The organism is Pseudomonas sp. SBB6, assembly GCF_024213215.1.
Classification (GTDB): domain Bacteria; phylum Pseudomonadota; class Gammaproteobacteria; order Pseudomonadales; family Pseudomonadaceae; genus Aquipseudomonas; species Aquipseudomonas donghuensis.
In genome coordinates, this window is sequence record NZ_JANAVH010000006.1 from 1 (window position 1) to 56138 (window position 56138).

At 62.6% G+C, this 56138-nt stretch carries 52 protein-coding genes and 1 pseudogene (1 of these 53 running past the window's edge); 25 read left to right on the forward strand and 28 right to left on the reverse strand.

Annotation, left to right across the window (positions count from 1 at the left end; translation table 11 throughout):
- The first annotated feature begins 202 nt into the window (after positions 1–202).
- Both rhtA and NLX68_RS13510 read left to right on the forward strand, forming a co-directional pair.
- Positions 203–1090, forward strand: a complete 888-nt coding sequence (gene rhtA / locus NLX68_RS13505) for a threonine/homoserine exporter RhtA (protein ID WP_010224281.1) — start codon at positions 203–205, stop codon at positions 1088–1090.
- Positions 1091–1275: 185 nt separating this feature from the next.
- Positions 1276–1557 (forward strand): hypothetical protein, encoded by a 282-nt coding sequence (locus tag NLX68_RS13510; protein WP_254284416.1) that lies wholly within the window; start codon positions 1276–1278, stop codon positions 1555–1557.
- 61 nt (positions 1558–1618) lie between these two features.
- Here NLX68_RS13510 and NLX68_RS13515 read toward each other — a convergent pair whose 3' ends face one another.
- Positions 1619–3430 carry an aminopeptidase P family protein gene (locus tag NLX68_RS13515; protein WP_254284417.1) on the reverse strand — a complete coding sequence of 604 codons (1812 nt, stop codon included), beginning with the start codon at positions 3428–3430 and terminating at the stop codon, positions 1619–1621.
- Between the two features lie 56 nt (positions 3431–3486).
- Positions 3487–4647: an aminotransferase class V-fold PLP-dependent enzyme gene (locus tag NLX68_RS13520; protein ID WP_254284418.1), complete on the reverse strand. Its 1161-nt coding sequence runs from the start codon at positions 4645–4647 to the stop codon at positions 3487–3489.
- 346 nt (positions 4648–4993) lie between these two features.
- On the opposite strand from NLX68_RS13520, the gene NLX68_RS13525 reads away from it, so the two are divergent.
- Entirely contained in the window at positions 4994–6103 is a 1110-nt protein-coding gene (locus NLX68_RS13525) for a DUF3182 family protein (protein ID WP_254284419.1), read from the forward strand.
- Positions 6090–6860 carry a S9 family peptidase gene (locus NLX68_RS13530; protein ID WP_010224286.1) on the forward strand — a complete coding sequence of 257 codons (771 nt, stop codon included), beginning with the start codon at positions 6090–6092 and terminating at the stop codon, positions 6858–6860. Before NLX68_RS13525 ends, NLX68_RS13530 begins: the two co-directional genes overlap by 14 nt.
- Here NLX68_RS13530 and NLX68_RS13535 read toward each other — a convergent pair.
- Positions 6843–7220, reverse strand: coding sequence for an antibiotic biosynthesis monooxygenase (locus NLX68_RS13535; protein WP_254284420.1), 378 nt, complete (start codon positions 7218–7220; stop codon positions 6843–6845). The genes NLX68_RS13530 and NLX68_RS13535 overlap by 18 nt on opposite strands.
- A gap of 88 nt (positions 7221–7308) precedes the next feature.
- Here NLX68_RS13535 and soxR point away from each other — a divergent pair, with 88 nt between their 5' ends.
- Complete coding sequence (gene soxR / locus NLX68_RS13540) at positions 7309–7773, forward strand: redox-sensitive transcriptional activator SoxR (RefSeq protein WP_254284421.1); 465 nt, start codon at positions 7309–7311, stop codon at positions 7771–7773.
- On the opposite strand, the gene NLX68_RS13545 is transcribed toward soxR, so the two are convergent.
- Both NLX68_RS13545 and NLX68_RS13550 read right to left on the reverse strand, forming a co-directional pair.
- On the reverse strand, positions 7770–9188 hold the full coding sequence (locus NLX68_RS13545) for an FAD/NAD(P)-binding protein (RefSeq protein WP_254284422.1): 1419 nt from the start codon (positions 9186–9188) through the stop codon (positions 7770–7772). The two genes, soxR and NLX68_RS13545, sit on opposite strands and share 4 nt — an antisense overlap.
- 78 nt (positions 9189–9266) lie before the next feature.
- Positions 9267–10247, reverse strand: coding sequence for a GlxA family transcriptional regulator (locus tag NLX68_RS13550; protein WP_254284423.1), 981 nt, complete (start codon positions 10245–10247; stop codon positions 9267–9269).
- A 106-nt stretch (positions 10248–10353) separates the two neighbouring features.
- On the opposite strand from NLX68_RS13550, the gene NLX68_RS13555 reads away from it, so the two are divergent.
- Complete coding sequence (locus NLX68_RS13555) at positions 10354–10911, forward strand: cysteine hydrolase family protein (RefSeq protein WP_254284424.1); 558 nt, start codon at positions 10354–10356, stop codon at positions 10909–10911.
- A 21-nt stretch (positions 10912–10932) separates the two neighbouring features.
- On the opposite strand, the gene NLX68_RS13560 is transcribed toward NLX68_RS13555, so the two are convergent.
- Complete coding sequence (locus tag NLX68_RS13560) at positions 10933–11496, reverse strand: helix-turn-helix domain-containing protein (RefSeq protein WP_010224293.1); 564 nt, start codon at positions 11494–11496, stop codon at positions 10933–10935.
- 84 nt (positions 11497–11580) lie between these two features.
- Here NLX68_RS13560 and NLX68_RS13565 point away from each other — a divergent pair, with 84 nt between their 5' ends.
- The 7 genes from NLX68_RS13565 to NLX68_RS13595 all read left to right on the forward strand — a co-directional run bounded on the left by NLX68_RS13565 (position 11581) and on the right by NLX68_RS13595 (position 18738).
- The gene (locus NLX68_RS13565; RefSeq protein WP_036994452.1) at positions 11581–12525 is read left to right on the forward strand and encodes a DMT family transporter; all 945 of its coding nucleotides are present in this window, start codon (positions 11581–11583) and stop codon (positions 12523–12525) included.
- A gap of 149 nt (positions 12526–12674) precedes the next feature.
- Complete coding sequence (locus NLX68_RS13570; protein WP_254284425.1) at positions 12675–15590, forward strand: monovalent cation/H+ antiporter subunit A; 2916 nt, start codon at positions 12675–12677, stop codon at positions 15588–15590.
- Positions 15590–15934, forward strand: coding sequence for a Na+/H+ antiporter subunit C (locus NLX68_RS13575; protein WP_010224297.1), 345 nt, complete (start codon positions 15590–15592; stop codon positions 15932–15934). The genes NLX68_RS13570 and NLX68_RS13575 overlap by 1 nt, the downstream gene beginning before the upstream one ends.
- Complete coding sequence (locus NLX68_RS13580) at positions 15931–17616, forward strand: monovalent cation/H+ antiporter subunit D (RefSeq protein ID WP_254284426.1); 1686 nt, start codon at positions 15931–15933, stop codon at positions 17614–17616. The genes NLX68_RS13575 and NLX68_RS13580 overlap by 4 nt, the downstream gene beginning before the upstream one ends.
- Positions 17613–18101 (forward strand): Na+/H+ antiporter subunit E, encoded by a 489-nt coding sequence (locus tag NLX68_RS13585; RefSeq protein ID WP_254284427.1) that lies wholly within the window; start codon positions 17613–17615, stop codon positions 18099–18101. Before NLX68_RS13580 ends, NLX68_RS13585 begins: the two co-directional genes overlap by 4 nt.
- Positions 18098–18376: a K+/H+ antiporter subunit F gene (locus NLX68_RS13590; protein ID WP_065759920.1), complete on the forward strand. Its 279-nt coding sequence runs from the start codon at positions 18098–18100 to the stop codon at positions 18374–18376. Before NLX68_RS13585 ends, NLX68_RS13590 begins: the two co-directional genes overlap by 4 nt.
- A complete protein-coding gene (locus NLX68_RS13595; protein WP_254284428.1) occupies positions 18373–18738 on the forward strand; it encodes a Na+/H+ antiporter subunit G in 366 nt (121 codons plus the stop codon). The genes NLX68_RS13590 and NLX68_RS13595 overlap by 4 nt, the downstream gene beginning before the upstream one ends.
- Before the next feature lie 14 nt (positions 18739–18752).
- Here the strand turns inward: NLX68_RS13595 and NLX68_RS13600 are convergent, their stop codons facing one another.
- Positions 18753–18959, reverse strand: a complete 207-nt coding sequence (locus tag NLX68_RS13600; RefSeq protein WP_254284429.1) for a hypothetical protein — start codon at positions 18957–18959, stop codon at positions 18753–18755.
- Positions 18956–19426, reverse strand: coding sequence for a hypothetical protein (locus NLX68_RS13605; RefSeq protein WP_254284430.1), 471 nt, complete (start codon positions 19424–19426; stop codon positions 18956–18958). Before NLX68_RS13605 ends, NLX68_RS13600 begins: the two co-directional genes overlap by 4 nt.
- Positions 19427–19744: 318 nt before the next feature.
- Between NLX68_RS13605 and NLX68_RS13610 the strand changes: the two genes are divergently transcribed.
- On the forward strand, positions 19745–19957 hold the full coding sequence (locus NLX68_RS13610; RefSeq protein WP_036994446.1) for a hypothetical protein: 213 nt from the start codon (positions 19745–19747) through the stop codon (positions 19955–19957).
- 12 nt (positions 19958–19969) lie between these two features.
- Here the strand turns inward: NLX68_RS13610 and NLX68_RS13615 are convergent, their stop codons facing one another.
- The 7 genes from NLX68_RS13615 to NLX68_RS13645 all read right to left on the reverse strand — a co-directional run bounded on the left by NLX68_RS13615 (position 19970) and on the right by NLX68_RS13645 (position 27396).
- Positions 19970–20185, reverse strand: coding sequence for a hypothetical protein (locus NLX68_RS13615; protein WP_254284431.1), 216 nt, complete (start codon positions 20183–20185; stop codon positions 19970–19972).
- Between the two features lie 115 nt (positions 20186–20300).
- A complete protein-coding gene (locus NLX68_RS13620) occupies positions 20301–21899 on the reverse strand; it encodes a methyl-accepting chemotaxis protein (RefSeq protein ID WP_254284432.1) in 1599 nt (532 codons plus the stop codon).
- 166 nt (positions 21900–22065) lie between these two features.
- Complete coding sequence (locus NLX68_RS13625) at positions 22066–22470, reverse strand: TraR/DksA C4-type zinc finger protein (protein ID WP_254284433.1); 405 nt, start codon at positions 22468–22470, stop codon at positions 22066–22068.
- Positions 22471–22754: 284 nt separating this feature from the next.
- Complete coding sequence (locus NLX68_RS13630; protein WP_254284434.1) at positions 22755–24422, reverse strand: NahK/ErcS family hybrid sensor histidine kinase/response regulator; 1668 nt, start codon at positions 24420–24422, stop codon at positions 22755–22757.
- Positions 24406–25569, reverse strand: coding sequence for an alcohol dehydrogenase-like regulatory protein ErcA (ercA, locus tag NLX68_RS13635; protein WP_254284435.1), 1164 nt, complete (start codon positions 25567–25569; stop codon positions 24406–24408). Before ercA ends, NLX68_RS13630 begins: the two co-directional genes overlap by 17 nt.
- Positions 25570–25693: 124 nt before the next feature.
- Positions 25694–25765 carry a pyrroloquinoline quinone precursor peptide PqqA gene (gene pqqA / locus NLX68_RS13640; protein ID WP_009394664.1) on the reverse strand — a complete coding sequence of 24 codons (72 nt, stop codon included), beginning with the start codon at positions 25763–25765 and terminating at the stop codon, positions 25694–25696.
- Positions 25766–25875: 110 nt separating this feature from the next.
- A complete protein-coding gene (locus NLX68_RS13645; protein WP_254284436.1) occupies positions 25876–27396 on the reverse strand; it encodes an aldehyde dehydrogenase family protein in 1521 nt (506 codons plus the stop codon).
- Between the two features lie 205 nt (positions 27397–27601).
- Here NLX68_RS13645 and NLX68_RS13650 point away from each other — a divergent pair, with 205 nt between their 5' ends.
- Positions 27602–32113, forward strand: a complete 4512-nt coding sequence (locus NLX68_RS13650) for a hypothetical protein (protein WP_254284437.1) — start codon at positions 27602–27604, stop codon at positions 32111–32113.
- A gap of 40 nt (positions 32114–32153) precedes the next feature.
- On the opposite strand, the gene NLX68_RS13655 is transcribed toward NLX68_RS13650, so the two are convergent.
- The 7 genes and pseudogenes from NLX68_RS13655 to NLX68_RS13685 form a co-directional block, all read right to left on the reverse strand.
- Complete coding sequence (locus tag NLX68_RS13655; RefSeq protein ID WP_010224326.1) at positions 32154–32927, reverse strand: enoyl-CoA hydratase; 774 nt, start codon at positions 32925–32927, stop codon at positions 32154–32156.
- A gap of 14 nt (positions 32928–32941) precedes the next feature.
- On the reverse strand, positions 32942–34069 hold the full coding sequence (locus NLX68_RS13660) for an acyl-CoA dehydrogenase (RefSeq protein ID WP_254284438.1): 1128 nt from the start codon (positions 34067–34069) through the stop codon (positions 32942–32944).
- An 8-nt stretch (positions 34070–34077) separates the two neighbouring features.
- Positions 34078–35271, reverse strand: coding sequence for an acetyl-CoA C-acyltransferase (locus tag NLX68_RS13665; protein WP_254284439.1), 1194 nt, complete (start codon positions 35269–35271; stop codon positions 34078–34080).
- 18 nt (positions 35272–35289) lie between these two features.
- Positions 35290–36057: an SDR family NAD(P)-dependent oxidoreductase gene (locus tag NLX68_RS13670; RefSeq protein ID WP_254284440.1), complete on the reverse strand. Its 768-nt coding sequence runs from the start codon at positions 36055–36057 to the stop codon at positions 35290–35292.
- Between the two features lie 12 nt (positions 36058–36069).
- Positions 36070–36294, reverse strand: a pseudogene (locus tag NLX68_RS13675) (AMP-binding protein); the annotation flags it as partial.
- A 245-nt stretch (positions 36295–36539) separates the two neighbouring features.
- A complete protein-coding gene (locus NLX68_RS13680) occupies positions 36540–37571 on the reverse strand; it encodes an AraC family transcriptional regulator (protein WP_254284441.1) in 1032 nt (343 codons plus the stop codon).
- A gap of 73 nt (positions 37572–37644) precedes the next feature.
- Entirely contained in the window at positions 37645–38508 is an 864-nt protein-coding gene (locus tag NLX68_RS13685) for a LysR substrate-binding domain-containing protein (RefSeq protein WP_254284442.1), read from the reverse strand.
- A gap of 112 nt (positions 38509–38620) precedes the next feature.
- On the opposite strand from NLX68_RS13685, the gene NLX68_RS13690 reads away from it, so the two are divergent.
- Together NLX68_RS13690 and phnX are read left to right on the forward strand one after the other, a co-directional pair.
- On the forward strand, positions 38621–39727 hold the full coding sequence (locus tag NLX68_RS13690; RefSeq protein ID WP_254284443.1) for a 2-aminoethylphosphonate--pyruvate transaminase: 1107 nt from the start codon (positions 38621–38623) through the stop codon (positions 39725–39727).
- 56 nt (positions 39728–39783) lie between these two features.
- Positions 39784–40611 carry a phosphonoacetaldehyde hydrolase gene (phnX, locus tag NLX68_RS13695; RefSeq protein WP_254284444.1) on the forward strand — a complete coding sequence of 276 codons (828 nt, stop codon included), beginning with the start codon at positions 39784–39786 and terminating at the stop codon, positions 40609–40611.
- 65 nt (positions 40612–40676) lie between these two features.
- On the opposite strand, the gene NLX68_RS13700 is transcribed toward phnX, so the two are convergent.
- Positions 40677–41231, reverse strand: a complete 555-nt coding sequence (locus NLX68_RS13700) for an NADPH-dependent FMN reductase (protein WP_010224342.1) — start codon at positions 41229–41231, stop codon at positions 40677–40679.
- 150 nt (positions 41232–41381) lie between these two features.
- Between NLX68_RS13700 and NLX68_RS13705 the strand changes: the two genes are divergently transcribed.
- A complete protein-coding gene (locus NLX68_RS13705; protein WP_254284445.1) occupies positions 41382–41600 on the forward strand; it encodes a hypothetical protein in 219 nt (72 codons plus the stop codon).
- Positions 41601–41606: 6 nt separating this feature from the next.
- Here the strand turns inward: NLX68_RS13705 and NLX68_RS13710 are convergent, their stop codons facing one another.
- From NLX68_RS13710 to NLX68_RS13725, 4 genes are all read right to left on the reverse strand, one after another.
- Positions 41607–43862 (reverse strand): Orn/Lys/Arg decarboxylase N-terminal domain-containing protein, encoded by a 2256-nt coding sequence (locus NLX68_RS13710; RefSeq protein WP_010224344.1) that lies wholly within the window; start codon positions 43860–43862, stop codon positions 41607–41609.
- A 78-nt stretch (positions 43863–43940) separates the two neighbouring features.
- Positions 43941–44687, reverse strand: a complete 747-nt coding sequence (gene dnaQ, locus NLX68_RS13715) for a DNA polymerase III subunit epsilon (RefSeq protein ID WP_367949536.1) — start codon at positions 44685–44687, stop codon at positions 43941–43943.
- 88 nt (positions 44688–44775) lie between these two features.
- Complete coding sequence (gene rnhA / locus NLX68_RS13720) at positions 44776–45222, reverse strand: ribonuclease HI (RefSeq protein ID WP_254284446.1); 447 nt, start codon at positions 45220–45222, stop codon at positions 44776–44778.
- A gap of 50 nt (positions 45223–45272) precedes the next feature.
- The gene (locus tag NLX68_RS13725) at positions 45273–46031 is read right to left on the reverse strand and encodes a class I SAM-dependent methyltransferase (protein ID WP_254284447.1); all 759 of its coding nucleotides are present in this window, start codon (positions 46029–46031) and stop codon (positions 45273–45275) included.
- A gap of 79 nt (positions 46032–46110) precedes the next feature.
- Between NLX68_RS13725 and gloB the strand changes: the two genes are divergently transcribed.
- From gloB to NLX68_RS13760, 7 genes are all read left to right on the forward strand, one after another.
- Positions 46111–46890 (forward strand): hydroxyacylglutathione hydrolase, encoded by a 780-nt coding sequence (gene gloB / locus NLX68_RS13730; protein ID WP_254284448.1) that lies wholly within the window; start codon positions 46111–46113, stop codon positions 46888–46890.
- 99 nt (positions 46891–46989) lie between these two features.
- Entirely contained in the window at positions 46990–48411 is a 1422-nt protein-coding gene (locus NLX68_RS13735) for a transglycosylase SLT domain-containing protein (RefSeq protein ID WP_254284449.1), read from the forward strand.
- A gap of 123 nt (positions 48412–48534) precedes the next feature.
- A complete protein-coding gene (locus NLX68_RS13740; protein WP_254284450.1) occupies positions 48535–50367 on the forward strand; it encodes an extracellular solute-binding protein in 1833 nt (610 codons plus the stop codon).
- Entirely contained in the window at positions 50364–52217 is a 1854-nt protein-coding gene (locus NLX68_RS13745) for an extracellular solute-binding protein (RefSeq protein WP_254284451.1), read from the forward strand. The genes NLX68_RS13740 and NLX68_RS13745 overlap by 4 nt, the downstream gene beginning before the upstream one ends.
- Before the next feature lies 1 nt (position 52218).
- Positions 52219–53292 (forward strand): microcin C ABC transporter permease YejB, encoded by a 1074-nt coding sequence (locus tag NLX68_RS13750; RefSeq protein ID WP_254284452.1) that lies wholly within the window; start codon positions 52219–52221, stop codon positions 53290–53292.
- Between the two features lies 1 nt (position 53293).
- Entirely contained in the window at positions 53294–54313 is a 1020-nt protein-coding gene (locus NLX68_RS13755; protein ID WP_254284453.1) for an ABC transporter permease, read from the forward strand.
- Position 54314: 1 nt separating this feature from the next.
- On the forward strand, positions 54315–55925 hold the full coding sequence (locus tag NLX68_RS13760; RefSeq protein ID WP_254284454.1) for an ABC transporter ATP-binding protein: 1611 nt from the start codon (positions 54315–54317) through the stop codon (positions 55923–55925).
- A gap of 110 nt (positions 55926–56035) precedes the next feature.
- On the opposite strand, the gene NLX68_RS13765 is transcribed toward NLX68_RS13760, so the two are convergent.
- A protein-coding gene (locus NLX68_RS13765) for a SurA N-terminal domain-containing protein (protein WP_254284455.1) crosses the window boundary here: on the reverse strand, positions 56036–56138 show its final stretch. The gene runs 1769 nt beyond the window's last position; the window shows 103 of its 1872 coding nt (coding positions 1770–1872); its start codon lies off the right edge, out of view; it ends in the stop codon at positions 56036–56038.

Here is a 56138-nt window from a genome sequence, read left to right on the forward strand (position 1 = left end):
CTAACTCTTTGAAACTCAAGAAGTTTTCAGTTCCGACTGCGCCGGAAGTGGGGCGAATTATAGAGAGATTAAATCGGCCGTCAAGGCTTAATTCAGGAAACCCCGAATAAAAGAATAATGCGCAGTATATTGCTCATCTTTTAGCCTTTGCGCATCATAGGCCGCCCGTGCTTCTTCTTACTATAAGGAACGCCCTCCCGCGATGAACAGCCAACCCCGCAGCCTGGCCGCCACTCTCTTCCCTATTGGCTTGCTGCTGATTGCCATGGCCTCGATCCAGTCCGGCGCCTCGCTGGCCAAGAGCATGTTCCCAATCGTGGGCGCGCAAGGCACCACCACCCTGCGACTGATCTTCGCCAGCATCATCATGTTGCTACTGTTGCGCCCATGGCGCGCCAAGCTCAGCACCCGCACCCTGCGCACCGTGATCATCTATGGCATGGCCCTGGGCGGCATGAACTTCCTCTTCTATATGTCACTGCGCACCGTGCCACTGGGTATCGCCGTTGCCCTGGAGTTCACCGGGCCACTGGCCGTTGCTCTGTACGCCTCACGACGGGCCGTGGATTTTCTCTGGATCGGCCTGGCGGTCATTGGTTTGCTGTTGTTGATTCCGATTGGCCAGACCAGCGCTGGCATTGACCTGGTTGGCGCCAGCTATGCCCTGGGCGCCGGCGTGTGCTGGGCGCTGTACATTCTGTATGGGCAAAAGGCCGGGGCCGAGAACGGCATCCAGACCGCCGCCCTGGGAGTGATGATTGCCGCGCTGTTCGTCGCCCCCATCGGCATCGCTCACGCCGGTAGCGCGTTGCTTACCCCGGCGTTGCTGCCTATCGCGTTGGGCGTGGCGATACTTTCCACAGCCCTGCCCTACAGCCTGGAGATGGTTGCTCTCACGCGCATGCCTGCCCGCACCTTCGGTACCTTGATGAGTATCGAGCCTGCATTCGGTGCACTTTCAGGCCTGCTGTTCCTGGGTGAGGTACTGACCGTAGCGCAATGGCTGGCGATCGCTGCAATCATCACGGCCTCTGTCGGTGCCACCCTGTCGCTGCGCAAGGAAAGCCCGGCCCTGGTTGCCGCTGACTGATTTGAGAAATATTTGCATTTAAATAGACACTGGTCATTGTGCCGGACATCCACCATCTTTAAGCTGTAACGTAACGTCAACCTTAAAGATATCTAATTGACAAGACAGGGACGCGAAGAGGCATCAGGGACGAAGCACGGGAAATTAGACACGGGCGATAGACCCGGTACGCATTAAGGACAGGAATGAAACGAATTTTGCTCATCCTAGCCATTTTGACCATCGCGGGGTGTGCGGCGACAGCGAACACCGAAGTCAAACGAGGCAAGAAAGGCCTGCATATCAATTGCTCCGGCCTGTCTTCATCCTGGGATAAATGCTACGCCAAGGCCGACGCCTCTTGCGGCAGCAAAGGCTACAAGGTGATTGCCCGTTCAGGTGACGGCGACGCCGAACCTGGTGACTACCCGTTTGGCCTCAACCCGGCCGGCTACACCAGTCGCAGCATGATCGTCATCTGCAAGTAACCTGATCCAATAACAAGGGCAGCCCGCAGGCTGCCCTTTTTGTTGGTGCGTGACCCTGGACTCAGATCGCCCCGGTTCGAGCCTGCAGCCACTGCAAGGCCGCACCATCCAGCAAGGGTTCGAGGCGCTCACGAACCTGTGCGTGGTAATGATTGAGCCAGGCACGCTCCTCGGCGCTCAGCCGATCCGGCAGCAGACAGCGGGTATCAATGGGGCACAGGGTCAGGGTTTCAAACTCCAGAAAATCGCCGAACGCGCTTTTACCCACCTCACGGTTGAACACCAGGTTCTCGATACGTACGCCCCACTCGCCCGGGCGATAGGTACCCGGTTCGATCGAGGTGATCATCCCTGCTTGCATCGCCGTCTGTGGCGCCGCGGCCGCCTGATAGGCGATGACCTGCGGCCCTTCATGCACATTCATGAAATAGCCGACGCCATGCCCCGTGCCATGACCGTAATCGACCTGGTCAGCCCAGATCGGCGCCCGGGCAATGGCATCGAGCAGCGGCGACGGGATGCCCCGCGGAAAACGCGCCCGCGACAATGCAATGACGCCCTTGAGCACTCGGGTGCAATCCTGCTTCTGTTCAGTACTGGGCTCACCGATGGGGACCATGCGGGTAATGTCAGTAGTGCCACCAAGATACTGCCCGCCGGAATCGATCAGTAGCAGGCCATTGCCTTCGATACGCGCATGAGACGCTTCGGTTGCCCGGTAATGCGGCATGGCACCATTGGCATTGAAGGCGGCAATGGTCGAGAAGCTCAGCGAGACGAACCCGGGACGGCGCGCGCGCGCGGCGCTGAGCTGTTCATCCACCGTCAATTCGGTGAGCGGCTCTGCACGCGCTTGGGCCGCTTCAAACCAGGCGAAGAATTCGCACAGCGCCGCGCCGTCCTGCGCCATGACCTGGCGAATGTGCTCAAGGTCGACCTCGCTTTTCTGCGACTTCGACAACGTGGTCGGATTCAACCCTTCGATCAGGCGAACCCCAGAGGGGGTATTGGCCAACAAACCACTGGTAACCCGGGCCGGGTCGACCAACAAGCTTTCACCGGCAGGAATCGCGGCCAGCGCCTGAGTCACCTGCGCATAGTCGCGCAAGGTAATGCCATCGGCTTCCAGCACATGGCGCAAGTGCTCGTCGACCTTACTCAAGGCAACGAACAGGGTTGCCTGGTTCTGGCTGATCAAGGCGAAGGAGACGAACACTGGGTTATAGGAAACGTCACTGCCGCGCAGGTTGAACAACCAGGCAATGTCGTCCAGGGTGGCGATGAAGTGCCAATCGGCAGCGCGTTCGCGCAAGGTCAGGCGCAGGTTGGCCAACTTCTCGGCACGGCTGATGCTGGCCTCGGGCGGCAAATGCTGATACACCGGGTTGCCGGGCAATGCCGGCCGGTCATCCCAGACCTGTGCCAGCAGATCCTTCTCGGTCAGCAAGCGCACATTGCGAGCCTTGAGCCGCTCACCCAGCTGGCGCGCCGATGCCAGCGCCATCACTGCGCCATCCACCGCTACCGCACCACCTTCCGGAGCCTGATCGGCCAACCATTCCAGTGGACCAGGTTTACCCGGCTGCAGCTTCACCAGCTCGATAGTACTGCCCGCCAGCTCCTTCTCGGCCTGCTCCCAGTAACGGCTATCCGCCCACACACCGGCGAAATCAGCGGTAACGATCAGGGTACCGACCGAACCGTGGAAACCGGACAACCATTGCCTGGCCTGCCAGTACCCGGGCAGGTACTCGGAAAGATGCGGGTCAGCCGACGGCACCAGCAAGGCATCGACACCCTCGCGCTGCATCACTTCACGAATACGTGCCAGACGCGTATTCACCGCTCCCTGCGTTGAAGACTGTGTGTTCATGCTGACTCCTGCTACCACGATATCCATTGTTGTTGGCGCAGATAATGGATCAGCCTTCAGCCATGGGCAACCGCCCAGAAGGGTTGCGAGTGTAACGAGGCCTTTATTGCCCGAACCGCCTCATCAATATCCTGCGCCTGGGTATAGCGCCCCAGGCTCAAGCGAATGGTCTGACGCGCCGCTTGCGGGGCAAGCCCCAGCGCGAGAAGCACATGGGAAGCAGCATTGGCCGCCGAGTTGCAGGCGGAAGTCGAGGAGAATGCCAGGGTTCGGGCCAATTGCGCGAAGTCGGGACACTCAGCGCTGAAGGTCAGGCTCAGGGTGTGGGCGATTCGCTGCCTGACACTGCCATTGAGCTGAACCCCCGGCACCGTCAATAGCTGTTCCAGCAAGCGTTGCTGCAGTTGGCGGATGCGTGCGGTTTCCTCAACCAAAAGCGCCCCGGCCACGGCAAAGGCCTCGCCCATGCCAACGATCTGATGGGTTGCCAGGGTGCCGGAGCGCAAGCCGCCCTCATGCCCGCCGCCATGGATCTGCGCCTGTAACAAGGGCCTGGCACGCTCACCGACGTACAGGGCGCCAATGCCTTTGGGGCCATAGACCTTGTGTGCAGAAAAAGACATCAGGTCCACCTGCCAGCACGCCAGGTCGATCGGTAACTTGCCCGCCCCCTGGGCAGCATCAACATGCAGCAGCGCACCATGCTGGCGAACCACCTCAGCTAACGCGGGGATATCGTTGACGGTCCCCAGTTCGTTGTTCACCAACATCAACGACACCAGGAAGGTGTCTTCGCGCAACGCGTTGCGCAGTGCTTGCGGGCTGATCAGGCCCTGGTCATCGGGCGTCAGCAAGGTCAGGGCGAACCCGTCCTGTTCCAGCTGACGCACGGTGTCGAGCACCGCCTTGTGTTCGATCTGACTGGTAATGATATGGCCACCCCGGCGCCCCTGGGCAAGGCCCTTGAGCGCCAGGTTGTTCGATTCGGTGGCTCCCGACGTCCAGATGATCTGCTCGGCTTGCGCGCCGACAAGCCCGGCAACCTGTGCCCGGGCACGCTCCACGGCCGCACGGGCGCTCTGCCCATAGCAGTGAGAGCTGGACGCCGGGTTGCCGAAAGTGCCGGAAACGCCCAGGCACTCGACCATTGCCTGGATGACTCGCTCGTCGACCGGTGTCGTGGCGGCGTAGTCGAAATACAGCGGAAGATTATTCATGACGGCAGGCTCTCGGGTTGTTGTCGCCGTGCAAAGCAGGCGCTTCCTAAATCCGTGTAGGTAAAGTGCGATCCCATACTGCACCAGCCTTGATTAGAACAATAAATTATTAATATTTATATTTATATAACCGATATCGGATCCACTAATCACCGCTGCTGAACTTCTGCCGCTAAAGGACTTCACAATCAGTAGAGCCCCGCACAGGAGAAATCGCCATGCCACTGGGAAGCAAAGCCAACTACACCGACAAACAGTCTGGCGGCGGTGAGCGCGCCGGTGGCTCGCGCGCCAAAACCAGCGATGCCCTGCAGCACGCCTCCTGAATACCGCAGAGGACCTGCCCATGCTCCGCTCGACCGACCGCAAGCAAGGCGTAGTGCTGCTGGATACGCGTCAAACCACACCCGCGCACGAGCACAGCGTGCACCTGAAGCTCGCCGAACGGCTCGCGCAGCTATTCCACACCGAGGTGGTAACACCCGCACAGCCGCCCACGGCCAAGGAGAACTTCTACTACCTGCCCACCGAAACCTTGATTGGCCTCGCGCGCTATCGGGCGATGGGCATCAGTGCACCTACGGATCTGTATGGAGGCCTGGTCAGCCAGCCCTACATGGCCACCAAGGCGATCTCCCATCCGCTGCCCGCCGATGCACGCTTTCCGCTGGGCTGGACCGATGATTTTGCACGTCTTGCCAGCGACGCGCTGTTGCGGGGCTATAGCGTATTCAGCCTGGACGATGCGATTCGGGCCGCCGAGCTGCTCTTGCGTGAAGGGCCCCTGCGCCTGAAACCGGTGCGCGCGACCGCGGGGCGCGGGCAAACGGTAGTCAACAATATGAAAGAGCTGGAGCGAGCGCTGGCCAGCATGGATGCGCAAGAGATCGCCCTTTGGGGGCTGACCCTGGAAGAAAACCTGAGCGAGGTGCAAACCTTCAGTGTCGGTCAGGCGCTGGTCGCCGGCATCCTTTGCAGTTACTACGGTACCCAGCAGTTGACCCGCGACCACCAGGGTGCAGACATCTACGGTGGTTCCGATCTGGTACTGGTGCGCGGAGACTACGACGCCCTGCTGCAACTGGCGCTGGAGGATCACCTGCGCCTGGCCATCACCCAGGCCAGGACCTATGAACAAGCGGCACTGCAGGCCTTCCCCGGTTTTATCGCTTCACGGCGCAACTATGACGTCGCGCGCGGCCTGAACAGCCAGGGCAAGCTGCGTAGCGGCGTACTCGAACAATCCTGGCGCATCGGCGGTGCCAGCAGTGCCGAGGTTCTGGCGCTACAGGCCTTTGCCGCCGACCCGGCATTGACACGGGTACGCGCCTCTACCCACGAAGCCTTTGACGCGCCTGAACTGCCCGCCGATGCCACCGTTTTTTATCAGGGGGACGACAGTGAAATCGGAAGCGTCTGCAAATACACCCGGATCCGCGACTATGACCATCCATAGCGAACCGATCGAAATCCCGGTTGATGGTGAAAGTATTGCCGGGACCATCGTCAGCCCCGGCGCCAAGGTTCCCGGGATCCTTTTTGTGCACGGCTGGGGCGGCAGTCAGCAACGCGACCTGGCCAGGGCCAAGCAGATCACCGGGCTGGGCTGCGTGTGCATGACCTTTGACTTGCGTGGCCACGAGAAAACCGAAAGCCAGCGCCTGAGCGTTACCCGCGAGCAGAACCTGGCCGACCTGGTCGCCGCCTATGATCGGCTCGTTAGTCACCCGGCGGTCGATACCAGCGCCATCGCCCTGATCGGCAGCAGCTACGGGGGTTACCTGGCGACCCTGCTGACGGCATTGCGGCCGGTCAAATGGCTGGCGTTAAGGGTACCGGCGCTGTACTGGGACACTGAGTGGGACGTGCCCAAGCAAGCGCTCAACCGTCAACGCCTTAGCGACTACCGTCAACGTGCCCTGGGCCCGGCTGACAACCGTGCACTGGGAGTCTGCGCCGAATTTGCCGGTGACGTGCTGCTGGTAGAATCGGAACAAGACGACTTTGTGCCACACAGCACCCTGATGAGCTACCGCTCAGCGTTCGTCAGTGCCCATTCGCTGACCCACAGGATTGTCGACGGCGCCGATCACGCGCTCTCCAGCGACCGCAGCCAAAAGGCCTACAGCTCGATACTCAGCGCCTGGATCAGTGAGATGGTCATTGGCGCCCGCCTCGATCGCTACCCACACCATTCACCCTGGTATTCCTGACGCCATCGGCAGTTGGCAGTGCAGCCCGTGTTCGGGGCCGCGGGCCAGGCTGCTGAGGGTATGGAAGGTATTGAAGTTGACACTCCTGGCCTGGTGCTGACGTATCAACTGCAAAAAAGGCTCCTGTTCGAAACTGCTGACGGCGGCTTCCCAAGCGGTTCGCGACTGCCATTGCAAGTATTGCAAGACCCTGCTGCCATCATCGCTGGCCTGGATGCTGGCCGTTATCAGGCCGCTGTGTTGCTCGGCCAGGCGCTCGCTGCGCACCACCAGCGCCTGAGCCAGGGCGCCTTGGCGAGACGGCGCGACTTCGAACTCGATCATCTGGGTAAAACACAGGCTGTTGTCTGAAACCAGCATGGACATGCTCCCTCTGCCGTTGCACTTGCGGTGTGATGGCAGGCAGGGTAAAACCTCCAGTTAACTAGAGGTCAAGAGAAATTCCGCGATGCCCGATTCAGCCCCGAGCGCCCTCAGTGTCGGCCAATTGTCCGCGCGCAGTGGCGTTGCCGTGACGGCCCTGCACTTCTATGAAAGCAAGGGCTTGATTCACAGCACCCGTAGCGCCGGCAACCAACGGCGCTATCCACGCGAGACCCTACGCCGCGTAGCGGTCATCAAGATGGCCCAGCGCCTGGGCATTCCCCTGGCAACCATTCATACGGCACTACAAACGTTACCGGTGGGACGCGCACCCAGCGTGAAGGATTGGCAGCGGCTGTCGGAGCAATGGCGCCAGGACCTGACCCGGCGCATCGACACGCTGCTGGTACTGCGGGACCAGCTCGACGGCTGTATTGGTTGCGGCTGCATGTCACTGCAAAGCTGCCCGTTGCGTAACTGTGACGATCAACTTGGCGAACAGGGCCCGGGCCCACAATTGCTCGAGCCTGGCCCCGAACGTAGCGACTAGTCGCCAGCCCCTGCCAAACGCAGCGCCAGCGCCTTGGCTTGCAAGGCGACATCGGTGACCGCCGTGCTCTCCCACCATAGGCCGCGCAAGGGCGGCCCCATGGCAAACAGGCGACGGCTCACCTGCCCTTCGGCATCGAGCACCGCCCCTCCCTCGTCGGCGGCGATCCCAAGGGCCAGAGGCCCTGGCTGGACCAGGCGGCGCTGCAGCAGGTTCTGCGGCAACGAGCGGGCAACCCGGCGCCAGTCGTATTCGATACCGGTGGAGTTGATCAACGCGGCAGCCGTTAGCCGTTCGACCTGCGCTTGCCCGCGAAAGCGCAGCGTTACCACGGGCTGCCCGTCGACGCCGGTTTCGACCCCCTGCAGTGATGCCGCATGGATACGCAACCGCCCTTCTTCGACCAGGCGCGCCAGCAATGCCGCGCCCTGAGGCGGCGAACGATGATGATGGCTTTCCCACCAGGGTCGGACGTGGCGTACGAACTGGCGCTTGTGACGCTCGCTGGCCTGGCTCCAGAGCCTGGCGATATGCACACGCACGGTATCGAGCGGTGCCTGCCAGTCGATCCCCTGTTGTTGGGCAGTTCGGCATTGCCCGCGCAAGGCTCGTAACAATTGCAAGGGACTGCGCAGCGTCGGGTCAGTTGCCAGAAAATCTTCCCAGGCCGGCGGTTGCCGGCGTTCATGGGGCAAAAGGCCGTGGCGGGAGAACACCTCGATCAGCCCGCGATGCCCGGCCGCCTGCAGCGACACTACGGCATCGACCATGGTCAAACCGGAACCGATGATGATCACCCGGCCATCGGCGTCAATCGACTGCATGGCCTGTATGTCCCAGGGATCGACCGCTGCGGTGTTCAATGCATTGTCGCTGAGCCGCGTGGTACGCGCCGCCGCAAACATGCCGGTGGCCAGCACAGCCCTGGTTGCGCGCAAGATGCGCCCGTCGGCCAGACTGACGCTGACGCCCTGCTCGTCCGCTGTCAGGTCAAGCGCTTCGGCCTGCACATGCTCAAGTTTCGAGCCCTGTTGTGAACCGATTGCCTCGGCTTCGGCCAGGCGCTGGCGCGCATAGACGCCAAACAGCCCGCGCGGCGGAAATAGCTCAGCCACGGGTACCTGCTGCTCGGCTGACTCTGGCCAACCGCCCGCGGCAACAAAGTGGCCTAGCCACGCGGTCAGGTCATCGGCGTTGTCCGGATCGACACTCATGCGCGCGGCATTGCCATTGAGCGTGTGGCCCAGGTGTGTGGCGCTGTAGGCTTCACCACGGCCCAACTCGCGGCGCGGCTCGACGATCAATACGCGGCGTCGCCCCGGTTGACGCAACAACTGGGCAGCCAGCATGGCGCCACTCAAGCCACCGCCGATGATCAGGACATCGCTTGCCAGGTTTTCTCGTTGCGCGCTCATCGGCTTCTCCGTCTTGTTTGCGCGCAATAATAAGCAGCAAAACACCCATAGCGCAGCCGGCCCCGTACCAAAGTAGGATCAGCCTCCAGGCGCACAGAGGCGTCGCCGGTAATCACTGGGAGCACACCCGGTGACTTTGAAGAACACTTTGCGAAAGGCGCCCGGATCCTGATAACCGACGCCCCAGGCGATCTGGTCGATAGATCGGTTGGTGAACTCGAGCATTCGGCAAGCCCGCCCCACCCGCACCTGCTGGCAGTACTCGGTTGGCTTGAGGCCGGTAGCACTGCGAAAGCGACGCAGGAAGGTGCGTGGCTCAAGGCCGGCACAATCGGCCATGGTTGCCAGCGACACGTCGCGCGCGCCGCTGCCCTGCAACCAGTGCTGGACCTTGAGCACCGCCTCGTCGCCGTGATCCAGCCGTGGGCTGAAAACACTGCCGGGGCGCTGCTCGCCGCTGACCCGCTGCACCGCAAGAAAACGCGCGGTTTCCGCAGCCAGGGTCTCACCCAGGTAACGCTCGACCAGCTTGAGGCCCAGGTCGGTCCAGGCCATCAAGCCGGCCGAGGTAATAATGTCGCCGTCATCAAGCAGCGGCAGGTTGGCTTCTACCTGAACCCGGGGAAAACGCTCGGCCAGTGATTGGGCAAAATTCCAGTGAGTGGTCGCCGGGCGCCCATCGAGCAAGCCGCTGGCGGCGATGAAGAACACCCCGACGCAGACCGACACCAGCAACGCACCATCGCCATGCCATTGACGCAGGTTGCCACGATAGCGCGCGAGCAATTCCGGCGACGGGGCCTGGGTCAGGCTCGGTGGAATGACCATCGCGCGAAGTTGATGAGCAATGCCCGGATGGGTGTCGAATGAAACCTGCAACTGTTGATCAGCGCCCTCGCTCCAATGGCTTACGCGCAGCACCGGCCGGTCCAGCGCTCCCAGTTCATGGCACAGGCGATTGGCCACGGCAAACAGGTCGGTCAGGCCATGGACCGCAGCCAGCTGCGCACCGGGATACATCAGTACGCCAATTTCCAGAGTGTCCCGCGCTGTCGCCATTGTCAGTTTTTCCCGCCATTTTGTCGTTCGCGCCAATCCGCAAGCGCATCGCTCAAGCCTATAACTATCACCACACCACAACCACTCCCGACACGAGGCTTTTACAATGAGCAAACAGGCACTGATCGTCATCGACATCCAGAACGATTACTTCCCCGGCGGCAAATGGACCCTGGATGGCGCCGATGCTGCGGCCGACAATGCCGCCAGCATCCTTGAAGCCGCCCGTGCCCGCGGCGATCTGGTCGTGCACGTGCGCCACGAGTTCGAGTCCAGCGATGCACCGTTCTTCACCCCGGGCTCCGAAGGCGCGCAGATTCACCCCAAGGCGGCCAACCGCACCGGTGAGCCGGTGGTACTCAAGCACAAGGTCAATGCATTTTTGGGTACCGAACTCAAGCACCTGCTCGATGACGGGCAAATCAGCAACGTCGCGGTGATCGGCAGCATGAGCCACATGTGCATCGATGCCGTCAGCCGCGCGGCGGCCGATTACGGCTATGGCGTCACGGTGGTTCACGATGCCTGCGCTACCCGCGCCCTGGAGTTCAACGGTGTCACGGTTCCGGCGGCCCATGTACATGCCGCTTACATGGCATCGCTGGCCTTCGCTTACGCCCAGGTGATCTCCACCGAGGACTATCTGAGCGGCGCCAACCACTAACTGCGCCGACCCGCTGCGTGCTCAGATCACCACATTGCGCACAAAGCGGGTCGCCACTTCGCCGTCATTTCTATAGGCATAGCGGCGGTTGCTGGCAAAAGTGAAGAACTCGCCGGCATTGAGCAGGTGTTGTTGCCCCTCGACCTGCAGGGTCAGGCAACCTTCGAACACGAACAACTGCTCGCTCCAGCCATCGGCATCGGGCTCGCAGGGGTAGACCTCGCCAGGCTCCAGGCGCCACTCCCAGAGTTCAACTTCACGGCTGGCAGCGGAACTGGCCAGCAGCACGGCCTTGCTGCCCGGATGCACGCCGGTCCAGGCCAGTTCGTTGATCCGGCTCGGGTCGCGGTTGTCTGGCGCTTTGATCAAGTCGCTGAAGGCGACTTGCAGGGCTTGGGCGATCAGATCCAGCGTGGTCAGGCTGACATTTTTCTCGCCGGCTTCGATAGCCACCAGCATGCGGCGGCTGACGCCGGACTTTTGCGCCAGGGTGCTCTGGCTCATTTCGCCAGCATGACGCAGGCGACGAATGTTCTGGCTGACGTGCTGAAGCACCGAAGCGCGTTGACTGGAATCTTTGTGCACTATATTGCTCATCAATAGGGGTTGCGCAGTATACTGCCCACTTTCGCCGCAATTGTGCGTCGACCCTTTCCCGTGTGCAAGGCCATGACTCCAACGAACGCTGCTGAACGCCCTTCCGTTTCCTTCCGGCTGAGCAAGGCCGAACTGGTGCTGGTGTTTATCACCATGCTCTGGGGCGGCACCTTCTTGCTGGTACACAACGTGATGACGGTCAGCGGACCGATGTTTTTCGTCGGCCTGCGCTTTGCCGCCGCAGCCTTGTTCGTCGGCCTGGTCTCAGCCCGTACGTTGCCCGGCCTGACCGCCACCGAACTCAAGGCCGGGGTGTTGATCGGCGTGTCGATCATGCTCGGCTACGGCCTGCAGACCGTGGGCCTGCAAACCATCAGCAGCAGCCAGTCGGCGTTCATTACCGCCCTGTACGTGCCCTTCGTGCCCTTGCTGCAATGGCTGGTGCTGGGCCGCCGCCCCGGCCTGATGCCGAGCCTGGGCATTGGCCTGGCATTTGCCGGCCTGATGCTGCTGGCGGGCCCCGGCGGCGGTTCGCTGCAGTTCAGCCCCGGCGAAATCGCCACCCTGGTCAGTGCCGTGGCCATCGCCGCGGAAATCATCCTGATCAGCCGTTATGCCGGCCAGGTCGATGTCCGCCGGGTAACCGTGGTGCAGCTGGCCACCGCATCGGCGCTGTCGTTCATGCTGGTGGTACCGACCCAGGAACGCCTGCCGGACTTCTCCTGGCTGTTGCTGCTCAGCGCCGTGGGCCTGGGCGCGATGAGCGCGGTGATCCAAGTGGCGATGAACTGGGCACAGCAATCGGTTTCGCCGACCCGCGCCACCCTGATCTACGCCGGTGAGCCGGTATGGGCCGGCATCGTCGGGCGCATCGCCGGCGAACGCCTGCCGGGCGTGGCCTTGCTCGGTGGTTTGCTGATTGTCGTCGCCGTGGTGGTCAGCGAACTGAAGTTTCGTCGCCGTGGCGAAGAGCAGTCCCTGGCGGTTGACGCCGAAGAACCTGAAGCGGGTCTCTGATTGGCAAATGCAGGCTATCCTTTGAAAAAAACTGTTATAAAAAAAAGGATTGATACAGCGCTCTTGTAGGATTCTGCGACAGCTTGCGGGTTGGTGATCGACCGGTCGCCACGTATGATCCCTTACAAACTCCTGCAGATTAGAAATCTATGTCCTTGATAGTGCTACTGCTTCTGCCGTTTATCGGCAGCTGCCTGGCGGCTGTCTTGCCGCACAACGCACGCAACAGCGAATCGCTGCTGGCCGGACTGGTCGCCCTGGTGGGCACTGTCCAGGTCGCTTTGATGTACCCGCAGATCGCCCATGGCGGTGTGATCCGAGAAGAATTCCTGTGGCTGCCGAGCCTGGGCCTGAACCTGGTCCTGCGCATGGACGGCTTCGCCTGGCTGTTCTCTTTACTGGTGCTGGGCATCGGTACCCTGGTGTCGCTGTACGCACGCTACTACATGTCCCCGCAAGACCCGGTGCCACGCTTCTTTGCCTTCTTCCTGGCGTTCATGGGCGCCATGCTCGGCCTGGTGATCTCCGGCAACCTGATCCAGATCGTGTTCTTCTGGGAGCTGACCAGCCTGTTCTCGTTCCTGCTGATCGGCTACTGGCACCATCGCGCCGACGCCCGGCGCGGTGCCTACATGGCCCTGATGGTTACCGGTGCGGGCGGGCTATGCCTGCTGGCGGGGGTATTGCTGCTCGGCCATGTGGTCGGCAGCTACGACCTGGACAAGGTCCTCGCTGCCGGCGAGCAGATTCGCCACCATGCCCTGTATCCCGTCCTGTTACCCCTGATCCTGCTTGGCGCGTTGAGCAAGAGCGCGCAGTTTCCTTTCCACTTCTGGCTGCCCCATGCCATGGCGGCGCCCACGCCGGTCTCGGCCTACCTGCACTCGGCGACCATGGTCAAGGCCGGGGTATTTCTGCTGGCGCGGCTGTGGCCAGCGCTCTCCGGTACCGAAGAGTGGTTCTGGATCGTCAGCGGCGCCGGTGCCGCCACCCTGGTACTCGGCGCCTTCACGGCGATGTTCCAGAACGACCTCAAGGGCCTGCTGGCCTATTCAACCATCAGCCACCTGGGCCTGATCACCCTGCTGCTGGGCTTGAACAGCCCATTGGCGGCGGTTGCAGCGGTCTTTCATATCCTCAACCACGCCACCTTCAAGGCATCGCTGTTCATGGCCGCGGGGATCATCGACCACGAAAGCGGTACCCGTGACATTCGCCGCCTCAGCGGCCTGTTCCGGCTGATCCCCTTCACCGCGACCCTGGCCATGGTGGCCAGCGCCTCGATGGCCGGGGTGCCGCTGTTGAACGGCTTCCTGTCCAAGGAGATGTTCTTCGCCGAAACCGTGTTCATCAGCGCCACGGCCTGGGTCGAAGCGGCCCTGCCGGTAATCGCCACCCTCGCCGGCACCTTCAGCGTCGCCTATGCCTTGCGCTTTACCGTCGATGTCTTCTTCGGCCCGCCGGCCACGGACCTGCCGCACACGCCCCACGAGCCGCCGCGCTGGATGCGCGCGCCGGTCGAGTTGCTGGTGATGACCTGTTTGCTGGTGGGGATCTTCCCGGCCCAGTCGGTCGGCCCGCTGCTGGCCGCCGCAGCGCTGCCAGTGGTTGGCGGTACCCTGCCCGAATACAGCCTGGCCATCTGGCACGGCTGGAATGCCCCGCTGATCATGAGCCTGATCGCCATGAGCGGTGGCATCGTGCTCTACCTGCTGCTGCGCAATCAGCTCAAACTCGGGCGCTTCCCGTCACCACCGCTGATCGAGCGATTCAATGGCAAGCGCCTGTTCGAACACGGCCAGGTGCTGATCATGCGAGCCGCCCGCCGCTTCGAACGGGTGTTCACCACCCGGCGCCTGCAGAAGCAGCTGTTCATGCTGGTGCTGATCGCCCTGCTGGCCGGCCTGCTGCCGATGTTGCACAGCGGCCTGAGCTGGGGTGACCGGCCGAAGATTCCCGGCTCCGGGGTGTTCGTCATGCTCTGGCTGATCGCCATCGCCTGTGCCCTGGGCGCCGCCTGGCAGGCCAAGTATCATCGTCTGGCGGCCCTGACCATGGTCAGTGTCTGCGGTCTGATGACCTGCATTACCTTCGTCTGGTTCTCGGCACCGGACCTGGCCCTGACCCAACTGGTGGTCGAAGTGGTTACCACGGTGCTGATCTTGCTCGGCCTGCGCTGGCTGCCTCGGCGAATCGAAGGCGTCTCGCCGCTGCCGGGGACCCAGGAACGTGCACGGCTGCGCCGTCTGCGCGACCTGCTGCTGGCAATTGGCGTGGGAGGCGGCATGGCATTGCTGTCCTACGCCATGCTGACCCGCCCGACCCCCAACGACATCTCCTCGTTCTACCTGAGCCGGGCCATGCCCGAGGGCGGCGGCAGCAACGTGGTCAACGTCATGCTGGTGGACTTCCGCGGTTTCGATACCCTGGGCGAGATCACCGTGCTGGTGGCCGTGGCCCTGGCGGTGTTCGCCCTGCTGCGACGCTTCCGCCCGCCCAAGGAGAGCATGCAGTTGCCGGCCCAGCAGCGCCTGCTGGCACCGGACGTGGTCACCGACCTGGTCAACCCGCGCCACGCGGCCGACACCGCGCTGGGCTTCATGATGGTGCCGGCGGCGCTGGTGCGCCTGCTGCTGCCGATCGCCCTGGTGGTATCGATGTACCTGTTCATGCGCGGCCACAACCAGCCAGGTGGCGGCTTCGTTGCCGGCCTGGTGATGTCGGTGGCGTTCATTCTTCAGTACATGGTGGCCGGGACCCAGTGGGTCGAGGCGCAGATGAGTTTGCGGCCGCTGCGCTGGATGGGCACTGGCCTGCTGTGCGCCACCCTGACCGGCGTCGGGGCGATGTTGCTGGGCTACCCGTTCCTGACCACTCACACCGCGCACCTGCACTTGCCATTGCTGGGTGACACTCACCTGGCCAGTGCGCTGTTCTTCGATATCGGCGTGTTCACCGTGGTGGTCGGTTCGACCCTGCTGATCCTCACCGCGCTGGCTCACCAGTCGGTGCGCGGTCATCGCCCGGGCAGCCAACAGAAACCCACTCAAGCAGGAGCCGCCTGATGGAAGAAGTCATTGCAATCGCCATCGGTGTGCTCGCCGCTTCCGGGGTCTGGCTGATCCTGCGGCCACGGACCTTCCAGGTGGTGATGGGCCTGTGCCTGCTGTCGTACGGGGTCAACCTGTTCATCTTCAGCATGGGCAGCCTGTTCATCGGCAAGGAGCCGATCATCAAGGACGGCGTGCCCCAGGACCTGCTCAACTACACCGACCCGCTGCCCCAGGCCCTGGTGCTCACCGCGATCGTCATCAGCTTCGCCATGACCGCGCTGTTCCTGGTGGTGCTGCTGGCCTCCCGCGGCCTGACCGGGACCGACCACGTCGATGGCCGGGAGCCTAACGAATGAGTGCGATGAACCAACTGATCGTCGCGCCCATCCTGCTGCCGCTGCTGACCGCGGCGCTGATGTTGCTGCTCGGGGAAAAACGCCGGCCGCTCAAGGCGCGTATCAACCTGATCTCCAGCCTGCTCGGCTTAGGCATCGCCATCACCCTGCTGCTGTGGGTGCAGGGCCAGGGGCAAGCCAGCTCGATTGGCGTGTACCTGCCCGGCAACTGGCCGGCGCCATTCGGCATCGTGCTGGTGGTCGACCGCCTTTCGGCCCTGATGCTGGTGCTGACCGGCATCGTCGGGGTCAGCGCCCTGGTATTCGCCATGGCCCGCTGGGATCGCGCCGGCGCCAGCTTCCACGCCTTGTTCCAGATTCAACTGATGGGCCTGTACGGGGCTTTCCTCACTGCCGACCTGTTCAACCTGTTCGTGTTTTTCGAGGTCCTGCTGGCGGCGTCCTACGGTCTGATCCTGCACGGTTCGGGTCGTGCCCGGGTCAAGGCCGGGCTGCATTACATCGCCATCAACCTCCTGGCTTCATCGCTGTTCCTGATTGGCGCGGCGATGCTCTACGGTGTCACCGGTACCCTGAACATGGCCGACCTGGCACTGAAGATCCCGCTGGTGCCGGAGGCCGATCGCGGCCTGCTGCACGCCGGCGCGGCGATCCTGGCCACGGCGTTCCTGGCCAAGGCCGGGATCTGGCCGCTGAACTTCTGGCTGGTGCCGGCTTACTCGTCAGCCAGTGCGCCAGTGGCCGCGTTGTTCGCGATCATGACCAAGGTCGGCTTCTACACCGTACTGCGTCTATGGACGCTGCTGTTCTCCGGCCAGGCCGGTGCTTCGGCGTTCTTTGGCGGCGACTGGCTGATCTACGGCGGCCTGGCCACCCTGGGTTGCGCGGCGGTGTCGATACTCGCGGCACAGCGCCTGGAGCGCATGGCCAGCCTGAGCATCCTGGTTTCGGCCGGCACCCTGCTGGCGGCCATCGGCTTCGGCCAGGCAACCCTGACGGCAGCAGCGTTGTTCTACCTGGTCAGCTCGACCCTGGCACTGTGTGCGCTATTCCTGCTGGCCGAACTGATCGAGCGTTCGCGCTCGGCCAACGAAATCCCCCTGGACGATGAAGGTGACGGCCTGCCCTCCTGCGTAGAATCACTGCACCCGCCCAAAGGCATCAACCTCGATGACGAACAGAAGGCAGTGATCGGCCAGGTGATCCCCTGGACCATGGCGTTCCTGGGCCTGAGCTTCATTGCCTGCGCCCTGTTGATCATCGGCATGCCGCCGCTGTCGGGCTTTATCGGCAAACTCAGCCTGATCAGTGCGCTATTCAATCCCCAAGGCCTGGGTGTATCGCCAGAGCAACCACTGAGTGTCGCCGGCTGGATGCTGGTGGCGTTGCTGGTGCTCTCTGGCATGGCCTCGCTGATCGCCCTGACCCGCGTCGGCATCCAGCGCTTCTGGACCCCCCAGGAGCGCCCGTCGCCGCTGCTGCGCCGCTATGAGTGCATACCCATCGTGGTGCTCCTGGGCCTGTGCGTGCTGCTCAGCCTGCGCGCCGAACCATTGCTGCGCTACACCCAGGACACGGCGGCCGGCCTGCAGGACCCTGAGCAATACGTCAGCGCCGTACTCGGCACCCGACCAGTACCCGGGCCCACCACCCTGGCGGCCAGTAGCGAGGTGCAGCCATGAAGCGTGTGTTCCCTGCCCCGTTGCTGTCACTGTCGCTGTGGCTGCTGTGGCTGGTCCTGAACCTGTCGATCAGCCCCGGCAATCTGCTGCTGGGTGCCTTGCTGGGCGTCGTCGCGCCGCTGCTGATGGCGCCGCTGCGGCCACTGCCGGTACGCATACGTCATCCAGGCACCATCGTGCGCCTGATCCTGCGGGTTGGCGTCGATGTGCTGGTATCCAACCTGCAGGTCGCCCGCGGCGTCTGGTCAGCCAAGCGCCGGCCACCACGCTCGCGGTTCGTGCATATTCCCCTGGACCTGCGCGACGCCCACGGCCTGGCGGCGTTATCGATGATCACCACGGTGATCCCCGGGACCATCTGGTCGGAGCTGGCCCTGGACCGCAGCATCCTCTTGTTGCACGTGTTCGATCTGGACGACGAGACCCGCTTCATCGAGCACTTCAAACACACCTATGAACGCCCGCTGATGGAGATTTTCGAATGACTGGCCTGCTTGCCAATGCCATTCTCGCCAGCCTGTTCATCTTCGCCATGGCCATGGCCCTGACCCTGGTGCGGCTGTTTCGCGGTCCCTCGGCCCAGGACCGGGTACTGGCGCTGGATTACCTGTACATCCTGGCCATGCTGATGATGCTGGTGCTGGGCATCCGCTACGCCAGCGACACCTATTTCGAGGGCGCGCTGCTGATCGCGCTGTTCGGCTTTGTCGGCTCCTTCGCCCTGGCCAAGTTCCTCCTGCGTGGCGAGGTGATTGAATGATCAATGCCAATGAACTGCCGTTTTGGGTAGAGGTGCTGGTCGCCGTGTTGTTGTTGCTGAGCAGCCTGTTCGCCCTGAGCGGTGCCGTCGGCCTGATTCGCCTGAAAGACTTCTTTCAGCGCATGCACCCACCGGCGCTGGCATCGACCCTGGGCGCCTGGTGCGTGGCCCTGGCCTCGATCCTGTACTTCTCGATGCTCAAGGAGTCGCCGGTGCTGCATGCCTGGCTGATCCCGATCCTGCTGTCGATCACTGTACCGGTCACCACGCTGCTGCTGGCCCGCGCCGCATTGTTTCGCAAACGCATGTCCGGCGATGACGTACCTGAAGAAGTCAGCAGTGGCCGCGATCGTGGCAACTAGGGTCTACCCCAGGATCAACCGCTGAGTTGCTGCAGCTCGCGGCGGACCATAGCGGCATACTCGGGCGGGCTCAGTTTGTAGAGCTCAGTGGCCACCCAATCGAACCAGGCAGCCTGCATCTGTGGGCGCTGCGATAGCCATTGTTCGGCCAGGGCCCGTGCTTGCGCCTGGTGCCGGACATGGAAGTCGGCACGACTGGGGCGTTCGACAGGCTCGCTCACTCGCTGGCCTTGAAGGTGGTCAACTCACCTTTCTGCCATTTGGCAACCTTGCGGGTCACGGCTTTGAGGATCTTGCTCAGGCCCTCCTGCAACTGCTCATGGGCGGCGAATACCAAGACTACGCCCTGCCCTTCTTTGAAGACGATGCCTTCGCCTTCCGGTACCGAGACAAAGGCGTAATCACCCAGGCCGTACACCGTCAGCTTGATCTCGCGAAATCGAATTTCCAGCTTGCCACCTTCACGGCTGGGCAATACGGCGGCGCGAAAATGATCACCGACCTTGAGCTCCAAGCGCTGTTTGTCATCCACCACCAAGGCGGTTTCAGTATCGATCTCGGACATGTACAGGCCTTCCGCATTCTGTTCGGTGACATAAACAAAACGCGATTGAAACTGTTTGACCAGTTTCGCCCTGAGGTCGCCCAGAACAAACAGGGCATGTGTATCCAGATTGCTGACTGCCAAAGAAGAATTCCTCAAAACCGATTACACGCCACTCCCCCACCGGGCCACGAGGCGCCCGCAAGGCAGCGGTACTTCAATTCGAAGTCTGAAAGACTAGTAGATTAGTGCGTGAAAAGTCTGTGCAGAGAGGCAAAGCAAGGCGCAGGAATACTTACCCATTGCTGCAAGCCTTGGCCCGTTTGCAGATTTTCAGCGGATTTCCTTAATCGGAAACGCTTTTTCTGACAGCACTATCGCAACAAAAGTGCGATAGATGAGAGCAAGCCCTTCGACAGGGCAGACCCCAGGAAATCATCCATCGCACACAGGGAAGCGAATATGCACGAAAACACTGAATTCCGTCGAGAGGCTAGAGGTGTTTCCTACACGGAATATGCAGCTGGGTACAACCTGAACAGGCCGCCGCGCTTTGTCGTGGTCCCCGCCGGCATCGGCTTCTTTCATATCACCGAACAGGCAACCGGTCGGGTCAAAGGCTTTCGCCGTGAGCATACTGAAGCCTGCGCGCTGGCCCGCCACCTTGAAAATTGAACCCTGTCGGCCTCACCCGGCCTGACGCGCGACGTCAGGCCGGCCCGCAATGTTCATCTGTTCCAGCCAGGCAGCACGGCACTCCTGGGCCTCATTGCGACAGGCAAAGGCAGTGCCGCGCCGCTCACCGTTGACCAGCACGACCCAACACACGCGCTTGCCCTGCGCCTGTAGCGACGTTGGCACGCCGCTGCCAATCATCACCGCCACATCGACTTGGCTATTCATCAATCCCTCCGGAATTTATTAGCAACCTAACGATGTACGCATGATAAGACCTGCCCGTGCGCAGAAAAAGCCAGCCTGCGCACAGCTGTTTTACATCGCAGGTAACAAAGCCCTGTCAATTCTGCTGAGGCCGGTAGCCCAGGCGCAAACCACCCCAATGCCTGCCTTGTACCTGGATCGGTACCGACAGGTCGTGCATCAGCTCGCCCGTATCGCGGGTATAGGTTTGCAACAACACCGCCTGTTGATGACTACCGCAACGAATACCGGTTCGGTCGTCGAACTTGCGCTTGCTGCGGTTGTGCGCGGTGTCCAGGGCCTGATCTCCGGTCAACGGCTGATTGAAGGCGTTGTTATGAGTAGGCACATAGCCCTGCTGGGTGCAGGCTATGGCGAACACCAGGCCTTCATGCTGTTTGAGCAGCGGCTCCTGGATCGTCGGCAGGACCTGGTCGGTGTACTGATCGAAGCGGGTCCGGTAGCGTGCCGGTGAGGTGCCCGGCAGTTGCTGGTAATGACGATCAAACAGGTCTTCGAGGCTGATCCGGCCCTGAGCGATATCGTTTTCGAACTGTGCGCCAATCTGCTGTGCGCCTTGGCGGGCCAGGTCGTAAACGCGCTGGTGATAGTCATCCAGGCCGACCTCGGCCAGGCGCTCGCTGATACTTTCGGCCTGCCCTTCCAATTGCACGGCAGCCTGGGCCAGGCACTGGGTTTGCTGGTCGCTGACCTGCAGGTCGCTGCGCATCCGTGCGACCGCCTCGAACAGGCTGTCCAGTTGTAGCCGATTGGTCTCGGTGCCCTCGGCAATCTCGCCGATCTGCTGCTCGACCCCGGCGGCCAGCCCGGCGATGCTGTCCAGTTGCTCTCCGGTGTGCTCGACCTGGTCCACGCCACTGTGCAGGTCATCCGACAGCTCACGGATCTGCTCGACCACCTGAGCCGTACGTTGCTGAATGTCGGCAACCATCTGCCCGACTTCTTCGGTGGCGCTGGCAGTACGGCCAGCCAGCCCACGCACCTCGTCGGCGACCACGGCAAAGCCGCGCCCATGGTCACCGGCCCTGGCCGCTTCGATCGCAGCGTTCAAAGCCAGCAGGTTGGTCTGGCTGGCGATGGTCTGGATCACCAGGGTGACCCGGGCAATGTCCTCGCTGCGCTGGTGCAGGGCTTCGATCAACTCGCGACTGGCGGTGGCCCGTGAACTCAGGTGATGCATGCGCTGGATCGACTCGGCCAGCACCGTACGCCCGGCAGCGCTGCTTTCGTGGGCGCTGCGGGCAGCGACCAGGGCCTGCTGGCTCAACTGTGAAGTAGCCTTCTCGGTACCGATCATCACTTCGGCACTACTGACAATCTGCGCTGCCGCGTTCAGTTGCGATTGCAGCTTGTCCGCCAGCTGTTGCACCGAGAACGCCACGCCAGCTGCCGACAAAGCGTTGTGGCTGGTGGTGCGGGAAAGGTCGCGGGTCAGCTCGGCCAACGGCTCGTTGGTTATCTGCGGCGCGGCCGAGGCTTTGCGCAGGCGCGGCAACCACAGCGCCAGCAAGGCCAGGGGCAGGCAGATATAGAACGAAAGCTCGGCAAACGCCATGGCTGCCAGCAACCCTGCCAGCACCAGGCTCTGCAAAACCGAGTCTGACCACCGCACATCGTTGTCCGGGGCAGCTTGCCCTTCAACCACGGCGCCGGGCAGAGATCCTTCTCGCATCATGTTTTGGCTCCATCGCAACACATCTTGTTGTGCGGCCATTAAACGCCACTATTAGGCCATTAGCCATGCTTCCTTGGATGTAAGACTGCCGCTGTTGATACAGGGCAAGAAAAACAAAACCCCCGAAGATCGCTCTGCGGGGGTTTTGTCGGACACCTGCGCGGTGTCAGGCCTGACGCTGGTGCTTATCGATTTGCTCGTGCCGCTCTTGAGCTTCGATGCAGTACTTGGTGGTCGGGCTGATCAGCAGGCGTTTCAAGCCAATGGGCTCACCACTGTCGTCGCACCAGCCGAAACTTTCGTCGGCAATCCGGCCCAGGGCCATTTCCAGCTGTGGCAGCAGACGCTGATCGCGCTCGATCGCGTTGACCAGCCAATGGCGCTCTTCTTCGACCGAGGCGGCGTCGGCAGGATCGGCAGGCGTGTCCAGGCTTTCGATGGTTACACGGTTTTTCTCGATGCGCTCATGGGTCTCGACCTTCATCGACTGCAGCAGATCGGTGAAGAAAGCCAATTGCTCAGCGTTCATGTAGTCATCGGCCGGCATGGCCAGCAACTTTTCCTTTGTCATTGATTTCTCTATAAAAAATACGTGCATTAAGGCGAATCGGGTGCTCCTGGCGAACAGCTCGCCAGCAGCGGAATTCTTCAAGCACCATCCGGCACTCAATTTACAGGGGGCGGCAGTCTAAGGCCGAGATTCACACTGGGCAACAGAAATGACGGTGGATTTGACCGAAAAGGCGCTAATGGCCCTCCCCCGGCGCTGGTTTATAACAAAAAAACTGCGCCGTAGGCGCTTTCCCGGGGACAAACGGTAACTCTCCGACAAAAACCTTGTAACAAAGATCCCTTTCAACTCAGCAACTGGCTCAATACCGCACGCAACTTGCCCGGTTTCACCGGCTTGTTCAACAACGACGCACCCAGGCGTTGCATGGCACGACGGCTCTGGTCACTGCGATCGGCGGTGATCATCACGGCAAAGATACTCTGGGCGAAATGCCGGCGTAAATCTCGCACCACTTCGCAGCCGGTCACGCCGTGATCCAGATGAAAGTCAGCCAGGATCAGCTCCGGCGCCCGGCCTTCGAGCACCTCCAGGGCACCGGTAAAATCGCTGGCGGTGAGCACTTCACAGCCCCACTGGCGCAGCAGTGCGGCCATGCTGTGCTGAATAGTCAATTCATTGTCCACCACCAACAGGCGGCGCCCGGGCAACGGATCGCCCACGCTGGGCTGTGCCAGCGCCGACAGGGGCGCCTCGCTCGGCGCCTCGTTCGAGAGCGGCACATCGATACTGAACACCGAGCCGCGCCCCGGCCAGGAGCGGACCCTGACCGGGTAATCGAGTATCCGCGCGATCCGTTCGACAATTGCCAGGCCCAACCCCACCCCTTTGCGGTCGGCAGCGCGGCCGACGTCCAATTGGTTGAACTCAAGGAAGATCGATTCAAGACGGTCGGCGGCAATGCCCCGGCCAGTGTCCCAGACTTCCAGACGCAGGGATTCGCCGCGCCGCCGCGCACCGAGCAGGATGCGTCCATGCTCGGTATAGCGGCAGGCATTGCTGAGGAAGTTGCGCAGGATTCGCGTGAGCAGGCGCAGGTCGGTGCGTATTGCCAGGCGCGCGCTGCGCATGCGCAGGCTGAGCCCGGCGGCCTCGGCGACCGGCTGGAACTCCGAGGCCAATGGCGCCAGCACGTCATCCAGGCGGTACAGGTCCAGGTCCGGCTTGATCGTCGCCTGATCCAGACGGGAAATGTCCAGCAGGTCGGTCAGCAGATCTTCGGCGCCCTCCAAGGCCTGATGCGCTCGCTCCACCAGCTGCTGCTCGCTCGTGGGCAGAGGCCGTTCGCGCAAGGTCGAGATCAATAGCCGTGCAGCATTAAGGGGTTGCAACAGATCGTGGCTGGCCGCTGCCAGGTATTTGTCCTTGCTGCGGTTGGCCGCCTGGGCGGCGTCACGGGCTTCGATCAGCTCATTGGTGCGCTCGGCGACCCGTTGTTCAAGCTGGTCGTTGAGTTGCTGCAGGCGCTCCTGGGCCAGCTTGCGCTCGGTGATGTCGGCGACAAAGCCCTCGACCACCCCCTCTTCGTCCGGACGCAACAACAGGTTCATCAGTACATCGATGTGGCTGCCATCACGCCGGCGCAACTGGGTTTCATAGCCAATCAGCGCCTGCTCGCGCTGCAGCACCTGAGCGATGGCCAGTAGCTCATCCTGGCCGCCAGCGAACAGATGGCTGGCCAGATCGTTGCGCGACAACACCAGTGCCTGGGCGTCCGGGTAACCCAGCATGCGCGCCAACGCCGGATTGGCCGCACGCATGCCATCCTCGAGGCTGGCCTGAAAGATGCCATGTACCGCATGCTCGAACAGCCACTTGTAGCGATTGCGTTCGGCTTCCAGCTCTTCAAGGCGCACCGCCAGTTCCGGGTAGTGGCTCTTGCGTACGGTGTGGTTGCTCAGCCCCAGCAGCCCGGCCAGGGCGTCGCCCGCTGGCTCAGAGGGCCTCGCCATACACCACCTCGACATCACGCTGGCTGGAGCTGCGCGGATTGGTCAGGATGCACGGATCATCCATGGCATGCTGGGACAAAAAGGGAATGTCGGTCATGCCGACGCCATGCAGGCCAAGGGTTTCGTGAAAGCCCACGGCATGCTTGAGCGCAATCAGGTGCTCGACCAGGCGCTGGCTGACCTGCTTGTGACTCAGGCCTCGGCAATCGATACCGAGGGTTTGCGCGATGACCTTGAAGCGCTCCGGTGCGGCGCTGTAGTTGAACGCCACCACATGCTCGACCAGCACCGCATTACACAGCCCGTGAGGCAAATCGAGAAAGCCGCCCAGGCTATGGGACATGGCATGCACCGCACCAAGAATCGCGTTGGAGAACGCCAGCCCGGCCTGCATGCTGCCGAGCATGATCTTCTCGCGCAGGGCGATGTCGGCGGGGTTGGCGATCATCTGCACCAGGTTGCCGTTGATCAGGCGCATGGCCTCCAGCGCATGCGGGTCGGTCAGCGGCCCGTGCCCGGTAGAGACGAACGCCTCAATGGCATGCACCAGCGCATCGATGCCCGTACAGGCCGAGAGGAACGGGTCCATGCTCAGGGTGGTTTCTGGGTCAATCAGCGACACATCCGGCACCACCGCCTTGCTGACGATGGAAAATTTCATGCGCTCTTGCTGGTTGGAGATGATCACGAACTGGGAAACGTCGGCGGAGGTGCCGGCGGTGGTCGGGATCAGGATCAGCGGTGGGCTCGGCACGCGGATGGTGTCGACCCCTTCGAACTCGAGAATGTGCCGACCATGGGCAACCACGATGCCGATACCCTTGGCGCAATCCATGGGGCTGCCGCCACCGACCGCGACGATCACATCGCACTGTTCGCTACGGTAGCGCTCGGCACCGGCCATGACCTCTTCAACCCGAGGGTTGGGGGATACTTCGGTGAACAGACAGTAATCGATACCCTGGCCCTGCAGGCTGGCTTCGATATCGGCCACCCAGCCGGCGGCGATCACCCCTGGGTCGCTGACCAGCAGCACCTTGCGCGCGCCAAAGGTCTTGGCGTAATTGGCGACATGATGACGGCAACCGGCGCCGAAGATGATTTCCGGAGAGACGAACTTACGCAACTGGCTCAGCTTCGGGCTCATGGGACGCCTCTATTCTTGTTGTATTAGCGCCAGCCTAAAGCATCCCCCTTCGATTGCAATCAGACCATCGGCGGGCAGAAACAGAAGCGCCGACCGCTGCAAGCAGCGACCGGCGCAAGAGGGATCAACGATTGGCGAAGTACATGGTCACTTCAAAACCGATACGCAGATCAGTGAACGCAGGCTTTTTCCACATAGGTCCATCCTCTTCTGGCACCACAGGATTGCGGTGCGCCTATTAATACACCGTTGCCGGTGCGGGTCGAATGCTACTTTGGAACCGTTTCTTTCAGGTTATCCGGGCCTTCAGAAGAACCCCAGCGGGTTGACGTCGTAACTCACCAGCAGGTTCTTGGTCTGCTGGTAGTGGTCGAGCATCATCTTGTGGGTCTCGCGGCCGACCCCGGATTTCTTGTAGCCACCGAACGCGGCGTGGGCCGGGTACAGGTGGTAGCAGTTGGTCCACACCCGCCCGGCCTGAATGCCGCGGCCCATGCGGTAGGCGCGGTTGATGTCACGGGTCCAGACCCCGGCGCCAAGGCCGAACTCGGTGTCGTTGGCAATCGCCAGGGCTTCGGCTTCGTCCTTGAACGTGGTCACGCCGACCACCGGGCCGAAGATTTCCTCCTGGAACACGCGCATCTGGTTGTGGCCCTTGAGCAGGGTCGGCTGGATGTAATAGCCGCCGGCAAGATCACCGCTCAAGCGTTCGCAATCGCCGCCAGTGAGTACCTGGGCGCCCTCTTCGCGGGCGATCTGCAGGTAGGAAAGGATCTTGTCGTATTGCTGCTCGGAGGCCTGAGCGCCGACCATGGTCTCGGTGTCCAGCGGGTTGCCGCGCTTGATCTGGCTGATCTTCTTCATGACCTGGGCCATGAACGGCTCGTAGATCGACTCCTGGATCAATGCCCGCGACGGGCAGGTGCACACTTCGCCCTGATTGAAGAACGCCAGCACCAGGCCTTCGGCGGCTTTTTCGATGAACGCGGGCTCGGCCTGCATGATGTCTTCGAAGAAGATGTTCGGCGATTTGCCGCCCAGCTCCACCGTCGAGGGGATGATGTTCTCGGCAGCGCACTTCATGATGTGCGAGCCCACCGGGGTAGAGCCGGTGAAAGCAATCTTGGCAATACGCTTGCTGGTGGCCAGGGCTTCACCGGCTTCGCGGCCAAAGCCGTGGACGATGTTGAGCACGCCAGCGGGCAACAGGTCACCGATCAGTTCAGCAAACACGGTAATCGACAGCGGCGTCTGCTCGGCCGGCTTGAGCACCACGCAGTTGCCGGCGGCCAGGGCCGGGGCGAGTTTCCAGGCGGCCATCAGCAACGGGAAGTTCCAGGGGATGATCTGCCCGACCACGCCGAGCGGCTCATGGAAGTGATAAGCGGCAGTGTGCTCGTTGATCTCGGCGGCGCTGCCTTCCTGGGCACGGATGCAGCCGGCGAAGTAACGAAAGTGATCGGCGGCCAGCGGTACGTCGGCATTCAGGGTTTCGCGGATGGCCTTGCCGTTGTCCCAGGTTTCACTCAGGGCCAGCACGTCGAGGTGCTGTTCGATGCGATCGGCAATCTTCAACAGGATCCGCGAGCGCTCCTGCACCGATGTGCGCCCCCAGGCTGGCGCCGCGCCGTGGGCGGCATCCAGGGCCAGGTCGATGTCAGCGGCAGCAGAGCGCGGGAACTCGGCAATGGCCTGGCCATTGACCGGCGAGCTGTTGCTGAAGTACTGGCCTGTCAACGGGGCCACGAATTCGCCGCCGATGTAGTTGCCGTAGACAGCCTTGAAACTGATCAAGGCATCAGGTGAGCCAGGGGGCGCGTAGATCATGGGGGGCCTCATGTGCGGTGCGGGCCTGTCGGCATGACAGGCAGTTGAGCCGATGGTAAGCAGCCGCACGGCAGGCGCGAATCGGTCCTTGGCAGGTGCCGTCTCGTCAATTGGTAGTAACGCCTGGGTGGTAACCGGCTACCGCCTGCTCATGCGGGCGCAATCGTCTTATGTGGCCCCCCTTCTTTTTTGGAAGCCTCGCCAGATGACCGTCCCTTCCCTCCATCAGTCCATTGCCGAGCAGGCGACCTTGAGCTGCGCGGTTGCCAAGCGCTTCGTCAAGCGTCCCGCCCTGCTCGAAATCGCCGGCCAGATCCTGCTTGAGCACTGGGGCCAACGGCGACTGCCACTGCAACACAATCCGCTGACGCTCTATCTGATCAGCCACACCGAACCTCATGTTCATATCCGCCAGTTGCCTCAAGTCCTGATCGAGCGATACTGCCTGGGCAGCACCTTGAACCTGAATGACGGCGAGGACTATCTCAGCCGCTACCCGCAACAGGGCCAGGATGTACAACTCAATGTCGACCTGCATACCCTTGAACTGCTGATCAACGAGTGTGGCCCCTTGATCGTCGAAGCCTTCCTGCAGGCGCTGGTTGATTTCTGGAGCTTGAGTGACGAGCGCGGTGAAACGCCCTGGGGCTGGTACGCCAGCTACCTGCAAAGGCTGATGAAGAATGCGATCGATGTCAGTGTCAACGCCGGCAAGCTGACCCTGGCTCAAGCGGCTACCGCCGGCATCGTTGCGGCCTTTCCGACACCGTGGCAACGCAGCCGGTTTGCCAATCTGCAAGGCTTGAGCGTCCAGCAGGTGACGGTAGACCTGACGCCAGCACAGGTTATCGATGCCGACCTGTCCAGTGCCTTGCTGATCGAAGATTTTCCCGATCCACCAAAAGCTCAAGTGGCCATGCTGTTTACCCTGGTGGGTGCGCTGGCGCCCTTCGAGTCAACCCAGGGTTTTCTCGACATGCTAGCGATGAACTGGCCCAGGTCGTTGCTATCCACGGCTCCACAAGCGCAATTCAGCCAACCGCCGACATCGGCCTTCGAGGCCCAGGCCGCCGGCTTTCTCAAACAACATTTGCGCTTGATCGAAGTCATCGCCTTGGCATCGAGAACGCCTGAGCAGGCGGCAGCGCTCAACGCCATCATCGATCGCTCGACCTCGATGCTGGACCTGTGTACCGCCCAGGAGCTGGAGCGACAGAACAAGATCGCCTTGCTGCTGCCGGCATGGCTACTCGACAGCGAACTGGCCATCCGCTACAGCACCTTGTTGATCAATCAGGCGCAATCACATCGAGAGGCCGCCGGTAAAACCTGGCGTGATGACATCGACACCGCCGAGGTCTTCGCCTGCAAGGCCCTGGACGCGAGGATCGAGCACGATCACCCCGGTGCGGGATTCAATGCCAGCGACGTAATGATCACCAATCATCAAGTCATCGCCAGCGCCATCCCCGGGCAAGGCAGCCTGATCACCGATGGTGTCGTCAAGGTCGTCAACTTTTCCCTCGCACAGCTGGCCATCGACAACCTCGGTGTGCTGGCCGCAGGCACTGTGAGCCTGCAGTTACTCAGCGGTGCCCACCTGCCCGAGTGGATGAATGAAGCCTATGTGCGCACCTTGGTGAGTGAGCTGGACATCGGCGGGCAGTATCCGCAGACCTTGCAACGGCAATTGCTCGACGACCCCGATCAGGTGCAGGCGCGGCGGGCGCTGTTCAGTACGCAACTGAAGACGCAATTGCCGCTGCTGGCGCTGGAGCTGCATCTGCGCGACAAGCGCATCAGCCTGCCGGCCTGCCAGGCGGTGGACGCTCTGTTCGCCCAGGCATCGCCAGGGGCCTTCGTACTCAGGCCCCTGACGCTGCTGCGCGCAAGCGGCGCTACTGCCGATACGCCACTCAATGCCTGGCTGATCGAACCTGGCGATATCAGGCAAGGCCCTTGCGTGCTGTATCGCCCATTGCATACTGAACCGCTGTTGGAGTTTCACGACCGGATTGCCCTGTTCGACGCGCTCGCCGGCACCGGTCCGTTGCAGGATGACTTGCTCGACCGCCTGCCTGAACGTACGCGTCCGATTTATGCCAAGGGCGGCCTGCGTGAGCCGCACATTCACCGCTTCGTCCCTGGCGCCGAGTTCGAACAACTGCAGATACCTGCGCCTGCCAGCCTGGGTGTGGCCCTGGCCAAAGGTGCAGTGCACGACCTGATCTACCAGGCCAGCGCCCAGGAGCTGGTCGATCGGGCCAAACGCCACTCGACCAGCACCGCACAATCGCGTTGGGACGCCTGGAAGCAACTGGGTTGGCTGATGTTCAACACCTTGCTGCCCTTGTTCGAGGGCAGTGTGGCCAAGATTGCCTGGATGATCCAGGTCCTCGACAGTGCCGAGCGCCTGCTGGTGAGCGATGTACAAAACAGTCCCGGTGAACATCGCCAGGCGTTCGCCGACCTGCTGATCAACATCGCCATGGTCCTGTTCGTGCACGCCACCCGCCGGCTGGGCATCAGGCCAGAGGCGCCGTCGCGCCCCCCCTATGCACGGGTGCCGGCAAAGCCGTCAGTCACCCCGCCGCTACCCGAACCGCAGGCCGAGCTGACCTTCAGCTGGGCGCGCCCCGACCACCGCCTCACAGCCGAGCAGAGCAACCGCCTGGAAAGCCTGGCCAGCCCGCTGTCGCCCTCAATGCTCGGTTCCCCCATCGCGGACGGCACGCTGCAGGGCCTGTACCTGCACAACGAACAACTCTATTTCGCCCAGGGCGCTCGCGCCTATCCAGTGCAATTCGATGCCGCCGTCGACCAACCGCGCATTATCGCCGGGCCCTGGCTGAGAAGAGATGAGGCCCTGCGCTGGACACTCGATCTGCGCTTGCGCCTGCGCGGCGGGCAGCCTCTGCGCAATCGCCTCAAGTCCGCTGACCTGGAGCAGTCGATCGACAGCCTGGATCAGACATTACGCACGCAGCAAGCCGAGGCACTGGCCAGCCAGCAACGTCTGCAGGCATTTGCCCGGCAGCTCACCGACGACACCGACCCGCGCATCCTGCAAGGCTATCTGGGCAAGATGGAAACGTTGTCCCAGGACTTCGAACGACACCGAGAGACGCTGCGTGAACGCAATGAAAAACGCCCCCTCAATCAGTACAAGACACTGCAGGCAAAAGCCCTGTTTGAACGAGCACGTTGCCAGCTGTCCATGCTTTCGACCCTGGGCAAACTGTACAAGCCGTTGCGCCAGCGCTTTGTCCAGTCGGTCAGGGAAACCGACGGAGCCTTGCCTGAGCCAGGCGCAAGCGAGCATTCAATGCAGGTCGATCTGCTCGACCAGATCGACCACTTGCTCGGCAAACTGATCAGCCATAGCGAAACCCTGACCGCTACCCGCGAGCAACTGCACAAGCTATCCAGCATCCGTCAACCCACTATCCAGATGATGGAACTGAGCCTCAACGAACCGGCCACCCGCCCCGCATCGCGGTTGTACTGGTACACCCTGCGCAGCGAGGTGATGAGCAACCGCTTGAGGCTGGTGGAGGCAAGCGAGGATGCCAGCGAAAGCGATTACTGGCTCGAACACAGCTGGCGCAATATCGAGCAGGGCATGCTGCAGCGCATGAACCTGCAGGCCTTGAGCCGTGAGCAGGCAGAGGTTCATGCCCGCGTGCTGGACAACATCCAGCGCCATTTCAGCACGGCGCTGCGCCAGCTGGGCAATCTGAAAAACCTGTTGCCCGGTCAGCAGGCCGCCGACAGCCTGGTGTCCAGGCTCGAAACCGACCTGACCTTGATGCTCAAGGAAACCCGCGCCGACCTTGACGAATACCCGCAACCGCTGCTTGAGCGCAGCAGCCTGCGTCAGTTGCACCGGCAAGTGCCAGGGCTGATCGAAACCCGTGATGAGGGCGTGCTGCTAGGACAACAGCGGCGCGACAGTGAAGGTATCGTCGACATCCACAACCCACAGGACGACAGTATCCGTGCGTCCTACCGTGAAGATCCGCTTACTGGGACCTGGGAGCCCATATCCCCCGAGCAAGCGCTGCCCCCACAGGTCGCAGACGCCGATCTGAGTGCCCTGCTGCGTGAAGGCATGCGCCTTGCTGCACTCGCCAGGCAAGATATCCAGCGCCTTAAAAACCAGGGCAGAAGCACCTACCTGCCAATCGAAATCGAGGAAATAGCCGGTCGCCGACGGCGTGCACTGACCGCGCAGCGCCAGGCCATCGAACGGGCGCTGACGCGGAACAACCAGACCGATCAGGCGGCCGGTAACACGGATGCAGCATTGCAGATCAAGCTGCTGGATGAAGTCGCTGACGAACTGTTGCACACCGGCGAGCAACTGAGGGTAGAGGCCGCCCTGGCGCAAGCGCCGAGCATGCGCGAGCTGGAGTACCTGCTGGGCAAGGGCCAGGTGAAACTCAAGCGGCTGGTCAAGCGCAAGCCGCTGGCCAGTACCCGGGACTGGGCGCAGGAGTACCTGGATGAGTACGTGGTGCTGCACGCCAACAAACCCTTGTGGTATGCGCACTTTCACTACGCGGCCGAGAACACCCCGGTCGACGACTTCAAGGCCGCGCACCTGAAGCTTGCCAGTCAGCGCTATGACCGCGGGCAGTTCGTCGAAGGCAACAAGGTGGTGCACCGCGGGCCGATAAGCCTGGCGGCGGCTCGGCAATGGTTTTTCAAGGAGTGACGGGAGAAAACCGGGCGCTGGCAGCAGCGCCCGGTGCATTTCAACGATCCTTGAACTGCGCCTCACGCTTGGCGATGAACGCCGCCATGCCTTCCTTCTGGTCTTCAGTGGCGAAGGCCGCATGGAACACCCGGCGCTCGAAACGCACGCCCTCGGCCAGGTTGACCTCAAAGGCTCGGTTGACGCTTTCCTTGACCATCATGGTCATCGGGATCGACTTGCTGGCGATGGTCGCGGCCACTTTCAGCGCTTCCTCCAGCAACTCGGCCTGCGGTACTACCCGTGCGACCAGGCCAGCGCGCTCGGCTTCCTCGGCGCCCATCAGGCGGCCGCTAAGACACAGCTCCATGGCCTTGGCCTTGCCTACCGCACGGGTCAGGCGCTGGGTGCCGCCCATGCCCGGCAGCACACCGAGGTTGATTTCCGGCTGGCCAAACTTGGCGTTATCGGCAGCAAGGATGAAGTCGCACATCATCGCCAGCTCACAACCGCCGCCCAGGGCAAACCCCGACACGGCGGCGATGATCGGCTTGCGCCGGTTGGCGATGCGATCAGCGTCGCTGAACAGGTCATCGACGTAGATCTGCGGGTAGCGCAGGTCGGCCATTTCCTTGATGTCGGCGCCAGCCGCAAACGCCTTGGCGGAGCCGGTCAGCACCACGCAACCGATGTTCGGGTCGGCTTCGAGCTGGTCCAGGGCCTGGTTGATCTCGCCGACGATCTGCGCGTTCAGGGCATTGAGCGCCTGAGGGCGGTTGAGGGTGATCAGGCCGACCTTGCCGTGGATGTCCAACAGAATGGTTTCAAATGACATGCAAGCTGCTCCCTTCAAAGATTGCGCGCAATGACCATGCGCTGAATGTCGCTGGTGCCTTCGTAGATCTGGCAGACCCGCACATCGCGGTAGATGCGCTCCAGCGGAAAGTCGCTCAGATAGCCATAACCGCCGAGGGTCTGCAAGGCATCCGAACAGACCTTTTCAGCCATTTCCGAGGCGAACAGCTTGGCCATCGACGCTTCGACCAGCGCCGGGCGCCCGGCATCGCGCAGCGCCGCGGCATGCAGGACCATCTGCCGGGCCACGGCAACGCGGGTGGCCATGTCGGCCAAGCGGAAGGCCACGGCCTGGTGCTCGATCAACGGCTTGCCGAAGCTTTCGCGCTCGCGGGCATAGTCACGGGCCACCTCGAAGGCCGCACGGGCCATGCCCACCGATTGCGAGGCGATGCCGATACGACCACCTTCAAGGTTAGCCAGGGCGATCTTGTAGCCTTCACCCTCCTCGCCCAGGCGGTTGGCCACCGGCACGCGCACGTTGTCAAAGACGATCTGGCAGGTGTCGGAGGCGTGCTGGCCGAGCTTATCCTCGACTCGCGCCACTTGGTAACCCGCTGAGTCGGTGGGCACGATAAAGGCACTGATGCCGCGTTTACCGGCCTTGGGGTCAGTCACGGCAAACACGATCACCACACCGGCGTTCTGCCCGGAGGTGATGAACTGCTTGCAGCCGTTGAGCACGTAGTGATCGCCATCTCGGTGGGCGCGGGTCTTCAGGCTGCTGGCATCGGAGCCGGCCTGCGGCTCGGTCAGGGCGAAGGCACCGAGCATCGCGCCACTGGCAAGCGGCGTGAGGAACTGCTGTTTCTGTTGCTCATTGCCGAACTTGAGGATCGGTACGCAGCCCACCGAGTTATGCACGCTCATGATGGTCGAGCAAGCACCGTCGCCGGCGGCGATTTCTTCCAGGGCCATGGCATAGGCGACATAACCGGTGTCGCTGCCGCCCCACTGCTCCGGCACCAGCATGCCAAACAGGCCCAGCTCGGCCATCTCCTGGATGGCCTCCTTGGGAAAGCGGTGTTCGCGGTCCCACTGCTCGGCGAATGGCCGCAGGCGCTCCTGGGAAAACTGGCGCACCGCATCGCTGATTTGCTGTTGTTCGTCATTGATTAGCATGGTGCACCTCAGTACAGACACTCGACGGCCATGGCCGTGGCTTCACCGCCGCCGATGCAGATGGCGGCAATCCCGCGATGCAGGCCTTTCTGGCGCAGGGCCGCGAGCAAGGTGACAAGGATGCGTGCGCCCGAAGCACCGATCGGGTGGCCCAGGGCGCACGCGCCGCCATGGACGTTGACCTTGTCGTGCGGCAGGTCCAGGTGCTTCATCGCCGCCAGGGTGACCACGGCGAAGGCTTCGTTGATTTCGAACAGGTCGACCTCGGCCAGGCTCCAGCCGGTGCGCTTGATCAGCTTGTCGATGGCACCGATCGGTGCGCTGGGGAACAACGCCGGGGTGTCGGCAAATGCCGCGTGACCATGGATCACCGCCAGCGGCTTCAAGCCTTGCTTCTGCGCCTGGGAACGGCGCATCAGCACCAGCGCCGCAGCACCGTCGGAGATCGAGCTGGAGTTGGCCGCGGTCACAGTGCCGCCGTCGCGGAAAGCCGGCTTGAGCTGCGGGATCTTGTCCAGGCGAGCCTTGGGCGGCTGCTCGTCGTCGCTGACCAGGCGCTGGGTCTTGCCCTCGGTCACTTGCACCGGAACGATTTCGCTGGCAAAGCTGCCGTCCTTGATCGCTTGCTGGGCGCGGGTCAGCGAGGCGATGGCGAAATCGTCCTGCTGCTCACGGGTAAATTCATTGCTCTGGGCGCAGTCCTCGGCAAAGGTGCCCATCAGCCGGCCCTTGTCGTAGGCATCTTCCAGGCCGTCGAAGAACATGTGGTCGATGATCTTGCCGTGGCCCATGCGGTAACCGCTGCGGGCCTTGTCCAGCAGGTAAGGAGCATTGGACATGCTCTCCATGCCGCCGGCCACAACCACATCGGCGCTGCCGGCCAGCAGCAGGTCGTGGGCCATGATCGCCGCCTGCATGCCCGAACCGCACATCTTGTTCAGGGTGGTGCAGGTGGTGGCCTTGTTCAGGCCGGCGCCCAGCGCCGCCTGACGCGCCGGGGCCTGGCCCAGACCTGCCGGCAGCACGCAGCCGAACAGCACCTGCTCGACGCTGTCAGGCGCTACCCCGGCACGCTCGACAGCAGCGCGGATAGCCGCAGCACCCAGCTGCGGCGCGGTCAGGCTTTTCAGGTCGCCCTGCAGGCCGCCCATGGGCGTGCGCACGGCGCTGACGATTACGATCGGATCATTGGCAAGGGTCATGATTGTCTACTCCGAAAATTACTTGGCAGCCATGCGCAAGGCGCCGTCGAGACGGATCACCTCACCGTTGAGCATGCTGTTTTCAATGATGTGGCGGGCCAGCGCGGCGTATTCCTGCGGACGGCCCAAGCGTGGTGGGAACGGTACTCCGGCGGCCAGCGAGTCACGTACTTCCTGGGTCATGCCGGCCATCATCGGGGTTTCGAAAATGCCCGGGGCGATGGTCATCACACGGATGCCGAAGCGTGCCAGTTCACGGGCGGCGGGCAAGGTCAGGCTGGCGATCGCGCCCTTGGAGGCGGCGTAGGCGGCCTGGCCGATCTGGCCGTCATAAGCGGCGATCGACGCGGTGTTGATGATCACCCCGCGCTCACCGTCGGTGCCCGCCTCGCCTTCGGCCATGGCCGCAGCGGCCAGGCGCAAGAGGTTGAAGCTGCCGATCAGGTTGACGTTGATCACCCGGCTGAAGCTGTCCAGGCCATGGGGGCCGTTCTTGCCCAGAACCTTTTCGGCGCCAACGATACCGGCGCAATTGATCAGGCCATGGAGACTACCGAAGGCGGCAACGGCGGCATCGACCGCGGCCTTGGCGGCGGCCTCCTGACTGATATCGGCAACTGCAAAGCGTGCCTTGGTGCCCAGCGCCTGGGCCTTGGCAGCGACCGCCTCGGCATTGAGGTCGACCAGCATCACCTGGGCTCCGGCCTCGATGAGCATCTGTGCGGTGGCGGCGCCCAGGCCGGAGGCTGCGCCGCTGACGATGAAGTTCTTGTTGGCAATCTGCATGATGGTCTTTCCTCAGGCGCTGGCGGTCGAAGCCTGCGCGGCTTGTTGTTTGGCAATTTCCTGGTTACGCAGGATGAAACGCTGCAGCTTGCCGCTCGGGGTCTTGGGCAGTTCGCTGACGAATTCGATTTCCCGTGGATAGGCGTGGGCGTACAGGCGCTGGCGGACATGCTGTTTCAGCGCCTCGGCCAGTTCCTCGCAGGGCTGTGTGCCGCTGGCCAGCACCACGAAGGCCTTGGTCGGCAAACCAAGGCTGCCTTGCAGGGCGGCCGCAGCGGTATGCGGGTAGTTGAATCCTTGCGCCGCGGCACGGTAATCACGCATCGCCAGACTCCTCGTTTTTTATTGTTGGAATAAAACGATTGATCTGAAGATAGTCGCGCCAGAGCCGTTACGGGACAATGGCCAAAGCTGTCAATCTGGATGACTGGTTTGGCCTCAAGGATTGCGTGGACCGTTTGCCAACGTTGCCGCAGCCGCGATCATCGCGCCGGTGGATGGGTTTCACCCTGCCCGATCAGCGTCCGATAGTGGCCGGGGTTGCAGCCATACCATTTGCGAAATGCCTTGTAGAACGAGCTGCTGTCGGCGAACCCCAGACGCTCGGCAATTTCGGCGAAGCTCACCTGCGCCTCTGCCAGCCAGGCAATCGACAGCTCTTTGCGCACACTGTCCTTGAGGCCCTGGTAAGTCGTGCCTTCTTCGGCCAGACGGCGACGCAGGGTCGAGGCCGATATGCACAGCTGCTGGGCCTGGGTTTCGGTTTCCGGCCACTCGCCGGCGGGTAGCTGGCGCAACGTTTCCTTGATCCGTCGCGCGAGGCTGGCCGGGTCACGGTACTTGACCAGAATGTTGGCCGGCGCCTCGGCCAGAAAGCGCTGCAACTCTTCCGGCGTACGTTTGAGCGGCAGGTCCAGGCAATCGGCAGCGAAGATCATCCGCGTACGCGGGCGGCAGAACTGCAGGTTCTCCGAAAACATTACCCGGTAGTCATCGCAAAATGGCGGTTCAGCACAACGCAGCTCGATGGCCAGGATCGGAATGCGCCGCCCGGCCAGCCAGCAGGCAACCCCATGGACAATCATCCAGAAAGTAAAATAGGTGAAGGCCCGGCGCGGCTCATCCAGCGGCTCGCCGATGACGATTTCCGCCAGGCTCTGCTGGCGCACCAGGACCGGCTGCAGGTGCTCGAGCATCAGCCCGAGAAACGCCAGGGCGCTCTCCAGCGCGGCGCCCAGGGTTGGCTGGGCCATGGAAGAACGGCACAGGAAGGCCAGGCTGCCGGTGCGCAGGCCGCGCGGGTCCATGCAGAAGAATTCATCGTGGCAACGGCGAGCGAGCAAGCGCCAGAGCTGCGCGTAGGCACTGGCCGGCACCCGTGCATCAGCTTCGTGCAGTTGCCCGGGATCGATCCCCACGCGGCCGAGCAAGGCCTGGCTGGGTGCACCCGGGGCATAACTCTGCAGCAGCGCTTCACGCACCAGTTGCATGGAGATGGTGTCTTTCTCCGTCATCAGCAGTATTTCGCCTTGCCTGTGTTATTTGATCGCCATCTTAGGAGCCTGCCGGGAAAAAACCAGCCCTGGCTCAGCGTACCGGAGCCAGCTTGAGAAAAGCCTGGATCAGGCGCAGTTCGCGGCGCCGCTGCAAGCAGCCGATCATGTGCTGGTTGACCAGCCCCGATCCGGCGATGGGCCGTGCCACCACCCGCGGGTCATGGCTGATTTCCGCCGAAGACACGATGCCGATGCCAAGCTGCGCAGCCACGGCTTCAGTCACTGCTTCACGGCTGTCGAGCTCCAGCAGGACCCGAGGCTGAACACCGGCCTCACTGCAGGCCTGATCGAACGTGCGGCGGGTGATCGAGCTGGGTTCGCGCAGCACCATGATCTGTGCGTCCAGTTCCCTCAACTGCAGCTCACCTGTACTGCCCGCCCAAACGTGTCCGGCCGGTAGCAAAGCGCAGATCCGTGAATCACCAAGGCTTTGCAGGTACAGGCCCTTGCGCGGTTCGACTTCGGTCAGGACCGCCACATCGGCATGCTCGCAGAGCAGCGCTGCCAGGGTTTCCTGGGCGTTGCCCAGGCGCAGGTTGACGGTGATGCCCGGGTAAGCCGCACGCAACTGCGCCAGCATCGGCATGACCCGGTGCGGGCCGTCGGCCGCCACTTCCAAGCGCCCGGTGAGCAACTGCCGGTTGGCCTCGAGCATCACCTGCGCTTCTTCGGCCAAACCGAACATGGCGCGGGTAATCGCCGCCAGGCGAATGCCCTCCTCGGTCAGCTCGACCCGCCGGGCGGTGCGACGCAGCAAGGTGATCTGGTAATGCTCCTCCAGGGCTTTGATATGCCCGGTCACCGCCGGCTGGCTGATGAACAGGCGGTTGGCGGCGCGGGTAAAACTGCCCTCACGGGCCACGGCATCGAAAGCGCGGAGCTGGAACAGGTTCATATCTATCGGCCTGACTTATGGCTGGCATAACAACAAACAATTTGATTGATGGCGCACGTAATTGCAACTTAGGCCCCATAGATTCAGCCCACCGCTTGTGAGGATTACCGGAATGAGTAACGCCCCTCTCCTGCTGACCCCCGGCCCCCTGACCACCTCAGCCCGTACCCGCCAAGCGATGATGGTCGACTGGGGCTCATGGGACCGCGACTTCAACCAGCTGACCGCCAGCCTCTGCGAGCGACTGCTGACCATCGTCAACGGTACCGACAGCCACCACTGCGTGCCCCTGCAAGGCAGCGGCACCTTTGCCGTGGAGGCCGCCATCGGCACCCTGGTACCTCGCGATGGCAAGGTCCTGGTGCTGATCAACGGCGCCTACGGCCAACGCCTGGCGAAGATCTGCAAGGTCCTGGGGCGTGCCTGCAGCATTTTCGAAACCGCCGAAGACCAGCCGACCACCGCCGCCGACGTCGATCGCCTGCTGGCCGCCGACAGCAGCATTACCCACGTGGCGCTGATTCACTGCGAAACCAGCACTGGCATTCTCAACCCACTGGCGCAGATCGCCCAGGTCATCGCCCGCCACGGCAAGCGTCTGATCATCGACGCCATGAGCTCGTTCGGCGCCTTGCCGATCGATGCCCGCCACGTGCCGTTCGATGCCTTGATCGCCGCGTCGGGCAAATGCCTGGAAGGTGTGCCCGGGATGGGCTTCGTGTTTGCCAACAAACAGTCGCTGGCCGCCGCCGAAGGCAACTCGCCATCGCTGGCCATGGACCTGCAGGACCAGCATGCCTACATGGCCAAGACCGGCCAATGGCGCTTCACCCCGCCCACCCACGTGGTAGCGGCGCTGCACGAGGCCTTGCTGCAATACACCGAAGAAGGCGGCCTGCCCGCCCGCCATCAGCGCTATGCCAGCAACTGCAAGACGCTGCTCGACGGCATGGCCGCGATCGGCTTGCGCAGCTTCCTGCCGGCTGAGATCCAGGCGCCGATCATCGTCACCTTCCATGCCCCGCAAGATCCGCGCTACCAGTTCAAGGACTTCTACGAGCGGGTCAAGGCCAAGGGCTTCATCCTCTACCCGGGCAAGCTGACCCAGGTCGAGACCTTCCGCGTCGGTTGCATCGGCTGTGTCGGCCCGGAGGGCATGCAGGCTGCGGTCAATGCCATCGCCCACGTCCTGCAGGAAATGGAAGTGCTGGACATCTGACACCACGAATTCCTTTTACCTGACCAGCGCAACCACCCGCTCAAGGAACCCAGAACATGAACTACAGCAATCCGACCCACCTGCAAGCCGCGATCCTCGACTGGGCCGGCACCGTGGTCGACTTTGGCTCCTTCGCCCCGACGCAGATCTTCGTCGAGGCCTTCGCCGAGTTCGACGTCGAAGTGTCCATTGAGGAAGCCCGTGGCCCGATGGGCATGGGCAAGTGGGACCACATCCGCACCTTGTGCGACCAGCCGCAAATCGCCGAGCGCTATCGCAAGGTGTTTGGCCGCACCCCGAGCGATGCCGACGTCACCGCCATTTATGAACGCTTCATGCCGCTGCAGATCGAGAAGATCGCCGTACACTCGGCGCTGATTCCCGGTGCCCTCGACACCTTGACCGGGCTGCGCCAGGACGGCCTGAAGATCGGCTCGTGCTCGGGCTACCCGAAAGTGGTGATGGACAAGGTGGTGGCGTTGGCGGCGCAGAACGGTTATGTGGCCGATCACGTGGTGGCCACCGACGAAACCCCGAACGGGCGCCCGTGGCCGGCCCAGGCCTTGGCCAACGTGATTGCCCTGGGGATCGATGACGTCGCCGCCTGTGTCAAGGTCGACGACACCGTGCCAGGCATCCTCGAAGGTCGTCGTGCCGGCATGTGGACGGTAGCGCTGGTGTGCTCGGGCAACGCCCTGGGCCTGACTTACGAAGGCTACCGCGCCCTGGCCTCGGACACGCTCGAACGCGAACGCAAGCGCATTCATGCCCTGTTCGAAAGCGCGCGCCCGCACTACCTGATCGACACCATCAACGAATTGCCGCAAGTGATTGCTGATATCAACAAGCGCCTGGCACGAGGCGAGATGCCGCAGGCGGTGTAAAACCACCCTCGCGGGGCAAGCCCGCTCCTACAGGTAGGAGCGGGCTTGCCCCGCAATTAGCTGCCTCACTTCTGATGCCGCTCGACCCACACGGCAAATTTGTCGATAAAGGCCTGCAAGAACGGCCGGGTCTTCTCCGACAGTTTGCCGTGCTCATCGAACAGCGTTGCCGCCCCTGCGATATACGCCTCCGGCTGCTGCATGCACGGCACATCGAGGAACACCAGCGACTGGCGCAGATGATGGTTGGCGCCGAAGCCGCCCACCGCGCCGGGCGACACACTGATCACCGCCCCCGGCTTGCCGTTCCAGGCGCTCTGACCATAGGGCCGCGAGCCCACATCGATGGCGTTCTTCAACACCCCCGGCACCGATCGGTTGTATTCCGGGGTGACGAACAGTACCGCATCACTGCTGCGAATCTGCTCGCGAAAGGTCTTGTAGGCCTGAGGCGGATTGGCGTCGATATCCTCGTTGTACAAGGCCAGTTCGCCGATTTCGACACTGTGCAGTTTGAGGTTGGACGGCGCGAGCTCCGCCAGCGCACGGGCGACCTTGCGGTTGAGGGACTCCTTGCGCAAGCTGCCGACGACGACGGCGACTGAATACACCTGGCTCATGGCAATTTCCTGACGTGAAGAAGAAAGGGAGTTGTAGGTATAGATGATCCCGCCCGGGTCTGAAGTTTTTTTCCGTTCGGGCAAAACTTACCAGGCAAAACAGTGGTCTATGCCTGACAGATCCTTATTTCTTCAGAGGTTGCACGGTAAATGACAGCAGTACTGGTCGGACAGTTTCATGCACGGGACGCAGAGGGCCGCATCTATCCCGTTCATGAGTTCCAGGAAGCCACCCTGCAGGCCGACGGTAGTGGCGCATCCCTGCCGATTACTACCTATAAACTGGCAATCGGCGACCGGGTCAATCATCTGGGTGAGGATCGCTTCGAGCTGGTGCAAAGTGGCGTGGAAATCATCCGCATTCCCTGACCGTGCTCACACCTTGATGCAATCGACGGTATAGATCCGTCCCTGCGCAGTCGTTTCGTGCTGCAACCCATGCACATCGGCGACAAAGCCGGGAAAACCGCTATCGAAGGCGGCGGCAAACGCCAGGTAATCGATGATCGAGCGGGTTGCCTCGGTAAACCGCTCCCCCGGCATGATCAACGGAATTCCTGGCGGATAGGGCACCAGCATGACTGCGGCGATGCGCCCGAGCAACTGCCCGATCGGCACCGCCTCGACCTCCCCGCGCACCATCCGGTCATAGGCATCGGCGGGTTTGATCACCACTTCCGGCAAGCGGGTAAACAGGCGCTTGAGCTGCTTGGCGATGGCATTGCTGCGGTAGCAGGCGTGCAGTTGGTCGCACAGGTCCCGCAGGCCCAGGCCCTGATAGCGCAGCGGATCGAGCTGAGCGATGCACGGCAGGCTTTCGACCAGGCTGGTATTGGCGTCGTAGTTGCGCTTGAACTCGAGCAACTCGGTCAGCAGCGTGCTCCATTTGCCCTTGGTGATGCCCATCGAGAACAGCACCAGAAAGGTATACAACCCGGTCTTCTCCACCACCAGGCCGCGCTCCCAGAGAAACTTGCTGACCACTGCCGCTGGAATGCCGTGCTCGCTCAAGGCTCCGCCGGCGCTGAGCCCCGGCATCACCAGGGTGACCTTGATCGGGTCGAGCAGCACGTAATCATCACTGACATCGCCAAAGCCATGCCAGTCGGCCTGAGGCTGCAACAGCCAGTCTTCGGTCGCCACCCGGCGTACGCCCTCCTCCAGCGGCGGCTGCCAGATGCTGAACCACCAGTCGTCCTTGTCCATATGCTCGCGCAGTTTGGCCATGGCCCGGCGAAAGCTCAGCGCCTCATCAAACATTTCCTGTAGCAGGGAGCGCCCGGCCGGACCTTCCATCATCGCCGAAGACACATCCAGCGAGGCAAGGATGCTGTACTGCGGCGAGGTGGAGATATGCATCATGAAGGCTTCGTTGAAGCGGTCGCGGTCCAACTGCCGGGCGCCACCGTCCTGCACATGAATCATCGACGCCTGGCTGAAGGCTGCCAACAGCTTATGGGTGGAGTGGGTGCTGAACACCAGCGGGCTGCCGGCACTGCGCGAAGTACCCATGGCGTAACGCCCGCGGAAGAATTCGTGGAACGCCGCGTAGGCGTACCAGGCCTCGTCAAAATGCAGTACCTCGACACTGTTGCCCAGTTCCTGCTTGATCAGTTCGGCGTTGTAGCACAGCCCGTCGTAGGTGGAGTTGGTCACCACCGCCAGCTTGACCTTGGCCGGCCGGCCCCGGGCCAGGGGGTTGGCCTGAATCTTGGCGTGGATCGACGCCGGGCTGAATTCACTCAGCGGGATTGGCCCGATGATGCCCAGCTCGTTGCGCTCCGGGCACAGGTACAAGGGGATGGCCCCGGTCATGATGATCGCGTGCACCACCGATTTGTGGCAGTTGCGGTCCACCAGCACCAGGTCATCACGGCCGACCATCGAGTGCCAGACGATCTTGTTGGCCGTCGAGGTACCGTTGATCACGAAGAAGGTATGGTCAGCGCCGAAGTTTTTTGCCGCGCGGGCTTCGGCGGCGGCCAGGGGGCCGGTGTGGTCGAGCAGCGAACCGAGCTCGGGCACCGACACCGACAAATCCGAACGCAGGGTATTTTCCCCGAAGAACTGATGGAACGCCTGGCCGACCGGACTTTTGCGGTAGGCCACGCCACCGCCATGACCGGGCGTATGCCATGAATAATTCGATTGCGCGGTGTGTTGCACCAGGGCCTTGAAGAACGGCGGCAGCAGTCCATCCAGGTAGCTGTGCGCCGCCCGTGCCACTTGCCGGGCGAGAAACGGCACGGTGTCTTCGAACAGGTAAAGAATGCCGCGCAGCTGGTTCAGCTCGCTCATCACATCGGCGGGGGCGTTTTCCAGCGTCACCTGCTCGCCGAGGGCGAAGATCGGCAAGTGCGGGGCACGCACCCGGGCCAGGCGAATCAGATCGACCATGTTCTGCAGCAAATGGGTGTTTTCGCCTGCGCCTTCGGCGGCAACCAGCATGCAGGCAAGGCCATGGTGGGTCGAGGCGACCAGGCGAGCTTCGGCGTAATCGATCGCCGGCAGGATGGTGAGACCGTCCTGGGCCAGCTCCTGGGCAATACCGCGGACACGCTCGCCGGCGACCGTATCGGCCTTGATGTCGCGATGCACGATCAGGACGGGAAACTTGAGGTCCTTGTACATGGGCGGGCGCTTCCTCCGAGTGACAGCTGCGTCAACTCAGGGTAGAAGGTCGCCAGCGCCTCTGCGCGGCAAATTGCCTCAGTTTGCGTCGGCCAGCTGCTGCCACAGTGCCGGGCCACCGGCGGACTTGGCAATCGCCTCCAGGCGTGCCATGTGCAGCTCGAGCTCTTGCTCGCTGGCGCGGATGATCCGCCCTGGCTGTCGGCTGGCGGGCAGGCGGCGGATCTCGCTGGCACGGTTGTCTTGCCCCTCCTCCTCGCCGTCGGCACCGTGCCCGGCCAGCGACAGGCTGGTCTGGCCGCCGGTCATGTTCAGGTAGACGTCGGCCAGCAGCTCCGAGTCGAGCAGCGCGCCGTGCAGCTCACGGCCAGAGTTGTCGACGCCGTAGCGCTTGCACAGGGCGTCAAGGTTGTTGCGCTGGCCCGGATGCCGGGATCGAGCCAGCATCAGGGTGTCGAGAATGGTGCAGTGCTGGGTGATATCGGCGCGGTCGCGCTGACCGAGCAAGGCGAACTCGTTGTTGATGAAGCCAACGTCGAACGCCGCGTTGTGGATGATCAGCTGGGCGCCCTGGATGAACTCGAAGAATTCATCGGCGACCTCGCCGAAACGCGGCTTGTCGAGCAGGAAGGAATCGGTGATGCCGTGGACGCCGATGGCGCCTTCATCGCTCTCGCGGTCCGGTTGCAGGTAGACGTGGAAGTGCCGCCCGGTCAAGCGTCGGCCCATCAACTCGACACCACCGATCTCGATGATTCGGTGGCCGTCGGTGACCGGCATGCCGGTGGTTTCGGTGTCGAGGACGACCGACCTGTTGTTCTGAATCTCCACGCCGGGGGTCTCCTGCCGCGTACAGTCTGGTGAAAAGCCGGCCATTCTACCTCAGCTCAAGGATGAGTGGCGGCCGCTGTGCTCAACGCAGACCACGGACCTCGTCAACGCCACGGTTGGCCAACTGGTCGGCGCGCTCGTTGCCATGATGGCCGACGTGCCCGCGCACCCACTTCCAGGTGACCTTGTGCCGGCCCACCTGCTCATCGAGCAATTGCCAGAGGTCGGCGTTCTTCACCGGCTCTTTGGAGGCGGTCTTCCAGCCACGCTTCTTCCAGTTGACCATCCACTCGGTGATGCCTTTCATCACATACTGGGAGTCGGTCACCAGCAGCACTTCGCATTCACGCTTGAGCGCTTCCAGGCCCTTGATCGCGGCCATCAATTCCATGCGGTTGTTGGTGGTGTCGCGCTCGCCGCCCCACAGTTCCTTCTCGACGCCCTTGCAGACCATCAGCACACCCCAGCCACCCGGACCAGGGTTACCCTTGCAGGCGCCATCGGTAAAGATCTCGACGCTATCGCTCATTTACAGCCTTTTCATCAATGATTTGACCCCGTGCCCTTGGGGCCCGGAACTCAGGGTTCGGAATGGCGCCGGTTGACCTTGGCCATCGGCAGCGGCAGCAGCTTGCCCATCGGTTCGCGGCGTTCCAGACGCAGGGGCCGCAAACCCACCACCATCTTGCGCGCCACCAGCAGGTAAACGCCGCCACCGGCACTCTGCCAGCCACCGGCGACCCGCTCCCAACCGGCCAGGCGCTGTTGCCAGGCGGGGGATGCGAGCGGCGGACGATAGCACCCGAAGCGGCGTTTCTCCAGCGCGAAGCCCAGCAGGTTGAGCCAGTCGCCGACCCTTGAGGGGGAAATGCAGCGCGCCTTGCGCAGGGCATCATGGGCAAACACCCGACGCACGCCCCAACTGCTCCAGGGGTTGATACCGACGATCAGCAGATGGCCGCCCGGGCGCACACTGCTGGCGGCCTCGCGCAAGAGGCCATGGGGCGACAGGCTGAAGTCCAGGCCGTGCTGCAGCACCACAACGTCGGCGGCGTGCTCGCTCAGTGGCCAGGCCTGTTCTTCGCAGACGATCTCGACCCCCGGCAGCGGCGCACCCAAGCGCACGTTGCGCTGCACCTGCGGGGCTTTGGGCGGCGCTTCGGCGCAGGGGCCGTAGTGCACCAGGTAACCGCCGAAGTAACGCCCCAGCTCCTCTTCGAGCAGGCGTTGTTCCTCCTTGAGCATGAGTTGCCCGAGGGGGCCGGCGAACCAGTCGCGGGCCAGGCTGATCAGCTCCAGCCACTGCGGATCGGCCTGGGCGAAGGCTTGATCGGTCATTGCAGTCTCCCTTGAAGGTTCTCGACAGCGCGCATAGCTACTAAGATGCACCCATGTCCACCGTTTGGCGAATCGCACCATGATACAGATCGATGCCCTGCCCGCTTTCAACGATAACTACATCTGGTTGTTACAAGATTCTGCCAGCCAGCGTTGCGCGGTGGTCGATCCGGGCGATGCAGCACCGGTACTGGCCTGGCTTGAACGCCATCCCGGCTGGCAACTGAGCGATATCCTCATCACCCACCACCATCACGACCATGTCGGTGGCGTCGAGCAGCTCAAGGCGCGGACCGGCGCGACCGTCTACGGCCCCGCCCAGGAGCGCATCCCCGGTCGTGACCAGGCCCTGGACGACAACGCCAGCGTGCGCGTTCTGGGCTTGGATTTCCAGATCATCGCCGTCCCTGGACACACCCTGGGGCACATTGCCTATTATTGCCAGCAAACGGCCACACCCGTGCTGTTCTGTGGCGACACCTTGTTCGCCGCTGGATGCGGGCGTCTGTTCGAAGGCACCCCGGAGCAAATGCACCATTCCCTGCAGCGCCTGGCCGCCCTGCCCGCCGAAACCCTGGTGTATTGCACCCACGAATATACCTTGAGCAACCTGCGCTTCGCCCAGGCCGTCGAGCCTGAAAACCCGCACATTGCCCAACGCTTCGCCGACGTTACCGAGCTAAGGTCACAAGATCGCATCACGTTGCCTTCAACCCTGGCCCTGGAAAAGCTCACCAACCCCTTTCTGCGGACCTCCGTAACATCCGTTAAAGAAAAACTAGACGAACGGAATGGCCCGATAAACCCCACGCCAAGTGCTGTTTTTGCTGGGTTGCGCGCTTGGAAAGATCGGTTCTAAACAGCCGCTGTTGGTGACGGAAAGTTCTGAAAGGTTGACCGTTGAGGGGCCGCTTTCTAGAATCCCCCGACATTTTTGCCCGGAACTTTGTCCCAGCCAATGTCGTCCACTAGCCGCAGAACCTTCAATTCCGTCGCCCTGACGCGCCTGGCCCAAGCCAGTGCGCTGGCCCTGGCCGCCACCCTTGTGGGCTGCCAGAGCACCCGTCAAGTCGACGAATCCGACAGCGTTCGCGCGCACAACTACCAGGCTCGGGCCAAGCAGAAACCGCTGATCGTACCGGTCAAACCGGTGGAGCAAGCGCCTCAGGACGTCTGGGAACGCATGCGCCAGGGCTTCGTGCTGCAGGACGGCGTTGCAGTCAACCCACGCATCGAACAGCAACGCCTGTGGTTTGCCAGCAACCCCTCGTTCCTGGAAAACGCCGGCGACCGCGGCAGCCTGTACATCCATTACATCGTCGAACGCCTCGAAGAGCGCAACATGCCGCTGGAGCTGGCCCTGCTGCCAGCGATCGAAAGCGCCTACAACCCAATGGCCTATTCACGGGCCCATGCGGTAGGCCTGTGGCAATTCATCCCCTCCACCGGTCGTTACTTCAACCTGCGCCAGACCCGCTTCTACGATGGCCGTCGCGACATCACTGCCTCGACCAACGCCGCGCTGGACTACCTGACCCGCCTGCACGACATGTTCAACGGCGACTGGCTGCTGGCCCTGGCGGCCTACAACGCCGGTGAAGGCACGGTCAGCCGCGCCATCGAGCGCAACGAGAAGCTGGGCCTGCCAACTGACTACTGGAACCTGCCACTGCCGCAGGAAACCCGCGACTACGTGCCCAAGCTGCTGGCCCTGTCGCAGGTGGTGATGACACCGCAGGCCTATGGCGTCAACCTTAACCCGATTGCCAACGAACCCTACTTCGAAGCGATCGCGATCAAGGACCGCCTCGATCTGTCGCGGGTCGCCGCCCTGGCCGAAATCGACGAAGACGAGCTGTTCCAGCTCAACCCGGCATTCAAGAAGCGCATGACTGTCGACGGCCCGCAGCAGTTGCTGGTGCCGACCGCCAAGGCACAGCTGCTGACCGCCTCGCTGTCGAACATGAAGCCTGAAGAGCTGCTGACCCTGCAGCCGAAAAAAGCCGTGTTCGAAGCTGCCATGGCCGAAGCCGCGCCGCGCACCAGCACGACCCGCAACAGCCGCTACCGGGTCAAGCGTGGCGACAACCTGGCCAGCATCGCCAAGGCCAACAAGGTCAGCGTCAAAGACCTGCAGCGCTGGAACAAGCTCTCCGGCCAACGCCTGAAGACCGGCCAGACCCTGGTGATGCAGAGCACCCAGCCGGCTGGCGCGAAGAACCAGAAAAAATCCACCCAGTACAAGGTGCGCAAAGGCGACTCGCTGTACCTGGTGGCCAAGCGCTTCAACGTCGAGATGCAGCACCTCAAGCGCTGGAATCCACGCAGCGGCCACGCCCTCAAGCCGGGCCAGACCCTGACCGTCTACCTCAATCATTGAGGTCCGCGCTCCGGTCGCTGACCGGAGCGCCCTGCAGCGCCCCATGCGGCACTCTTTTTCCAGTCGATACAAGCTGTTACTGTAGCCGGAATAAAGCCCAAGCCGCCTGGATCGGATCTCGACTTGATACGTCCCCTCCTGTTGCTGTCACTCAGCCTGGCCTTGAGCTTTCCCGCGGGCGCAACAATCAGCGAAAGCCACGGTTACGCCCAGTTCGGCACGCTCAAGTATCCAGCCAAATTCACCCACTTCGACTGGGTCAATCCGCAAGCGCCCAAGGGCGGTACCTTGCGGGCCATGGCATTTGGCACCTTCGACACCCTCAACCCCTATACCTTCAAGGGCTCAAGCCCGGTCACCACGCCGAACTTCTTGCAGTACGGGGTGAGCGAGCTGAACGAAACCCTGATGGTCGGCACCGGCCAATACGACCCGTCCGGTGATGAGCCCACGTCCAGCTATGGCCTGATCGCAGGCTCCGTCGAGTACAGCGAAGACCGCAGCTGGGTGGTGTTCAACCTGCGTCCCGAGGCGCGCTTTCACGACGGCAAGCCGATAACCGCCAGCGACGTGGCGTTCTCCTATCGCACCCTGCTCAAGGAAGGTCACCCGATCTACCGGACCAACCTGCAGGAAGTAAAGCGCGTCGACATTCTCAACCCGCGACGCATCCGCTTCGTCTTCAAGCGCGCCGGCAACCCGCTGCTGATCCTGCGCCTGGGCGAGATGCCGGTGCTGCCGGCGCACTACTGGAAGGGCCGTGACTTCAAGGCCACCACCTTCGAGCCGCCGCTAGGCAGCGGCCCGTACCGCATCACCCAGGTCCAGCCTGGGCGGCGCCTGGTATTCGAGCGGGTGAGGGATTACTGGGGCAAGGACCTGGCGGTCAACCGCGGCAAGTACAACGTCGACCGCGTCGAATTCGAGTTCTACCGTGACAGCGCAGTGGCCTTCGAAGCCTTCAAGGCCGGCGAGTTCGACATCTACATCGAGCACCAGGCGAAGAACTGGGCCAACGGCTACAACTTCCCGGCGGTGCGCCGCGGCGACGTGATCAAGGCGCAGATCCCGCACAAGATCCCGACCCAGACCCAAGGCCTGTTCATGAACAGCCGCCGCGCGACCTTCAGCGATGCGCGGGTGCGCCAGGCGCTGGGGTTGATGCTCGACTTCGAATGGACCAACCGCACCCTGTTCAGCAGTGCCTACCAACGTGCCAGCAGCTATTACCCCAACAGCGAGTTCGCCGCCAGCGGCCTGCCGGTGGGCAAGGAATGGCTACTGCTGGCGCCCTACCGCAAGCAATTGCCGGCGGCGCTGTTCACCGAGCCGTACAAGGTCAGCCACACTGACGGCCGTGGTATCAACCGCCAGACCCTGCGCCAGGCCCTTGACCTGCTCGGCCAGGCCGGCTGGAAGCTCAACGGCCAGCGCCTGCTCAACAGCGCCGGGCAACCCTTGAAGCTGGAGCTGCTGCTGGTCAATCCGAACCTTGAGCGGATCCTGCAACCTTATGTCGAAAATCTTGCCAGCATTGGCGTCGAAGCACGCTTGCGCACGGTAGACCGGGCCCAGTACAAACAACGCCTGGACCAATTCGATTTCGACATGATCCTGATGACCCTGAACCAGACCCTGAGCCCGGGCCTTGAACAATGGCTGTACTTTCATTCAAGCCAGGCCTCGACCAAGGGCAGCAAGAACTATGCTGGCGTGAAAGACCCGGTGGTCGATCACCTGCTCGACACCCTGCTGGCCGCCCAGAGCCGTGAGGACCAGGTGACTGCGGCACGCGCCCTGGACCGGGTACTGCTGTGGCAGTACTACATGATTCCCAACTGGTATCTCGACAACCACCGCCTGGCCTACCGCAATCGCTTTGCCTTTGTGGCCACGCCGCCCTACACCCTGGGGCTCAACAGCTGGTGGATCAAGCCTTCGGAGAAAGCCCAATGATGCCAATGTCCCGCCTGCGCCTGAAGGCCTGCGCACTGCTGCTGGCCTGCCTCGGCAGCCAGGCACTGGCTGCACCGCAACACGCCCTGACCCTCTACGATGAAGCGCCGAAGTACCCGGCAAATTTCAAGCACTTCGACTACGTCAACCCCGACGCGCCCAAGGGCGGCACCTTCCGCCAGGCCGGCTTCGGCGGCTTTGACAGCCTCAACCCGTTCATCAACAAGGGTGTAGCGGCCGACGACATCGGCCTGATCTACGACACCCTGATGACCCAGAGCCTGGATGAACCTTTCACCGAGTACGGCCTGGTCGCCGGCAAGATCGAGAAAGCCCCGGACAACAGCTGGGTGCGCTTCTACCTGCGCCCCGAAGCGCGTTTTCATGACGGCCAGCCGATCCAGGCCGACGACGTGGTGTTCACCTTCAACACCCTGATCAAGCATGGCGCACCGCTGTACCGCGGCTACTACGCCGATGTCGCCGAGGTGATCGCCGAAGACCCGCAGCGGGTGCTGTTCAAGTTCAAGCACAGCAACAATCGAGAACTGCCACTGATCCTCGGCCAGCTGCCGGTATTGCCCAAGCACTGGTGGGAAAACCGCGAATTCACCAAGGGCAACCTGGAAATCCCCCTGGGCAGCGGCCCGTACAAGGTCGCCGAGGTCAAGCCGGGGCGCTCGGTCCGCTATGAGCGGGTCAAGGACTACTGGGGCAAGGACCTGGCGGTCAACCGCGGCTTCTACAACTTCGACGAGATGACCATCGACTACTACCGCGACAGTGCGGTCACCCTCGAAGCACTCAAGGCCGGCCAGTTCGACTACCGCCTGGAAACCGCAGCCAAGAGCTGGGCCACTGCCTATGACGTGCCGGCAGTGCGGCACAAGCGCCTGATCCTCGAAGAGCTGCCCAACGGCAACCCGACCGGCATGCAGGGCTTTGTCTACAACATCCGCCGCCCGCTGTTCCAGGATATCCGGGTGCGTGAAGCACTGAGCCTGCTGCTGGACTTCGAATGGACCAACAAGCAGCTGTTCAACGGCGCCTACACCCGCACTGGCAGCTACTTCGAGAACTCCGACATGGCCGCCCGCGGCCTGCCCGACGCCGCTGAACTGAAGATTCTCGAACCGCTGCGCGGCAAGATTCCCGATCAGGTGTTCACCCAGGCCTTCGCCAACCCGGTCACCGATGGCAGCGGCATGATCCGCGAACAACAGCGCAAGGCCTACAAGCTGCTGCAGGAAGCCGGCTGGCGCATTGTCGACGACAAGATGGTCGACGCCCAGGGCAAGCCGGTATCCATCGAATTCCTCCTGGCACAGACCGAGTTCGAGCGCATCCTGCTGCCGTTCAAGCGCAACCTGGCGGACCTGGGTATCGACCTGGTGATTCGCCGGGTTGACGTCTCGCAATACATCAACCGCCTGCGCTCGCGGGATTTCGACATGATCGTCGGTGGCTACCCGCAGTCCAACTCCCCGGGTAACGAGCAACGCGAGTTCTGGCAAAGCGCCGCCGCCGACAATCCCGGCAGCCGCAACTTCATCGGCCTGAAGGACCCGGTCATCGACACCCTGGTGGAGCAGCTGATCAACGCCGATTCGCGACAAAGCCTGATCGAGCACTCGCGCGCCCTGGACCGGGTGCTGCAATGGGGCTACTACGTGATCCCCAACTGGCACATCAAGACCTGGCGCGTGGCCTACTGGAACCACATCGGCCACCCCAAGGTTTCACCCAAGTACGACATCGGTATCAACACCTGGTGGATCAAGCCCGATGTCGAGCCGGTGGTGCCGCTGAACCCGGCGCCCGAAGCGCAAGCGGCCGAAGGGGCGAAATAGCATGCTGGCCTATATCTTTCGCCGTTTGCTGCTGATCATCCCAACCCTGCTGGGCATCCTGATCATCAACTTCATCATCATCCAGGCCGCCCCGGGCGGCCCGGTGGAGCAGATGATCGCCAAGCTCGAAGGCTTCGAGGGCGCCACCAGCCGCATCGCCGGTGGCGGCGCCGAAGTCTCGGTGGCCGGCTCCAACTACCGCGGTGCCCAGGGCCTGGACCCGGCCTTGATCAAGGAAATCGAGCAGATGTACGGCTTCGACAAGCCGGCGCCGGAACGCTTGTGGATCATGATCAAGAACTACGCCCGGCTGGATTTTGGCGACAGTTTCTTCCGTGACGCCAAGGTCATCGACCTGATCATCGAGAAAATGCCGGTATCGATCTCCCTGGGGCTATGGAGCACGCTGATCATGTACCTGGTGTCGATCCCCCTGGGGATCGCCAAGGCCACCCGTCACGGCAGCCACTTCGATGTCTGGACCAGCTCGGCGATCATCATCGGCTACGCCATCCCGGCGTTTCTGTTCGCCATCCTGCTGATCGTGCTGTTCGCCGGTGGCAGCTACCTGGACTGGTTCCCGTTGCGCGGCCTGACGTCGAACAACTTCGACGAGCTGAGCACCGCCGGCAAGCTGCTCGACTACTTCTGGCACCTGGCGCTGCCGGTCACTGCGCTGGTGATCGGCAACTTCGCAACCATGACCCTGCTGACCAAAAACAGCTTCCTCGACGAGATCAACAAGCAGTACGTGGTCACCGCCAAGGCCAAGGGCCTGAGCCCCAACCGCGTGCTCTACGGTCATGTGTTCCGCAATGCCATGCTGCTGGTGATCGCCGGTTTTCCCTCGGCGTTCATCGGTATCTTCTTCACCGGCTCCTTGCTGATCGAAGTGATCTTCTCCCTCGATGGCCTGGGCCTGATGAGTTTCGAGGCGGCGATCAATCGCGACTACCCGGTGGTCTTCGGCACCCTGTTCATCTTCACCCTGCTCGGGCTGGTGGTGAAGCTGATCGGCGACCTGACCTACACCCTGGTCGACCCACGCATCGACTTCGACAGCCGGGAGCACTGAGATGAACCTGTCACCTCTGAATCGCCGGCGCTTCGAGCGCTTCAAGGCCAACCGCCGTGGCTGGTGGTCGCTGTGGCTGTTCCTGATCCTGTTCGGCCTGAGCCTGGGCGCCGAGCTGATCGCCAACGACAAGCCCCTGGCGGTGCGTTACGACGGCCAATGGTACTTCCCGGCGCTCAAGCGCTACCCGGAAACCGCCTTTGGCGGCGAATTCCCGCTGGAGGCCAACTACAAGAGTCCGTACATCCGCGAGTTGCTGGCGGCCAAGGACAGCTTGGTGCTGTGGGCGCCGATCCCGTTCAGCTACCAGAGCATCAACTACGACCTCAAGGTCCCCGCCCCTGCCCCGCCGTCGACGCAGAACTGGCTGGGCACCGACGACCAGGGCCGCGACGTGCTGGCGCGGGTCATCTATGGTTTCCGTATCTCGGTGCTGTTTGCCCTGACCCTGACCATCCTCAGCTCGATCATCGGCGTGATTGCCGGCGCCCTGCAGGGCTTTTACGGCGGCTGGGTGGACCTGGCCGGGCAGCGCTTCCTGGAAATCTGGTCGGGGCTGCCGGTGCTGTACCTGCTGATCATCCTCGCCAGCTTCGTGCAACCGAACTTCTGGTGGCTGCTGGGGATCATGCTGCTGTTCTCGTGGATGAGCCTGGTGGATGTGGTGCGCGCCGAGTTCCTGCGCGGGCGCAACCTGGAGTACGTGCGTGCGGCGCGGGCGCTGGGCATGCAGAACGGCGCGATCATGTACCGGCACATCCTGCCCAATGCGATGATCTCGACCATGACCTTCATGCCGTTCATTCTCACCGGCGCGATCGGCACCCTGACCGCCCTGGACTTCCTCGGCTTCGGCCTGCCGCCGGGGGCGCCGTCGCTGGGTGAACTGGTGGCCCAGGGCAAGTCCAACCTGCAAGCGCCCTGGCTGGGCATGAGCGCGTTTGCCGTGCTGGCGCTGATGCTCAGCCTGCTGGTGTTCATCGGCGAATCCGCCCGCGATGCCTTCGACCCGAGGAAATGAGATGAGCAAGCAAACCTTGATCGAAGTCCGCGACCTGGCCGTCGAGTTCGTCACCGGCGATCAGTGCCAGCGAGTGGTCGAAGGGGTCAGTTTCGACATCCGCCGCGGCGAAACCCTGGCCCTGGTCGGCGAAAGCGGGTCGGGCAAATCGGTGACGGCGCATTCGATCCTGCGCCTGCTGCCCTACCCGCTGGCCCGCCACCCTAGCGGCAGCATCCTGTTCGAAGGTAACGACCTGCTGACCCTCGACGAGAAAAAGATGCGGCGCATCCGCGGCAACCGTGTCGCGATGATCTTCCAGGAGCCGATGACCTCGCTCAACCCGCTGCACAACATCGAAAAGCAGATCAACGAGATCCTCCTGCTGCACAAGGGCCTGCGCGGCAAGGCGGCCACTGAGCGCACCCTGGAGCTGCTGGCGATGGTCGGCATACCCGAGCCCTACAAACGCCTCAAAGCGCTGCCACACGAGCTCTCAGGCGGTCAGAGGCAGCGTGTGATGATCGCCATGGCCCTGGCCAACGAGCCGGACCTGCTGATCGCCGACGAGCCGACCACCGCGCTGGACGTCACCGTGCAGCTGAAAATCCTCGAACTGCTCAAATCGTTGCAGGCGCGCCTGGGCATGGCCCTGCTGCTGATCAGTCACGACCTCAACCTGGTCAAGCGCATCGCCCATCGGGTCTGCGTGATGCAAAAGGGCCAGATCGTCGAGCAGGCCGATTGCGAAGAACTGTTCCGCAACCCCAAACACCCCTACACGCAGATGCTTCTCGGTGCCGAACCCAGCGGCGGCCCGGCCGGTAACCCGCCTGGCGCACCGATGCTGCAGGTCGAGGACCTACGCGTGTGGTTCCCAATCAAGAAGGGCCTGCTGCGGCGTACCGTCGATTACGTCAAGGCCGTGGACGGCATCAACTTCAGCCTGCCCCAGGGCCAGACCCTGGGCATCGTCGGCGAAAGTGGTTCGGGCAAGTCGACCCTGGGCCTGGCGATCCTGCGCCTGCTTGGCAGCCAGGGCAGCATCCGCTTTCAGGGCACGGCCCTGGAGAACCTGACCCAGCAGCAGGTGCGGCCATTGCGCCGGCAGATGCAGGTGGTCTTCCAGGACCCGTTCGGCAGCCTCAGCCCGCGCATGTGCGTCAGCGATATTGTCGGCGAAGGCCTGCGCATCCACCGCATGGGCAGCGCCGCCGAACAGGAGCAGGCAATCATTGCCGCCTTGCATGAGGTGGGGCTCGACCCGCAGGCGCGGCATCGTTATCCGCACGAGTTCTCCGGCGGTCAGCGCCAGCGCATAGCCATCGCCCGGGCGCTGGTGCTCAAGCCGGCCCTGATCCTGCTTGACGAGCCAACCTCGGCACTGGACCGTACCGTGCAGCGCCAGGTGGTGGAGCTGCTGCGCTCATTGCAGAGCAAGTACAACCTCACCTACCTGTTCATCAGCCACGACCTGGCGGTGGTCAAAGCGCTCAGCCATCAGTTGATGGTGGTCAAGCAGGGCCAGGTGGTAGAGCAAGGGGTGGCGGCGGATATCTTTGCCGATCCGCAGCATGCGTATACGCGGCAGTTGCTGGAGGCGGCGTTTCTGGCGCCAGCTGCCGTTCAGTAGCCTCTTCGCGGGGCAAGCCCGCTCCCATAAACCGGCGAGAGCAGGCTTGCCCCGCGATAAAAACAGAAAAGGCCGCATAAGCGGCCTTTTCTGTTTCAAGCATCAAGCACTCAGTAGCGAGTGATATCCGCCTTGGCTTCCAGCTGCTTGCGGTACGCCGCGAAGTCCTGCTGGCCAGCACGCGAAGCGAGGAAGCGGCGGTAGGTCGCTTTC

What these genes read in the sequence shown, in the direction of transcription:
- NLX68_RS13680 (WP_254284441.1), bottom strand. Translation starts at nt 37,571, where the DNA reads ATGACGGAGAAAGACACCATCTCCATGCAACTGGTGCGTGAAGCGCTG.
- NLX68_RS13705 (WP_254284445.1), top strand. Translation starts at nt 41,382, where the DNA reads ATGACAGCAGTACTGGTCGGACAGTTTCATGCACGGGACGCAGAGGGC.
- NLX68_RS13585 (WP_254284427.1), top strand. Translation starts at nt 17,613, where the DNA reads ATGAAGCGTGTGTTCCCTGCCCCGTTGCTGTCACTGTCGCTGTGGCTG.
- NLX68_RS13580 (WP_254284426.1), top strand. Translation starts at nt 15,931, where the DNA reads ATGAGTGCGATGAACCAACTGATCGTCGCGCCCATCCTGCTGCCGCTG.
- NLX68_RS13700 (WP_010224342.1), bottom strand. Translation starts at nt 41,231, where the DNA reads ATGAGCCAGGTGTATTCAGTCGCCGTCGTCGTCGGCAGCTTGCGCAAG.
- NLX68_RS13625 (WP_254284433.1), bottom strand. Translation starts at nt 22,470, where the DNA reads ATGACAAAGGAAAAGTTGCTGGCCATGCCGGCCGATGACTACATGAAC.
- NLX68_RS13525 (WP_254284419.1), top strand. Translation starts at nt 4,994, where the DNA reads ATGCTCCGCTCGACCGACCGCAAGCAAGGCGTAGTGCTGCTGGATACG.
- NLX68_RS13750 (WP_254284452.1), top strand. Translation starts at nt 52,219, where the DNA reads ATGCTGGCCTATATCTTTCGCCGTTTGCTGCTGATCATCCCAACCCTG.
- NLX68_RS13565 (WP_036994452.1), top strand. Translation starts at nt 11,581, where the DNA reads ATGACTCCAACGAACGCTGCTGAACGCCCTTCCGTTTCCTTCCGGCTG.
- NLX68_RS13735 (WP_254284449.1), top strand. Translation starts at nt 46,990, where the DNA reads ATGTCGTCCACTAGCCGCAGAACCTTCAATTCCGTCGCCCTGACGCGC.
- NLX68_RS13515 (WP_254284417.1), bottom strand. Translation starts at nt 3,430, where the DNA reads ATGAACACACAGTCTTCAACGCAGGGAGCGGTGAATACGCGTCTGGCA.
- NLX68_RS13615 (WP_254284431.1), bottom strand. Translation starts at nt 20,185, where the DNA reads ATGAATAGCCAAGTCGATGTGGCGGTGATGATTGGCAGCGGCGTGCCA.
- NLX68_RS13690 (WP_254284443.1), top strand. Translation starts at nt 38,621, where the DNA reads ATGAGTAACGCCCCTCTCCTGCTGACCCCCGGCCCCCTGACCACCTCA.
- NLX68_RS13710 (WP_010224344.1), bottom strand. Translation starts at nt 43,862, where the DNA reads ATGTACAAGGACCTCAAGTTTCCCGTCCTGATCGTGCATCGCGACATC.
- NLX68_RS13530 (WP_010224286.1), top strand. Translation starts at nt 6,090, where the DNA reads ATGACCATCCATAGCGAACCGATCGAAATCCCGGTTGATGGTGAAAGT.
- NLX68_RS13660 (WP_254284438.1), bottom strand. Translation starts at nt 34,069, where the DNA reads ATGCTAATCAATGACGAACAACAGCAAATCAGCGATGCGGTGCGCCAG.
- phnX (WP_254284444.1), top strand. Translation starts at nt 39,784, where the DNA reads ATGAACTACAGCAATCCGACCCACCTGCAAGCCGCGATCCTCGACTGG.
- NLX68_RS13555 (WP_254284424.1), top strand. Translation starts at nt 10,354, where the DNA reads ATGAGCAAACAGGCACTGATCGTCATCGACATCCAGAACGATTACTTC.
- NLX68_RS13570 (WP_254284425.1), top strand. Translation starts at nt 12,675, where the DNA reads ATGTCCTTGATAGTGCTACTGCTTCTGCCGTTTATCGGCAGCTGCCTG.
- NLX68_RS13545 (WP_254284422.1), bottom strand. Translation starts at nt 9,188, where the DNA reads ATGAGCGCGCAACGAGAAAACCTGGCAAGCGATGTCCTGATCATCGGC.
- NLX68_RS13655 (WP_010224326.1), bottom strand. Translation starts at nt 32,927, where the DNA reads ATGTCATTTGAAACCATTCTGTTGGACATCCACGGCAAGGTCGGCCTG.
- NLX68_RS13665 (WP_254284439.1), bottom strand. Translation starts at nt 35,271, where the DNA reads ATGACCCTTGCCAATGATCCGATCGTAATCGTCAGCGCCGTGCGCACG.
- ercA (WP_254284435.1), bottom strand. Translation starts at nt 25,569, where the DNA reads ATGAGCCCGAAGCTGAGCCAGTTGCGTAAGTTCGTCTCTCCGGAAATC.
- NLX68_RS13620 (WP_254284432.1), bottom strand. Translation starts at nt 21,899, where the DNA reads ATGATGCGAGAAGGATCTCTGCCCGGCGCCGTGGTTGAAGGGCAAGCT.
- NLX68_RS13550 (WP_254284423.1), bottom strand. Translation starts at nt 10,247, where the DNA reads ATGGCGACAGCGCGGGACACTCTGGAAATTGGCGTACTGATGTATCCC.
- rhtA (WP_010224281.1), top strand. Translation starts at nt 203, where the DNA reads ATGAACAGCCAACCCCGCAGCCTGGCCGCCACTCTCTTCCCTATTGGC.
- NLX68_RS13510 (WP_254284416.1), top strand. Translation starts at nt 1,276, where the DNA reads ATGAAACGAATTTTGCTCATCCTAGCCATTTTGACCATCGCGGGGTGT.
- NLX68_RS13610 (WP_036994446.1), top strand. Translation starts at nt 19,745, where the DNA reads ATGCACGAAAACACTGAATTCCGTCGAGAGGCTAGAGGTGTTTCCTAC.
- NLX68_RS13575 (WP_010224297.1), top strand. Translation starts at nt 15,590, where the DNA reads ATGGAAGAAGTCATTGCAATCGCCATCGGTGTGCTCGCCGCTTCCGGG.
- NLX68_RS13685 (WP_254284442.1), bottom strand. Translation starts at nt 38,508, where the DNA reads ATGAACCTGTTCCAGCTCCGCGCTTTCGATGCCGTGGCCCGTGAGGGC.
- soxR (WP_254284421.1), top strand. Translation starts at nt 7,309, where the DNA reads ATGCCCGATTCAGCCCCGAGCGCCCTCAGTGTCGGCCAATTGTCCGCG.
- NLX68_RS13595 (WP_254284428.1), top strand. Translation starts at nt 18,373, where the DNA reads ATGATCAATGCCAATGAACTGCCGTTTTGGGTAGAGGTGCTGGTCGCC.
- gloB (WP_254284448.1), top strand. Translation starts at nt 46,111, where the DNA reads ATGATACAGATCGATGCCCTGCCCGCTTTCAACGATAACTACATCTGG.
- NLX68_RS13590 (WP_065759920.1), top strand. Translation starts at nt 18,098, where the DNA reads ATGACTGGCCTGCTTGCCAATGCCATTCTCGCCAGCCTGTTCATCTTC.
- NLX68_RS13520 (WP_254284418.1), bottom strand. Translation starts at nt 4,647, where the DNA reads ATGAATAATCTTCCGCTGTATTTCGACTACGCCGCCACGACACCGGTC.
- NLX68_RS13650 (WP_254284437.1), top strand. Translation starts at nt 27,602, where the DNA reads ATGACCGTCCCTTCCCTCCATCAGTCCATTGCCGAGCAGGCGACCTTG.
- NLX68_RS13670 (WP_254284440.1), bottom strand. Translation starts at nt 36,057, where the DNA reads ATGCAGATTGCCAACAAGAACTTCATCGTCAGCGGCGCAGCCTCCGGC.
- NLX68_RS13745 (WP_254284451.1), top strand. Translation starts at nt 50,364, where the DNA reads ATGATGCCAATGTCCCGCCTGCGCCTGAAGGCCTGCGCACTGCTGCTG.
- NLX68_RS13645 (WP_254284436.1), bottom strand. Translation starts at nt 27,396, where the DNA reads ATGATCTACGCGCCCCCTGGCTCACCTGATGCCTTGATCAGTTTCAAG.
- rnhA (WP_254284446.1), bottom strand. Translation starts at nt 45,222, where the DNA reads ATGAGCGATAGCGTCGAGATCTTTACCGATGGCGCCTGCAAGGGTAAC.
- NLX68_RS13630 (WP_254284434.1), bottom strand. Translation starts at nt 24,422, where the DNA reads ATGGCGAGGCCCTCTGAGCCAGCGGGCGACGCCCTGGCCGGGCTGCTG.
- NLX68_RS13535 (WP_254284420.1), bottom strand. Translation starts at nt 7,220, where the DNA reads ATGCTGGTTTCAGACAACAGCCTGTGTTTTACCCAGATGATCGAGTTC.
- NLX68_RS13755 (WP_254284453.1), top strand. Translation starts at nt 53,294, where the DNA reads ATGAACCTGTCACCTCTGAATCGCCGGCGCTTCGAGCGCTTCAAGGCC.
- NLX68_RS13725 (WP_254284447.1), bottom strand. Translation starts at nt 46,031, where the DNA reads ATGACCGATCAAGCCTTCGCCCAGGCCGATCCGCAGTGGCTGGAGCTG.
- NLX68_RS13760 (WP_254284454.1), top strand. Translation starts at nt 54,315, where the DNA reads ATGAGCAAGCAAACCTTGATCGAAGTCCGCGACCTGGCCGTCGAGTTC.